Origin of the sequence: Shinella agrisoli, assembly GCF_046557955.1 — a bacterium.
GTDB lineage: Bacteria > Pseudomonadota > Alphaproteobacteria > Rhizobiales > Rhizobiaceae > Shinella.
In genome coordinates this window covers 1-57671 of the sequence record NZ_JBJIEP010000031.1, presented here as the reverse complement: position 1 = coordinate 57671, position 57671 = coordinate 1, and the positions used below count along the sequence as shown (strand labels likewise).

General features: G+C 67.5%; 43 protein-coding genes and 2 riboswitches (1 of these 45 running past the window's edge). Of the genes, 29 read left to right on the top strand and 14 right to left on the bottom strand.

Annotation, left to right across the window (positions count from 1 at the left end):
• Both ACIIOY_RS24095 and ACIIOY_RS24090 read right to left on the bottom strand, forming a co-directional pair.
• A protein-coding gene (locus ACIIOY_RS24095; protein ID WP_411037217.1) for an NAD(P)/FAD-dependent oxidoreductase crosses the window boundary here: on the bottom strand, positions 1 to 49 show its 5' end (the start). It extends 1235 nt beyond the left edge of the window; the window shows 49 of its 1284 coding nt (coding positions 1–49); it begins with the start codon at positions 47 to 49; its stop codon lies beyond the left edge, outside the window.
• A 107-nt stretch (positions 50 to 156) separates the two neighbouring features.
• Positions 157 to 1050: a LysR family transcriptional regulator gene (locus ACIIOY_RS24090; RefSeq protein WP_411037216.1), complete on the bottom strand. Its 894-nt coding sequence runs from the start codon at positions 1048 to 1050 to the stop codon at positions 157 to 159.
• A gap of 115 nt (positions 1051 to 1165) precedes the next feature.
• On the opposite strand from ACIIOY_RS24090, the gene hglS reads away from it, so the two are divergent.
• The 4 genes from hglS to ACIIOY_RS24070 are packed head-to-tail and all read left to right on the top strand — an operon-like array spanning position 1166 to position 6790.
• On the top strand, positions 1166 to 2563 hold the full coding sequence (gene hglS, locus ACIIOY_RS24085) for a 2-oxoadipate dioxygenase/decarboxylase HglS (RefSeq protein WP_411037215.1): 1398 nt from the start codon (positions 1166 to 1168) through the stop codon (positions 2561 to 2563).
• A gap of 11 nt (positions 2564 to 2574) precedes the next feature.
• Entirely contained in the window at positions 2575 to 3990 is a 1416-nt protein-coding gene (locus tag ACIIOY_RS24080; RefSeq protein WP_411037214.1) for an FAD-binding oxidoreductase, read from the top strand.
• 21 nt (positions 3991 to 4011) lie between these two features.
• Positions 4012 to 5535 (top strand): L-piperidine-6-carboxylate dehydrogenase, encoded by a 1524-nt coding sequence (gene amaB, locus ACIIOY_RS24075; protein WP_411037213.1) that lies wholly within the window; start codon positions 4012 to 4014, stop codon positions 5533 to 5535.
• A gap of 22 nt (positions 5536 to 5557) precedes the next feature.
• Positions 5558 to 6790 (top strand): pyridoxal phosphate-dependent aminotransferase, encoded by a 1233-nt coding sequence (locus ACIIOY_RS24070; protein WP_411037212.1) that lies wholly within the window; start codon positions 5558 to 5560, stop codon positions 6788 to 6790.
• Between the two features lie 136 nt (positions 6791 to 6926).
• Here ACIIOY_RS24070 and ACIIOY_RS24065 read toward each other — a convergent pair whose 3' ends face one another.
• On the bottom strand, positions 6927 to 8027 hold the full coding sequence (locus tag ACIIOY_RS24065) for a saccharopine dehydrogenase family protein (protein ID WP_411037211.1): 1101 nt from the start codon (positions 8025 to 8027) through the stop codon (positions 6927 to 6929).
• 112 nt (positions 8028 to 8139) lie between these two features.
• On the opposite strand from ACIIOY_RS24065, the gene ACIIOY_RS24060 reads away from it, so the two are divergent.
• Entirely contained in the window at positions 8140 to 8580 is a 441-nt protein-coding gene (locus tag ACIIOY_RS24060) for an Lrp/AsnC family transcriptional regulator (RefSeq protein ID WP_411037210.1), read from the top strand.
• Here the strand turns inward: ACIIOY_RS24060 and ACIIOY_RS24055 are convergent.
• Together ACIIOY_RS24055 and ACIIOY_RS24050 are read right to left on the bottom strand one after the other, a co-directional pair.
• Positions 8577 to 9830, bottom strand: a complete 1254-nt coding sequence (locus ACIIOY_RS24055; protein ID WP_411037209.1) for an NAD(P)/FAD-dependent oxidoreductase — start codon at positions 9828 to 9830, stop codon at positions 8577 to 8579. The genes ACIIOY_RS24060 and ACIIOY_RS24055 overlap by 4 nt on opposite strands.
• 88 nt (positions 9831 to 9918) lie before the next feature.
• Complete coding sequence (locus tag ACIIOY_RS24050; protein WP_411037219.1) at positions 9919 to 10572, bottom strand: GntR family transcriptional regulator; 654 nt, start codon at positions 10570 to 10572, stop codon at positions 9919 to 9921.
• Between the two features lie 180 nt (positions 10573 to 10752).
• On the opposite strand from ACIIOY_RS24050, the gene ACIIOY_RS24045 reads away from it, so the two are divergent.
• Complete coding sequence (locus ACIIOY_RS24045) at positions 10753 to 12102, top strand: glutamine synthetase family protein (protein ID WP_411037208.1); 1350 nt, start codon at positions 10753 to 10755, stop codon at positions 12100 to 12102.
• Positions 12102 to 13409, top strand: a complete 1308-nt coding sequence (locus ACIIOY_RS24040; protein WP_411037207.1) for an NAD(P)/FAD-dependent oxidoreductase — start codon at positions 12102 to 12104, stop codon at positions 13407 to 13409. Before ACIIOY_RS24045 ends, ACIIOY_RS24040 begins: the two co-directional genes overlap by 1 nt.
• Positions 13410 to 13473: 64 nt before the next feature.
• Here the strand turns inward: ACIIOY_RS24040 and ACIIOY_RS24035 are convergent, their stop codons facing one another.
• Entirely contained in the window at positions 13474 to 14673 is a 1200-nt protein-coding gene (locus ACIIOY_RS24035; RefSeq protein ID WP_411037206.1) for an MFS transporter, read from the bottom strand.
• 108 nt (positions 14674 to 14781) lie between these two features.
• On the opposite strand from ACIIOY_RS24035, the gene ACIIOY_RS24030 reads away from it, so the two are divergent.
• The 6 genes from ACIIOY_RS24030 (at position 14782) to ACIIOY_RS24005 (ending at position 19963) form a co-directional block, all read left to right on the top strand.
• The gene (locus tag ACIIOY_RS24030; RefSeq protein WP_411037205.1) at positions 14782 to 15603 is read left to right on the top strand and encodes an AraC family transcriptional regulator; all 822 of its coding nucleotides are present in this window, start codon (positions 14782 to 14784) and stop codon (positions 15601 to 15603) included.
• Positions 15604 to 15737: 134 nt separating this feature from the next.
• A complete protein-coding gene (cobF, locus tag ACIIOY_RS24025; RefSeq protein WP_411037204.1) occupies positions 15738 to 16511 on the top strand; it encodes a precorrin-6A synthase (deacetylating) in 774 nt (257 codons plus the stop codon).
• Positions 16508 to 17848 carry a precorrin-3B synthase gene (gene cobG, locus ACIIOY_RS24020; protein WP_411037203.1) on the top strand — a complete coding sequence of 447 codons (1341 nt, stop codon included), beginning with the start codon at positions 16508 to 16510 and terminating at the stop codon, positions 17846 to 17848. Before cobF ends, cobG begins: the two co-directional genes overlap by 4 nt.
• Positions 17845 to 18477, top strand: a complete 633-nt coding sequence (locus ACIIOY_RS24015; protein ID WP_411037202.1) for a precorrin-8X methylmutase — start codon at positions 17845 to 17847, stop codon at positions 18475 to 18477. The genes cobG and ACIIOY_RS24015 overlap by 4 nt, the downstream gene beginning before the upstream one ends.
• Entirely contained in the window at positions 18474 to 19205 is a 732-nt protein-coding gene (locus ACIIOY_RS24010) for a precorrin-2 C(20)-methyltransferase (RefSeq protein WP_411037201.1), read from the top strand. The genes ACIIOY_RS24015 and ACIIOY_RS24010 overlap by 4 nt, the downstream gene beginning before the upstream one ends.
• Positions 19202 to 19963: a precorrin-3B C(17)-methyltransferase gene (locus tag ACIIOY_RS24005; RefSeq protein ID WP_411037200.1), complete on the top strand. Its 762-nt coding sequence runs from the start codon at positions 19202 to 19204 to the stop codon at positions 19961 to 19963. The genes ACIIOY_RS24010 and ACIIOY_RS24005 overlap by 4 nt, the downstream gene beginning before the upstream one ends.
• Here the strand turns inward: ACIIOY_RS24005 and ACIIOY_RS24000 are convergent.
• Complete coding sequence (locus ACIIOY_RS24000) at positions 19930 to 20697, bottom strand: cobalt-precorrin-6A reductase (RefSeq protein WP_411037199.1); 768 nt, start codon at positions 20695 to 20697, stop codon at positions 19930 to 19932. The genes ACIIOY_RS24005 and ACIIOY_RS24000 overlap by 34 nt on opposite strands.
• Here ACIIOY_RS24000 and cbiE point away from each other — a divergent pair.
• Together cbiE and cobM are read left to right on the top strand one after the other, a co-directional pair.
• Complete coding sequence (gene cbiE, locus ACIIOY_RS23995; RefSeq protein ID WP_411037198.1) at positions 20681 to 22000, top strand: precorrin-6y C5,15-methyltransferase (decarboxylating) subunit CbiE; 1320 nt, start codon at positions 20681 to 20683, stop codon at positions 21998 to 22000. The two genes, ACIIOY_RS24000 and cbiE, sit on opposite strands and share 17 nt — an antisense overlap.
• Before the next feature lies 1 nt (position 22001).
• Positions 22002 to 22763, top strand: coding sequence for a precorrin-4 C(11)-methyltransferase (cobM, locus tag ACIIOY_RS23990; protein ID WP_411037197.1), 762 nt, complete (start codon positions 22002 to 22004; stop codon positions 22761 to 22763).
• Here cobM and metH read toward each other — a convergent pair whose 3' ends face one another.
• From metH to ACIIOY_RS23975, 3 genes are all read right to left on the bottom strand, one after another.
• Positions 22764 to 26555 carry a methionine synthase gene (metH, locus tag ACIIOY_RS23985; RefSeq protein WP_411037196.1) on the bottom strand — a complete coding sequence of 1264 codons (3792 nt, stop codon included), beginning with the start codon at positions 26553 to 26555 and terminating at the stop codon, positions 22764 to 22766.
• Positions 26556 to 26637: 82 nt separating this feature from the next.
• Positions 26638 to 26853 carry a hypothetical protein gene (locus tag ACIIOY_RS23980; protein WP_411037195.1) on the bottom strand — a complete coding sequence of 72 codons (216 nt, stop codon included), beginning with the start codon at positions 26851 to 26853 and terminating at the stop codon, positions 26638 to 26640.
• Positions 26854 to 26951: 98 nt separating this feature from the next.
• A riboswitch (cobalamin riboswitch) is annotated at positions 26952 to 27172 on the bottom strand.
• Positions 27173 to 27374: 202 nt separating this feature from the next.
• Positions 27375 to 27581, bottom strand: coding sequence for a hypothetical protein (locus ACIIOY_RS23975; RefSeq protein ID WP_411037194.1), 207 nt, complete (start codon positions 27579 to 27581; stop codon positions 27375 to 27377).
• Here ACIIOY_RS23975 and ACIIOY_RS23970 point away from each other — a divergent pair.
• Together ACIIOY_RS23970 and ACIIOY_RS23965 are read left to right on the top strand one after the other, a co-directional pair.
• Positions 27580 to 36063, top strand: a complete 8484-nt coding sequence (locus ACIIOY_RS23970) for a glycoside hydrolase family 94 protein (protein ID WP_411037193.1) — start codon at positions 27580 to 27582, stop codon at positions 36061 to 36063. The genes ACIIOY_RS23975 and ACIIOY_RS23970 overlap by 2 nt on opposite strands.
• 25 nt (positions 36064 to 36088) lie before the next feature.
• Positions 36089 to 37261, top strand: coding sequence for an OpgC family protein (locus ACIIOY_RS23965; protein ID WP_411037192.1), 1173 nt, complete (start codon positions 36089 to 36091; stop codon positions 37259 to 37261).
• A 36-nt stretch (positions 37262 to 37297) separates the two neighbouring features.
• On the opposite strand, the gene ACIIOY_RS23960 is transcribed toward ACIIOY_RS23965, so the two are convergent.
• A complete protein-coding gene (locus ACIIOY_RS23960) occupies positions 37298 to 39058 on the bottom strand; it encodes a glucan ABC transporter ATP-binding protein/ permease (RefSeq protein ID WP_411037191.1) in 1761 nt (586 codons plus the stop codon).
• Positions 39059 to 39360: 302 nt separating this feature from the next.
• Between ACIIOY_RS23960 and ACIIOY_RS23955 the strand changes: the two genes are divergently transcribed.
• The 3 genes from ACIIOY_RS23955 to ACIIOY_RS23945 all read left to right on the top strand — a co-directional run bounded on the left by ACIIOY_RS23955 (position 39361) and on the right by ACIIOY_RS23945 (position 44482).
• Positions 39361 to 40101, top strand: a complete 741-nt coding sequence (locus ACIIOY_RS23955; protein ID WP_411037190.1) for a helix-turn-helix transcriptional regulator — start codon at positions 39361 to 39363, stop codon at positions 40099 to 40101.
• A gap of 160 nt (positions 40102 to 40261) precedes the next feature.
• Entirely contained in the window at positions 40262 to 43720 is a 3459-nt protein-coding gene (gene pyc / locus ACIIOY_RS23950) for a pyruvate carboxylase (protein ID WP_411037189.1), read from the top strand.
• Between the two features lie 210 nt (positions 43721 to 43930).
• Positions 43931 to 44482, top strand: coding sequence for a GNAT family N-acetyltransferase (locus ACIIOY_RS23945; RefSeq protein WP_411037188.1), 552 nt, complete (start codon positions 43931 to 43933; stop codon positions 44480 to 44482).
• An 89-nt stretch (positions 44483 to 44571) separates the two neighbouring features.
• Here ACIIOY_RS23945 and ACIIOY_RS23940 read toward each other — a convergent pair whose 3' ends face one another.
• The 3 genes from ACIIOY_RS23940 to acnA form a co-directional block, all read right to left on the bottom strand.
• Positions 44572 to 44946: a DUF2794 domain-containing protein gene (locus ACIIOY_RS23940; protein ID WP_411037187.1), complete on the bottom strand. Its 375-nt coding sequence runs from the start codon at positions 44944 to 44946 to the stop codon at positions 44572 to 44574.
• Between the two features lie 386 nt (positions 44947 to 45332).
• Positions 45333 to 46088: a DUF1223 domain-containing protein gene (locus tag ACIIOY_RS23935; RefSeq protein ID WP_411037186.1), complete on the bottom strand. Its 756-nt coding sequence runs from the start codon at positions 46086 to 46088 to the stop codon at positions 45333 to 45335.
• Between the two features lie 158 nt (positions 46089 to 46246).
• On the bottom strand, positions 46247 to 48940 hold the full coding sequence (acnA, locus tag ACIIOY_RS23930) for an aconitate hydratase AcnA (protein WP_411037185.1): 2694 nt from the start codon (positions 48938 to 48940) through the stop codon (positions 46247 to 46249).
• A gap of 267 nt (positions 48941 to 49207) precedes the next feature.
• Between acnA and ccmA the strand changes: the two genes are divergently transcribed.
• The 9 genes from ccmA to ACIIOY_RS23885 all read left to right on the top strand — a co-directional run bounded on the left by ccmA (position 49208) and on the right by ACIIOY_RS23885 (position 57556).
• A complete protein-coding gene (gene ccmA, locus ACIIOY_RS23925; protein ID WP_411037184.1) occupies positions 49208 to 49849 on the top strand; it encodes a heme ABC exporter ATP-binding protein CcmA in 642 nt (213 codons plus the stop codon).
• A 166-nt stretch (positions 49850 to 50015) separates the two neighbouring features.
• Positions 50016 to 50675, top strand: coding sequence for a heme exporter protein CcmB (ccmB, locus tag ACIIOY_RS23920; protein WP_411037183.1), 660 nt, complete (start codon positions 50016 to 50018; stop codon positions 50673 to 50675).
• A 93-nt stretch (positions 50676 to 50768) separates the two neighbouring features.
• The gene (locus ACIIOY_RS23915; RefSeq protein ID WP_411037182.1) at positions 50769 to 51539 is read left to right on the top strand and encodes a heme ABC transporter permease; all 771 of its coding nucleotides are present in this window, start codon (positions 50769 to 50771) and stop codon (positions 51537 to 51539) included.
• Positions 51536 to 51703: a heme exporter protein CcmD gene (gene ccmD, locus ACIIOY_RS23910; RefSeq protein WP_411037181.1), complete on the top strand. Its 168-nt coding sequence runs from the start codon at positions 51536 to 51538 to the stop codon at positions 51701 to 51703. The genes ACIIOY_RS23915 and ccmD overlap by 4 nt, the downstream gene beginning before the upstream one ends.
• Positions 51700 to 52314 carry a DsbE family thiol:disulfide interchange protein gene (locus tag ACIIOY_RS23905; protein ID WP_411037180.1) on the top strand — a complete coding sequence of 205 codons (615 nt, stop codon included), beginning with the start codon at positions 51700 to 51702 and terminating at the stop codon, positions 52312 to 52314. The genes ccmD and ACIIOY_RS23905 overlap by 4 nt, the downstream gene beginning before the upstream one ends.
• A 72-nt stretch (positions 52315 to 52386) precedes the next feature.
• Positions 52387 to 52497, top strand: a riboswitch (TPP riboswitch).
• Between the two features lie 37 nt (positions 52498 to 52534).
• On the top strand, positions 52535 to 53542 hold the full coding sequence (gene thiB / locus ACIIOY_RS23900; RefSeq protein WP_411037179.1) for a thiamine ABC transporter substrate binding subunit: 1008 nt from the start codon (positions 52535 to 52537) through the stop codon (positions 53540 to 53542).
• A 13-nt stretch (positions 53543 to 53555) separates the two neighbouring features.
• Positions 53556 to 55175, top strand: coding sequence for a thiamine/thiamine pyrophosphate ABC transporter permease (thiP, locus tag ACIIOY_RS23895; RefSeq protein ID WP_411037178.1), 1620 nt, complete (start codon positions 53556 to 53558; stop codon positions 55173 to 55175).
• Positions 55168 to 55887: a thiamine ABC transporter ATP-binding protein gene (thiQ, locus tag ACIIOY_RS23890; RefSeq protein WP_411037177.1), complete on the top strand. Its 720-nt coding sequence runs from the start codon at positions 55168 to 55170 to the stop codon at positions 55885 to 55887. Before thiP ends, thiQ begins: the two co-directional genes overlap by 8 nt.
• 163 nt (positions 55888 to 56050) lie before the next feature.
• Positions 56051 to 57556 carry a M48 family metalloprotease gene (locus ACIIOY_RS23885; RefSeq protein WP_411037176.1) on the top strand — a complete coding sequence of 502 codons (1506 nt, stop codon included), beginning with the start codon at positions 56051 to 56053 and terminating at the stop codon, positions 57554 to 57556.
• Positions 57557 to 57671: the final 115 nt, after the last annotated feature.

The following is a 57671-nucleotide window of genomic DNA, read 5'->3' as shown; positions in this document are numbered from 1 at the left end:
GCGGGGCGGTCATCTCCCAGAGGCCGTGGGAGCGGGGGTCGTTGAGCATGGATCTGTCTTTTCCGGCAGGGGAATCTATCTTCGCACAATCGGCCATGCCGCACCGGGACTAAAGCAAAAATTGAGAACGGGGTCATGCCCCGCCCGCATGATGCCTCAGCCGACCTGCCTGACGATCCAGGCGCGGAAAGCCTGGCTCAGCGGATTTTCGAGCTTTCCTTCCGGCACCACCAGATAATAGCTGTTCTCCGTCTCCATCGGCCGGTCGAAGACGACGGAAAGGCGCCCGCTCGCAAGCTCCTGCTCGATGAGGTATTTCGGCAGCAGCGCAAAGCCGAGGCCGGCGACGGCCGATTCGATGACCATGGAGAACTGGTCGAAGCGGTGGCCGCGATAGGCGGTGTCGGCGGAAGCGCCGTTCAGCTCGAACCATTGCGCCCACAGTTTCGGGCGCGTGGCAAGGTGCAGGAGCGGCGCCCTTTCGAGGTCCTTCGGCTCGGCAAGGTTCCAGGATGTGAGGAGGTCGGGGCTCGCTGCAGGAAGAATCTCCTCGCTGCACAGGTACGAACACGCCGCGCGCGCCCAGACCGGCTGTCCGTAATGGATCGCGAGGTCGAAATTCTCCTCGTCGAAATCGAAGGGCGCGGAACGCGAGGCGATGTTGATGATCGTGCCGGGATGCTCGGCAAGGAAGCCGGGAATGCGCGGCGTGAGCCAGCGGCTGCCGAAGGTCGGCAGGGTCGCGATGGAGAGGCTGTGCTCGGACGAGGCCGAGGCCATGGCGCGCAGCATGGTCTCTTCCGTCTGGTGCAGGAGCTTGCGCACCTCCGGCAGGAAGCGGCGCCCGTCGTCGGACAGGACGACGCGCTGGCGCACACGCTCGAAGAGCAGGACGCCGAGCTGTTCCTCCAGGTCCTTGATCTGGCGGCTGACGGCGCTCTGGGTGAGGTTCAGCTCGTGCGCGGCCTGCGTGAAGCTGCCATGGCGGGCAGCGCATTCGAACGCCTGCAGCGTGGTGACGTCCGGTATCAGCCTTCGACTGAGCTTCATTCATTCCTCGCATCAACATAGTCAGAACGGTCGCAATCGCTTGGAGAAACGATCCGGTATGATCCGTTTTGAGAATGATCAGGGCCCTCCCCCTTGTAAGATGAGACCGTTCGCCATGAAAGCAAATTCGTACGTTTCCGCCGACAAGATCCGCTCGGATTTCTCCGCCGCCATGTCCGCCATGTACCGCGACGAGGTGCCGGCCTACGGCACGCTGATGTCGCTGGTCGCGAAGGTCAACGACGAGACGCTCGCCGCCGACCCGCATTTGAATGCGCGTCTCGAAGCGACCGATTCGCTCGAGCGCATCTCCGAGGAGCGCCACGGCGCCATCCGCCTCGGCACGCCGGAAGAGCTGTCCATGATGCGCCGCGTCTTCGCCGTCATGGGCATGGTCCCGGTCGGCTACTACGATCTCTCGACGGCGGGCGTTCCCGTCCACTCTACCGCGTTCCGCCCGGTCGGCGCCGAAAGCCTCAGCCGCAACCCCTTCCGCGTCTTCACCTCGCTGCTCCGCCTCGACCTCATCGCCGACGAAAAGCTGCGCGAGGAGGCCGCCGCGGTTCTGGCCGGCCGCAGGATCTTCACCGACACGGCGGTTGCGCTGGTGGAAAAGGCGGAGCGCGACGGCGGCCTCGACGCGGTCGATGCCGCCCGCTTCGTCACGGAAGTGCTGGAAACCTTCCGCTGGCACGACCACGCCATCGTCAGCGCCGACATGTACCGGCGCCTGCACGATGCGCACCGCCTGATCGCCGACGTCGTCTCCTTCAAGGGGCCGCACATCAACCACCTGACGCCGCGCACGCTCGACATCGACAAGGTGCAGGCGCGCATGCCGCAAGAGGGCATCGCCCCCAAGGCCGTCGTCGAGGGCCCGCCGAGCCGCAAATGCCCGATCCTCCTGCGCCAGACCTCGTTCAAGGCGCTGGAAGAAGCCGTCTCCTTCATCGGCCCGGACGGCAGCTGGCAGGAGGGCTCGCACACCGCCCGCTTCGGCGAGATCGAGCAGCGCGGCATCGCGCTGACACCGAAGGGCCGCGCGCTCTACGACAAGCTCCTCAGCGAGACCCGCGCCCGCGTGCGCCCGGCTGCGGATGGCTCCAACGCGGCCGAATACGAGGCCGCGCTTGCCGAGGTCTTCAAGGCGTTCCCGGACACCTGGGAGGGCATCCGCAAGGCGAGCCTTGGCTATTTCCGCTATTCGCTGACGGAAAAGGGCAAGTCGGTCACCGGCCGCAGCGCCGATCTCGAAACGGCGATCGAGGCCGGCCTCATCCAGTTCGATCCGATCGTCTACGAGGACTTCCTGCCGGTCAGCGCCGCGGGCATCTTCCAGTCGAACCTCGGCGACGACGCGACGCAGGACTTCGTCGCGAGCCCCAACCAGGTCATGTTCGAGCGCGATCTGGGCAGCGCCGTGCTGGACGAATTCGCCCACTATGCCGCCATCGAGCGCGCCTCGCTTGAAATGTGCCTCGGCATCGTCAACATGGCTGCCGCCGCGGAGTGACGGACGAAAGCATGATCGAGGCACGCCATATCGAAGCGCTGACGGGCATCACCGGCGGGAAGGGTCTTCTCACCGGCCCCGACATGGCGGCTTACGAGACCGGCGCGCGCTACGACAGGGGCCGCGCCGCCTTCGTCGCCCGTCCGGCCTCCACGGCGGAAACCTCCGCCATCGTTTCCTATTGCGTGAAGAACGGCATCGCGCTGGTGCCGCAGTCCGGCAATACCGGCCTCGTTTCCGGCTCCACGCCGGACGGCAGCGGCCTTCAGGGCGTCCTCAGCCTCGACCGTCTGACCGCACCCTTCGAACTCGACCGCGTGAACCGCTCGGTGAAGGCCGGCGCGGGCCTGCGCCTTTCCGACCTCAACGGCCGGCTGGCGGAAAGCGGCCTGTTCTTCCCCATCGATCTCGGCGCGGACCCGCGCCTTGGCGGCATGATCGCGACGAACACCGGCGGCTCGCGCTTTCTGCGTTACGGGGACGTCCGCCGCAACACGCTCGGCCTCACCGTCGTCCTCGCCGACGAGGACGGCACGGTGCTGGACCTCTCCTCGGACCTGCGCAAGAACAACACCGGCGTCGACTGGAAGCAGCTTTTCATCGGCACCTGCGGCGCCTTCGGCATCGTCACCGAATGCGTCCTCAATCTGGAGCCCGCGCCGAAGCAGTCCGCGACCGCCCTCTTGGTGCCCTCCTCGCCCGATGCGGTCGCGACGCTGCTCGTCGCGATGGAGGACGCGCTCGGCAGCTATCTTTCCGCCTTCGAGGGCATGTCCGGCAACGCCGTTCGCGCCGCGCTCGATCATGTGCCTTCGCTGCGCAATCCCTTCCAGGGCGGCGTGGTGCCGGATTTCGTGATCCTTACGGAAATCTCCCGCTCCACCCCGCCGCGCGCGGGCGAACAGCCGCTCGACGCGGTGCTGGAGGAGGTGCTGGCCGCGATCTGGGAGCGCGAGGACGCGCCGCTCGCCGACGCCTTCGTCGGACCGCCGCACGAGATCTGGGCGCTGCGCCATGCGCTCTCGGAGGGCGTGAAGCATAGCGGGCGATTGATCGCCTTCGATCTGTCCTTCCGCCGCGGTGACATCATGCCCTTCCTCGCCCATATGAAGGCGGAAATGCCCGGTCACTTCCAGGGCGTCACGATCTGCGACTTCGGCCATATCGGCGACGGCGGCGTGCACTTCAACCTCGTCGTCGCAAAGGACGATCCGCGCCTTGCCTATCCCGATTTCGAGGCGGACCTGCGCGACTTCGTCTTCACCATTGCGGTCGAGCGGTTCGGCGGCAGCTTTTCCGCCGAGCACGGCATCGGCCGCAAGAACCAGGCCTTCTACGACAGATACACCCCGGAAAGGATCCGCGCGCTGGCGGCCGGGCTGAAAGCCATCACTTCGCCGGGTCCGCTCGGCGCCATGACATTCTAAGAGACAACAGGGAGATACCCGATGACGAACGTCGACGTGAAAGCCGAAACCGCAGCCCTTCTCGACAAGCTGGGCGTTGCCCGCTCCGCCTGGCAGGGCGGCGACATGGCGTCCTACAGCCCGGTCAGCGGCGAGGAGATCGCCAGGCTGAAGACGGTTTCCGCCGCCGAGGCCGACAAGGCGATCGCCGCCGCCCACGAGGCCTTCAAGGCCTGGCGCCTCGTGCCCGCCCCCAAGCGCGGCGAGCTCGTGCGCCTGCTCGGCGAGGAGCTGCGCGCCGCCAAGGCCGATCTCGGCCGCCTCGTCTCCATCGAGGCCGGCAAGATCACCTCCGAAGGCCTCGGCGAGGTGCAGGAAATGATCGACATCTGCGATTTCGCCGTCGGTCTCTCCCGCCAGCTCTACGGCCTCACCATCGCCACCGAGCGTCCCGGCCACCGCATGATGGAGACCTGGCATCCGCTCGGCGTCGTCGGCATCATCTCGGCCTTCAACTTCCCGGTCGCCGTCTGGTCGTGGAACGCGGCGCTCGCGCTCGTCGCCGGTAACGCCATCGTCTGGAAGCCCTCCGAAAAGACCCCGCTGACGGCGCTCGCCTCGCAGGCGATCCTCGACCGCGCCATCGCCCGCTTCGGGGAAGCCCCGGCGAACCTCAGCCAGGTCCTCATCGGCGACCGCGCCATCGGCGAAGCCCTCGTCGACAACCACAAGGTCGCGCTCGTCTCGGCGACCGGCTCCACCCGCATGGGCAGGGAGGTCGGCCCCCGCCTTGCCAAGCGTTTCGCCCGCTCGATCCTGGAGCTCGGCGGCAACAATGCCGGTATCGTCTGCCCCTCCGCTGACCTCGACATGGCGCTGCGCGCCATCGCCTTCGGCGCCATGGGCACCGCCGGCCAGCGCTGCACGACGCTGCGCCGCCTCTTCGTGCACGAGAGCGTCTACGACGAGCTCGTCCCGCGCCTGAAGAAGGCCTATACGAGCGTTTCCGTCGGCAACCCGCTGGAGACCTCCGCCCTCGTCGGCCCGCTCGTCGACAAGCAGGCTTTCGACAACATGCAGAAGGCGCTGGAGGCGGCCAAGGCCGAAGGCGGCACGGTCACCGGCGGCGAGCGCGTCACCGACGCCGGCAAGGAGACCGCCTATTACGTCAAGCCCGCCCTCGTCGAGATGCCGAAGCAGGCCGGCCCGGTGCTCGAAGAGACCTTCGCGCCGATCCTCTACGTCATGAAATATTCCGACTTCGACAAGGCGCTGGAGGACCACAATGCCGTCGCCGCCGGCCTCTCCTCGTCGATCTTCACGCTGAACATGCAGGAAGCCGAACGCTTCCTGTCGGCCGACGGTTCGGACTGCGGCATCGCCAACGTCAACATCGGCACCTCGGGCGCCGAGATCGGCGGCGCGTTCGGCGGCGAGAAGGAAACTGGGGGCGGGCGCGAATCCGGCTCCGACGCCTGGAAGGCCTACATGCGCCGCGCCACCAACACGGTGAACTATTCGAAGGCCCTGCCGCTCGCCCAGGGCGTCTCCTTTGACATCGAATAAGGGCGACATCGAGTAACCGACCATGAACAGCCAGACCAAGATCGAGGAGGCGGGCTTTCGGCCCGCCTCGCGCATCGCCGCCATCGGCGTCTCCAAGATCCTGCAGATCGGTGCGCGCGCCGCGGCCATGAAGAAGGAAGGCCTGCCGGTCATCGTCCTCGGTGCCGGCGAGCCGGATTTCGACACGCCTGACAATGTGAAAGCCGCGGCCAAGGCCGCCATCGACCGCGGCGAGACGAAATACACCGCGCTCGACGGCACGCCGGCGCTGAAACAGGCGATCTGCGAAAAATTCCGCCGCGAGAACAATGTCGACTATGCGCTCGACGAGGTCACCGTCGCGACCGGCGCCAAGCAGATCCTCTTCAACGCTTTCATGGCGAGCCTCAATCCGGGCGACGAGGTGATCATCCCGACGCCCTACTGGACCTCCTATTCCGACATCGTGGAGATCTGCGGCGGCGTGCCGGTGCTGATCCCCTGCGACGCCGAAGCCGGCTTCCGCCTCAAGGCGGAACAACTGGAAAAGGCGATCACGCCGAAGACCCGCTGGGTGCTCTTCAACTCGCCGTCCAATCCCTCGGGCGCCGCCTATGGCGAGGAAGACTACCGCCCGCTCCTCGACGTGCTGCTCAAGCATCCGCATGTCTGGCTGATGGTCGACGACATGTACGAGCACATCGTCTATGACGGCTTCAAATTCGTCACCCCCGTCGCCATCGAACCGCGCCTGAAAAGCCGGACGCTGACGATCAACGGCGTCTCCAAGGCCTATGCCATGACCGGCTGGCGCATCGGCTATGCCGGCGGCCCCAAGGCGCTGGTCAAGGCCATGGCGGTGATCCAGAGCCAGGCAACCTCCTGCCCCTCCTCCGTCAGCCAGGCCGCGTCCGTCGAGGCCCTGAACGGCCCGCAAGGCTTCTTGAAGGACCGGCAGGCGAGCTTCAAGCACCGCCGCGACCTCGTCGTCTCGGCCTTGAACGCCATCCCCGGCCTTGCCTGCCGCACCCCGGAAGGCGCCTTCTACACCTTCGCCGGCTGCGCGGGCGTGATCGGCAAGGTGACTCCGAAGGGCAAGCGCATCGAGGCCGACAGCGATTTCACGGACTACCTCCTGGAGGAGGCTCACGTCGCCGTCGTCCCCGGCTCCGCCTTCGGCCTCTCCCCCTATTTCCGCATCTCCTACGCCACGTCGGAAGCGGAACTGACGGAAGCGCTGAAGCGCATCGCGGACGCCTGCGCACGGCTTTCGTAAGACGCAAAAAAAGGGGCCTCGCAAGAGGCCCCCAATTTTATGGTCCGCGCCTTACCGGCGTTCTTCTCTTCCCCGCGGCCGAGCCACGATGCGAAAACGCCCCGGTTCCGGCCGGGGCGCTGAAGGATTCGAAAGGTCAGGCGGCGCGGGCGCCGTGGTGCTCCTGGGCATAGTAGTGGCCGAAGCGGTTGGCGAGGAAGGCGTCGAGGGCGATTTCCTCCTGGCGCACGAAGCCCTGCGCGCGCAGCGAGCCGTCGGCGAGCATGTCGAGCACGGCGCAGATCGAGCCGGCCGTCGTGATCTGGATCGCGGAATGCAGGCTGCCTGCGACCGGCGCGCTGTAGACCTTGTTGGCGTAGGTCTCCTGGATCAGGCGGCCACCCTTGCGGCCGGAGACCGTCACGAAGATGATCACGACGTCCTGCGTGGTGGTCGGCAGCGCGTTCTCGAAGATGTCTTTCAGCACCTCGCGGCGATGACGCAGGCCGAGGTCGTTCAAGAGCGCCTTCATGATGGCGGCGTGGCCCGGATAGCGGATCGTCTTGTAGTTCAGCGTGCGCACCTTGCCCTTCAGCGTTTCGCAGAGCGTGCCAAGGCCGCCCGAGGTGTTGAAGGCCTCGTAGGTGACGCCGTCGAGCGAGAATTCCTCGCGCTCTTCCAGCGCCGGAACCTCGATCAGCGCGCCTTCGACGATCGCCTCGCAGGGCTCGATATATTCGTTGATGACGCCGTCCGTGCTCCAGGTGAGGTTGTAGTTGAGGGCGTTGGAGGGGTACTGCGGCAGGGCGCCGACGCGCATGCGCACGCTTTCGAGCGAATCGAAGCGGCTCGCGAGGTCGTTGGCGACGATGGAGATGAAGCCTGGCGCGAGGCCGCACTGCGGGATGAAAGCCGTCCTGGCGTTTTCCGCGATGCGCTTGACCTTTCGGGTAGACTCGACGTCTTCCGTGAGATCGAGATAGTGCACGCCGGCGGCGGCGGCCGCTTCCGCGATGGCGACCGTCAGGTGGTACGGAGCGGCGGAGAGGACGGCGAACTTGCCGGAGAGCAGGGCCTTCATGGCGGCGGCATCGGCGATGTCGACGATGGCGGTCGAAACGGCGGCATGGCGCTCGATGGCGGCAAGCTGCTCGTCCGAGCGGTCGGCGACGGTGACGCGGTAATCCCCGCTGTGAGCCAGCATGCGCGCGATGGTCGAACCGATCTTGCCTGCGCCGATGACGACGATGTCCTTCATGTGATTTCCCTCCGGCATGAATTGATGCGCATATTTTGAGGGCGGGACCTGTCGATTTAAAGCGCCGTATCCGGCATAATGCGCCATCGATATCGGCAGAACGACGGTGACTATGAGCATTTCGACGCTAGGCCCGAAGGACCGCGAGCTCCTCGCCATCCTCAGCGAGAACGCCCGCGAGCAGACCGCGACCATCGCCCGCAGGCTGGGCCTGTCCCGCACGACCGTGCAGGCGAAGATCGACCGGCTGGAACGGGACGGGGTGATCGCCGGCTACGGCGTGAAGCTCTCCGACGCCTATGAGAGCGGCATGGTGAAGGCCCATGTGCTCATCACCATCGCGCCGAAGACGCTCGCCCGCATCACGACGGAGCTGCACGCCATCTCCGCCGTGCGCACGCTCCATTCGGTGAGCGGCAGCTTCGACCTCATCGCCATCGTCGAGGCGGTCTCCATCGCCGAGCTCGACCATCTGATCGACCGTATCGGCGCGATCGACGGCGTCGAGCGCACGCTGTCGTCGATCATCCTGTCGACGCGGATCAGGCGTTAGGCGATGAACCGCTCCGGCCGATAGGGCCCGATATTGATCACCGTGCGCTCGCCCAGCATCTTCTCCGCCAGCACGCGGCCGGTGATGGGGCCGAGGGTCATGCCGTGGTGGGCGTGTCCGAAGGCGAACCAGAGGCCGGCGTGGCGCGGGGCCTTGCCGATGATCGGCATCATGTCGGGCGTGCAGGGGCGGGCGCCCATCCAGGGCTCCTCGTCGCGCCGTTCGGCGAGCGGGAAGAATTCGCGCGCCACCTTTTCGGCGCGGCGCAGCTGCACGGGGGTCTTGCGCGCGTCGCGCTTGGCGAATTCCGCGCCGGTGGTCAGGCGTATGCCGCGCAGCATCGGCGCGAGGAAATAGCCGCGCTCGGCGTCGAGCACCCAGTTGTTGAGTGTCGTGCCCTCCTGCGCGCCGTAATGCATATGGTAGCCGCGCTTGACGGCGAGCGGGAAGTGGTAGCCGAGCTTGCGCGTGACCGTATCCGCCCAGGGGCCGAGCGCCACGACGACATCCCTGCCTTCCAGCGGGCCTTCCGGCGTCGCGATGCGCCAGCCCTCGCCCTCCAGCACGTGCTCGATGGTCGCCGCGTCGCCCGCCTTCAACTCGCCGCCGAGCGACTGGAAATAGGCGAGGTAGCGTTTCAGCAGGCTCTGCGGGTCGAGGATCGACCACGGATCGGTCCAGCGCAGGCCGCCGGAAAGGTCCGCGCGGATATGGGGTTCGGCCGCGGCCACCTCCGCCGTCGTCAGCTTCTGGTGGTTGACGCCGAAATTGGCCGACAGCCTTTCGGCCTCCGCATAGGCCGCATCGCGGGCCTTCTCCGTGCGGAAAACCTTCATCCAGCCGTCCTTGCGGATGAGGTCGCCTGCGCCGGAGGCGGCGATGAGGTCGGCATGCTCGCTGATCGAGTTCTCGATGAGCGGGGCGTAGAGATGGGCGATGCTCTGGTGCTGGCGGAAACCGGAATGCCACCAGTAGCGGGCAAGGAACGGGATGATGCCGGGGATCGCCGAGGGATGGTAGTGCGCGTCGATCGTGTTGTTGAGCGCATAGCGGAAGAGCGCGCCGAAATCGTGCGGGAAGCCGTAGGGGTAGACGCCCTCGCGCTGGATGAGGCCGGCATTGCCGTAGGAGGTCTCCTCGGCGGCGCCGCGGCGGTCGACGAGCACGACCGACCTGCCGCGCCGGGCGAGGTGGATCGCGGCCGAAATGCCGACCACGCCCGCGCCGAGAACAATCACATCCGTCTTCATCTGCCTGCCCCAAAGGAAAAGTCGCGTTTGCGCATCAATGCATGCGCGCTTTCGGCAAGGCAACACCCGGCCGGCGCGTCCCGATGCCTCATTGCCCGGCGAGCCTGAGCAGGTTCTCGATGGCCGCGCGCTCGAAGCCGCCGATGCCTTCGGAAATGTCGGCCTTGATCGCGGCCGCCACGGCATCCTCGTCGCGCTTGCGCAGCGCGGCGATCGCCTCCTGGTGGCGATCGACGAAATAGAGCTGGGCGACATGCTCCATCGCAATCCCGAGGAAGGGGCCGAGCTGCAGCCAGATGCTCTCCACCATCGGCATGATCACCTGCTCGGGATTGGCGGTATAGAGCGTGCGATGGAATTCCTGGTTCAGGAGGAGGGCGGTGGCGTTGTCCTTCCGCGCGATGGCCTCGTCCTGCGCGCGGTCGATCTCCTCGAGCCTGTCGATGCGCCGCTCGGTGATGTGCGGCACGGCTCTGCGGGCGGCGTGCTGCTCCAGGACGGAGCGCAGCGAGACGAGCTCGCCGAAGCGGTCCGCCGTCATGCGCGGCACCATGATGCGGCGGTTGTCGAGCACGCGCAGCGCCCCTTCCGAGGAAAGGCGCCGCAGCGCCTCGCGCACCGGCGTCGGGCTGCTCTCCATCGCCTCGGCGATGCCGCGGATCGTCAGCGATTCCCCCGGCCGGATCGAGCCCACCATGATCGCCTGGCGCAGGCGCCGATGCGCATATTCATGCGTCGTCATGCCTTCCGGCCGCGCCAGCGGCTCAAGCGCCAAGTTGCCCAATCCATCCCTCCTGTGACAGGCTGCCGGGTGCTACCCTATCCCTTGCGACAGGTTCTAGCAGCTTGACCGGCGACAAGAAAGTGTGCATATCTTCAAAATGTGATCACAAAAATAATTATGTGATATGGATGGGGGATCATGACGCTGAACGACGATTCCAACTGGCTGATCAATGCCGACGGCGTGGAAAGCATCCAGGCCGTCGTCTGCGACCTCAATGGCATCCTGCGCGGCAAGCGCGTGCCCGTCGGACAGGCGGAGAAGGTGCTGAAGGGCGGCATCCGCATGCCGCTCTCCATCGTCGGCGTCGACGTCTGGGGCGAGGATATCGTCGGCTCGAGCCACGTCTTCGCCAGCGGCGACATGGACGGCATCTGCAGCCCGACGGGGCGCGGCGCGCTGCCGGTCAACTGGACGCTGAAGCCCTCCGCCGTCGTGCCGCTGTGGCTGTTCAAGGAGAACGGCGATCCCTTCCTCGCCGACCCGCGCCAGGCGCTCGCCCATATCGTGCGCCAGTACCACGAGCTCGGCCTGCGCCCGGTCGTCGCCTCGGAGATGGAATTCTACCTGATCGACGCCGAGCCGGACCATGCCGAGCCGCCGATCTCGCCCTATACCGGCAAGCGCCTCGATTCCGACGCCATCCTCTCCATCGACGAGCTGGACGATTTCGGGCAGTTCTTCTCCGACGTCTATGCGGAATGCGAGCGGCAGAACGTGCCGGCGGATTCGGCCGTCGCGGAAAACGGCATCGGCCAGTTCGAGATCAACCTGATGCATTCCGACGACCCGCTGAAGGCGGCGGACGACGCGCTGTTCTTCAAGCGCATCATCAAGGGCGTCGCGCGCAAGCACGGCTTTGCCGCCACCTTCATGGCGAAGCCCTACGGCATGCGCTCGGGCAGCGGCATGCACATGCATTTCAGCGTGATCGACGGGGACGGCGCCAACGTCTTCGACGACGGCACGCCGGAGGGCTCGGCCATCATGAGGCATGCCGTCGCGGGCCTGACGCGCGGCATGGCCGAATCGACGCTGCTCTTCGCCCCGCATTACAATTCCTACCGGCGCCTGCGCCCCGACACCCATGCTCCCACCTCGATCTCCTGGGGCTACGAGAACCGCACGGCCGCCATCCGCATTCCCGGCGGCAACAACAAGGCGCGGCGCATCGAGCACCGCGTCGCCGGCGCGGACGCCAACCCCTATCTCGTCATGGCCGGCATTCTCGGCGCCGCGCTCGTCGGCATCCGCAACAAGTGGGAGCCGCCGTCGCCCGTTTCGGGCCGGGCCTATCTTTCGCAGCTGCCGCGCATTCCCTCGGAATGGGGCTCGGCCGTGACCGCCTTCGAGAACGGCTCCATCGTTTCCGAAATCTTCGACCAGGACCTCCGCTCCATGCTGATCGCCTGCAAGCGGCAGGAAATCGCCGGTTTCGCCGAACAGGTGACCGACTTCGAGTTCAGCGCCTATCTGGAAATCGTCTGATGGCCAACAAAGCTTCCTATGCCGGCGACGGCGCCTATCCCGACAGCTACTATGCCGCCTCCCGCAACATCATCCGCACGCCGAAGGTGCTGGAAGGCGCCGTGACGGCGGACGTCGCCGTGCTCGGTGCCGGCTATTCGGGCCTGTCGACCGCCATCCATCTCGCCGAAAAGGGCTACAAGGTCGTGGTCGTCGAGGGCGCGGGCGTCGGCTGGGGCGCGTCGGGGCGCAACGGCGGCCAGATCGTCAACGGCCTCAATGCCAGCCTCGACACGATCAGGCGCCGCTACGGCGACGAGGCCGGCGCCTTCGTCGGCAGCCTCGTGCAGGAAGGGGGCAGGATTATCCGCCGCCTCGTCTCGCAGTACGGGATCGACTGCGACCTGAAGGACGGCAACATCTACGCCGCCTATACGCCCGCCCATATGCGGGAGCTGGAGCACAAGAAGGCGCTGTGGAAGAGCTACGGCATGGACGACCACCGGATGCTCGACAAGGCGGCGATGCGCGAGCTCGTCAACACCGATGCCTATATCGGCGGCATGCTGGATACGACCGGCGGCCACATGCATCCGCTCAACCTCACCCTCGGCGAGGCGAAGGCGCTGGAGACGCTCGGCGGCGTTATCTACGAGCAGTCGCCGGCCGTGCGCGTCGAGCACGAGGCCGAAAAGCCGGTGATCCATACGCAAAAGGGCAGCGTCACGGCCAATGCCGCCGTCATCTGCGGCAATGCCTATCTCGGCCATGTCGTGCCGAAGCTCGTCTCGCGCGTCATGCCGGTCTCGACCCAGATGATCGCCACCGAGCCGCTCGGCGCCGAGCGGGCCGATGCGCTGATCCCGAGCGACATGTGCGTCGAGGACGTGCGCTACATCCTCGACTATTTCCGCCTGTCGGCGGACAAGCGCATGATCTTCGGCGGCGGCACGGTCTACGGCGGCACCGATCCGGCGGACGTGCGCGCCAAGCTCCGCCCGAATCTCGAAAAGGTCTTCCCGTCGCTGAAGGGCGTGAAGATCGACTACGCCTGGAGCGGCAATTTCGCGCTCTCCTTCTCGCGCGTGCCGCAGATGGGCAAGATCGGCAGGAACACCTATTTCGCCCACGGCTACAGCGGCCACGGCGTCACCGGCTCGCATCTCTTCGGCAGGATCCTCAGCGAAGCCATCGACGGCGACCTCACCCGCTTCAGCCAGTTCGAGAAGCTGCCCTGGATCCCCTTCCCGGGCGGGCGCATGTTCCGCGCGCAATATTCCACCATCGGTTCCTGGTGGTACCAGTTCAAGGACGCCTTCGGCCTTTGAAGGCGCTCCTACAGACAGAAACGCCCGGTTTTCGCCGGGCGTTTTCGTTTGCGCTGACAATCGCTCAGTGCTTCGCCGGCAGGCGCGGCAGGAAGATCGTGAGGATGCCGAGGAGCGGCATGTAGGAGCAGACCTTGTAGACGAAGTCGATGCCGTGGCTGTCGGCGACGCCGCCGAGCAGCGCGGCGCCGAGCCCGCCCGCCCCGAAGGCGAAGCCGAAGAAGATGCCGGCGATCATGCCCACGCGCCCCGGCACCAGTTCCTGCGCGAAGACGACGATGGCGGAGAAGGCGGAGGAGAAGATCAGGCCGATCAACACCGTCAGCACGCCCGTCCAGAACAGGTTCGCATAGGGCAGCATCAGCGCGAACGGGATGACGCCGAGGATCGAGAACCAGATGACGAAGCGCGTGCCGAAGCGGTCGCCGATCGGCCCGCCCATGAAGACGCCGAGCGCCGAGGCGCCGAGGAAGAGGAACAGCATCAGCTGCGCCTCGCGCACGTCGAGGCCGAAGCGGCCGATCGTGTAGAAGGTGAAATAGCTGGAGATGCTGGAGAGGTAGGCGTTCTTCGTCGTCGTCAGCAGCACGAGCACGGCCAGCGCCCAGGCCACCTTGCCGCGCGGCAGCGGCAGCGCGCGGCTGGCGGCTGGGCGGCCGGCCGCAAGGCGCCGTTCGCCGGCATACCAGTTGCCGACCCAGGTGAGGATGACCATGCCGAGGAGCGCGACGGCCGAGAACCAGGCGACGCTGGTCTGGCCGAAGGGCAGGACGATGAAGGCGGCGAGCAGCGGCCCGAGCGCCGTGCCGGCATTGCCGCCGACCTGGAACATGGACTGCGCAAGGCCGTGCCGCCCGCCGGAGGCGAGGCGCGCGACGCGCGAGGATTCCGGGTGGAAGATCGCCGAGCCGAGGCCGATCAGGCAGGCGCCGAAGACCAGCACGGGGAACGAGTGGGCATAGGCGAGCAGGATGAGCCCGACGAAGGTGCTGCCCATGCCGACGGGCAGGGAGAAGGGCATCGGCCAGCGGTCCGTCACGATGCCGACGGCCGGCTGCAGCAGCGAGGCCGTGACCTGGAAGGCCATGGTGAGCAGGCCGATCTGCACGAAGTCGAGCGCGTAGTTCTCCTTCAGGAGCGGATAGAGCGACGTCAGCAGCGACTGCATGATGTCGTTCAGCATGTGGCAGGCGCTGACCGCGACGATGATGGAATAGGTGGTGCTTGCGGCGCTGCGGGGCGCCGCGGGAACGACAGTCGACATGCTGGCCTCGAAGAATGATCTGCCTGTCCGGCATTTTTTGCTGAAATACAAGGATTGCTTGCGGCCTGCTTTTGTGCTGAGGTCCATTTCTTACGCAAGTGGGCCAAAATGGAAAAGCTGACCGAGGCGCGCCACCGGGCGCTGGACGCCGACCACATCCGCAACCTTGCCCGCATGGAGCAGTCGAACGAGGACGTCCTGGTCCACAGTTCCGACATTCCGGGCGGCTATACCGTGCCGCCGCACCGGCATCGCCGCACGCAGTTCCTCTGCGTCTTTTCCGGCGTGGTGCTCGTGTCGACGGATCGCGGCCGCTGGATGATCCCGCCCGGCCATGCCCTGCTCATCCCGCGCGGCCTCGAACATTCCGTCGAGATGGCGAGCGACGTCAGCATGCGCTCCGTCTACATCTATTCGCCGGAAGGCCGGGCCGCCTCGCAGGAGCCGGCCGTTCTGGAGGTGACGGACCTTGCCCGCCAGCTCATCGCCGAAGCCGTGCGCAAGGGCGCGATGGCGGAGGATGCCGGGCGGGCGGAGCTGGTCATGGCGCTGCTGCTCGACGAGATCGGCCGCCTGCCCGAGCGCCGACTCGGCCTGCCGTTCCCGCAGAGCGGCCGGCTCGCCGGCCTCTGCCGCGATTTCGTCGAGCAGCCGTCGCCCGCGGTGAAGATCGACGACTGGGCGCGCCGCCTCAACATGAGCCGCCGCACCTTCACCCGCTTCTTCCGGCAGGAGATGGGCGTCAGCTTCGTCACCTGGCGCCAGCAGGCCTGCCTCTTCGCCTGCCTGCCGCGCCTTGCCGCCGGCGAGCCCGTCACGCGCGTTGCGCTCGACGCCGGCTATGAGAGCGTGCCGGCCTTCACCACCATGTTCAAGCGCATGCTGGGGGCCTCGCCGCGCCTCTATCTCACCGACCGCAAGGCCGCCTGAGGCCGGAAGTCTCAAAAAGACCGGCAAAGGACGCGTTCCGGGGGCTGTTTTCCGCCGGCTTTTGGGATTAGGAAAGGGTGCGGGACCCAAGCCGGGCCGCGAACCGGGAGCGCCAGCCGCACGGGAGACGGACTTTGAGAAAGATACTGGTCATCGGGATCGGCGCGGGCAATCCCGAGCACATGACCGTTCAGGCAATCAAGGCGCTGAACCGGGCGGATGTGCTGCTCATCCCGACCAAGGGCGCGGAAAAGGCCTACCTCGCCGACGTGCGCCGCGAGATCTGCGACCGTTTCCTCGAGAACCCCGCCTGCCGCATCCTCGACTATGCCGTGCCGCCGCGCCGCGCCGACGGCGCCTACGAGGACGGCGTCCATGACTGGCACCGCGCCATCGCCGCCATCTACGAGCGCACGCTGCTCAACGATGTGGGCGAGGACCAGACGCTCGGCCTGCTCGTCTGGGGCGATCCGATGCTCTACGACAGCACCTTGCGGATCGTCGGGCATGTGCGCGCCGGCGGCCGCGTCGCCTTCGACACGGAGGTCATTCCCGGCATCACCAGCGTGCAGGCGCTCTGCGCCGGCCACGGCATCGCGCTCAACCGCATCGGCCTGCCCGTCGAGATCACCACCGGCCGCCGCCTTGCCGAGGGCTGGCCGCAATCCTCCCGCGACGTGCTCGTCATGCTCGACGGCGTCGAGGCCTTCGGCACGGTGACGGACCCGCAGGCCGAGATCTGGTGGGGCGCCTATCTCGGCACGCCGCACGAAATCCTCCTTTCCGGCCGGCTTGCCGACATGGCCGGGACCATCGCCGCGACCCGCCGCAAGGCGCGCGAGGAACACGGCTGGATCATGGACACCTACCTGATCCGCCGCCCGGCAAGCGAGGAGGACGCCGCATGACGGACCTTCCGCAAGCTGTGCCGAATACCCTGCGCCGCGGCGCGTGCCCGTCGCTCGCCGCGCCGATGCAGACCGGCGACGGCCTCATCGTGCGCCTGCGCCCGACCGCCCCGGCGCTGACGCCCGGAGACCTCGTCGCCCTTGCCGGCCTTGCCCGCGAACACGGCAACGGCCTCATCGAGATCACCGCCCGCGGCAATATCCAGCTCCGCGGCCTGACGGACGCCTCGGTGCCGCGCCTTGCCGAGGGGCTTGCGCGCGCCGGCATCGTCCCGCAAACGGGCGTCGCTATCGAGACCCCGCCGCTCGCCGGCGTCGATCTTTCCGAAATTGCCGATGCCACGCCCGTTGCCGATGCGCTGCGCCAGGCGATCGCCGCGGCTTCGCTGGCCCTGGCGCCGAAGCTCGCCATCGTCGTCGACGGCGGCGGCGTGCTTTCCCTCGCCGGCATGGCGGCCGACATCCGGCTCGATGCGGTTCCCGTCGCAGGCGGCGCGGCATGGTGCCTGTCGGCCGGCGGCGACCGGCGGACGGCAAGGGGGATCGCCCTGCTCCCGGCCGGCGGCGTGATCGACGGCGCGATGGCGGCGGTCTCGGCCCTTGCTTTGCTCGGCCCGGCGGCCCGTGGCCGCGACCTCGATGCCGCGGTCCTTGCCGCGCAGTTCGGCGCGGCTTCGCGGCCGGCTGCGCTCGCGGCCTTTTCCAACCATCCGCTCGGCATCCACCGCATCGGCGGCGAATCCGTGCTCGGCGTCGCCCCCGCCTACGGCCAGATGCACGCCGGCCGGCTTGCCGCTCTTGCCGGGGGCCTTGCCGCCTGCGGCGCCCGCGAATTCCGCCTCGCGCCGCATCGGACGCTTCTCGTGCGCGGCTTGCCCGAAGAGGCCCTGGCGGCCGCCCAGGCCTGCGCGGACCGCGAAGGCTTCTGGTGCACGGATACCGCGCCCGGCCGCGCCGTCTCGATCTGCGCCGGTGCCGCGGGCTGCGCCTCGGCGCGCTTCGATACCCATGCCGCGGCCGACGCCCTGGTGGCGGAGGCGGGAGACCTTCTGGACGGTTCGCTCGACGTGCACATTTCCGGCTGCCCGAAGGGCTGCGCGCATCCCGCGCGCGCCGCCGTCACGCTCTGCGGCACGGCCGCGGGCGTCGGGCTCGTCCTCGACGGGCGGGCGGGCGATACCCCCGCCGCGACCCTGCCGGCCGGCGACCTGAAGCCGGCGATCCAGCGTCTCGGCACCCTTTTGCGCGCGCGCCGCACGGAGGGCGAGACGGCAAAGAGCCTGCTCGGCCGCACCGCGCCAGCCGCCCTCGTTTCCGCATATCAAGGCCAACGATGACAGAATACGACTACATGAAGGATGGCACCGCCATCTATGAGAAATCTTTCGCGATCATCCGCGCCGAAGCCGATCTTTCGCGCTTCTCCGAGGCGGAGGCGGATGTCGCCGTGCGCATGATCCATGCCGCCGGCCTTGTCGAGGCGGCGGCGCATTTCGTCTTCTCGCCGGGTTTCGTGGCCTCGGCCCGCGGAGCGCTCCAAGCCGGCGCGCCGATCTTCTGCGATGCCGAAATGGTCGCCCGCGGCGTCACCGCCGCCCGCCTGCCGGCCGGCAACGACGTGATCTGCACGCTGCGCGATCCGCGCACGCCCGAGATTGCAAAGGAGATCGACAACACCCGCTCGGCCGCCGCCATCCGCCTCTGGCTCGATCGCATGGCCGGCTCCGTCGTCGCCATCGGCAACGCGCCGACGGCGCTTTTCCACCTGCTCGAGCTGCTGCGCGACGGCGCGCCGAAGCCGGCGGCGATCCTCGGCATGCCGGTGGGCTTCGTCGGCGCGGCGGAATCCAAGGATGCGCTGGCGGAAAATTCCTACGGCGTGCCCTTCGCCGTCGTGCGCGGCCGCCTCGGCGGCAGCGCCATGACCGCCGCGGCGCTCAATTCGCTGGCAAGGCCGGGGATATGACCATGACGGGACGGCTTTACGGCGTGGGCACAGGCCCGGGCGATCCGGAACTCCTGACGCTGAAGGCGGTGCGCGCGCTCCGCGAGGCCGACGTGCTCGCCTGGTTCGCCAAGGCCGGCGGCTCGGGCAACGGGCGAGCCATCGTCGAAGGCCTCCTGAAGCCCGGCATGGCGGAGCTTCCGCTCCGCTATCCGGTGACGGTCGAGATCGACAAGGAGCACGACGACTACAAGAGCCGGATCATCGCCTTCTACGACGCCTCCGCCGCTGCCGTCGCCGAGCATCTTGCCGCGGGCCGGACGGTGGCGATCCTTTCGGAAGGCGACCCGATGTTCTACGGCTCCTACATGCACCTGCATGTGCGCCTCGCCGGCCGCTTCCCGACGGAGGTCATCCCCGGCATCACGGCCATGTCCGGCTGCTGGTCGCTCTCCGGCCTGCCGATCGTGCAGGGCGACGACGTGCTCTCGGTGCTGCCCGGCACGATGGGCGAGGAGGAGCTGTCGCGCCGCCTGGCAGACACGCAGGCCGCCGTCATCATGAAGGTCGGCCGCAACCTGCCGAAGATCCGCCGTGCGCTCGTCAAGGCCGGCCGGCTCGGTCAGGCGGTCTATGTCGAGCGCGGCACCACGCCGGATGGCAAGTCCATGCGGCTTTCCGAAAAGCCCGACGATGCCGCGCCCTATTTCTCGCTGGTGCTCGTGCCGGGCTGGAGCGGGCGCCAATGACCGGCAGGCTCTACGTGATCGGCACCGGCCCCGGCAACCCGGACCAGATGACGCCGGAGGCGCTCGGCGCCGTGGAGGCCTCCGCCGAGTTCTTCGGTTACTTTCCCTATATCGACCGGCTGAATCTCCGGCCGGATCAGATCAAGGTCGCCTCCGACAACCGCGAGGAGCTGAACCGCGCGCAGGCGGCGCTGGCCCGGGCTTCCTCGGGCGTCAACGTCTGCGTCGTCTCGGGCGGCGATCCCGGCGTCTTCGCCATGGCGGCGGCGGTCTGCGAGGCGATCGATGCGGGGCCCGAGGAATGGAAGGCGGTCGATCTCGTCGTCGTGCCGGGCGTCACCGCCATGCTGGCGGTCGCCGCGCGCGTCGGCGCGCCGCTCGGCCACGATTTCTGCGCCATCTCGCTGTCGGACAACCTGAAGCCCTGGGAGATCATCGAGAAGCGGCTGCGCATGGTCGCGGAAGCCGGCCTCGTCATCGCGCTCTACAACCCGATCAGCAAGGCGCGGCCCTGGCAGCTCGGCAAGGCGTTCGAGATCCTGCGTGGGGTTCTGCCGGCGCAAACGCCGGTCATCTTCGGCCGCGCCGCGGGACGCCCGGACGAGCGCATGCTGGTCATGCCGCTCGGCACGGCCGAGGCGGAGCGCGCCGACATGGCGACCTGCGTCGTCATCGGCTCGCCGGAAACGCGGATCGTTTCCCGCCCCGGCCTGCCGGACCTCGTCTATACGCCGCGCTTCCTGGAGCCGAGCAGATGATCGAGGAGCCGCATCGCATCCTCGACCGTCCCGGCGCGGTGGCCATCGTCCGCCGCCGCCCGTTCGACCAGCACGACGGGCAGCCCCAGGATGCGCGCGGCGACGATTTTTCCATAGGTCGCCTCGCCGCCGGAGTTCTTGCTGACGATCACGTCGATACGGTGTTCCCGCAGGAGCGCGATTTCCGCCTCCAGGGCGAAGGGCCCGCGGTCGAGCACGTACTCGACCTCGGGCGCCTCAAGCGGCGGATCGACCGGATCGACGCTGCGCACGAGGTAGCGGTGCTGCGGCGCGGCGTCGAAGGCCTTCGCCTCCTGCCGGCCGATGGCGAGGAAGACGCGGCGGGGGTCCTCGCCCAGCGCCGTCACGGCCTCGGCGACCGAGGCGACGCGCGTCCAGCGGTCGCCCTGCGTCTCGTCCCAGCCGAGGCGCTCCAGCCGCAGCAGCGGAACGCCGGTCGCAGCGCTCGCGGCCTGGGCATTCATGGAAATCTGCCTTGCGAAGGGATGGGTCGCGTCGATGACGAGGTCGACGGCCTGTTCATCGAGATAGGCCGCAAGCCCCTCGACGCCGCCGAAGCCGCCGCTGCGCACCGGCACGGGCTGCGGCGCGGGATCGAGCGTGCGGCCGGCGAGCGAGAGCGTGACGGCGAGATCGGCCCTTCCGGCAAGGCGTGCCGCAAGGTCGCGGGCCTCGGCCGTGCCGCCCAGTATGAGGATGCGTCTCTTGTCCACGTCTGATCCGGCTCCCTTGCCCGCCCCGTGGCTCACCATCGTCGGGATCGGCGAGGATGGTCTAGCCGGTCTCGGCGACGAGGCCAAGGCCGCCATCGCCGCTGCCGAGCTCGTCTTCGGCGGCACGCGGCATCTCGATCTTGCCGATGCGGCGATCCGCGGCGGGCGGCACGCCTGGCTCAGCCCCTTCGAGCGCTCCGTCGAGGCGGTGCTGGCGGCACGGGGCCGGCCCGTCGTCGTGCTCGCCTCGGGCGATCCCTTCTTCTACGGCGTCGGCGTCACGCTGTCGCGCCGCATCGCCCGGTCGGAAATGCGCGTCCTGCCCGCGCCGTCCGCCTTCAGCCTCGCCGCCGCGCGCATGGGCTGGGCGTTGCAGGAGACGATCTGCGTCTCGCTGCACGGCCGGCCCGTCGACCTCATCCGCCCGCATTTCCATCCCGGCAGCCGCATCCTCGCGCTGACCTCGGACAGCGGCGGTCCGGCGGCGCTCGCGGCCCTTCTGGCCGAGACCGGCTTCGGCGCGTCGAGGCTCACGGTTCTCGAAGCGCTCGGCGGCGCGCGGGAGCGGGTGAGCAGCCACCGGGCCGACCGCCTTGCGCTTGCGGATGCCGACATGCTGAATGTCTGCGCCGTGGAGGTCGCGGCCGGCGAGGGCGCGCGCGTCCTCGCCTATACGCCGGGCCTCGACGACGGCCTTTTCGAGCATGACGGCCAGATCACCAAGCGCGAGGTCCGCGCCCTGACGCTCTCGGCCCTCGCGCCGCGCCACGGGGAACTGCTCTGGGATGTCGGCGCCGGCTCCGGCTCCATCGGCATCGAATGGATGCTGGCCGATCCCTCGCTCCGGGCGATCGCCGTGGAGGGCGAGCCGGAACGCGCCGCCCGCATCCGCCGCAACGCGCAGGCGTTCGGCGTGCCCGCGCTCTCGGTCGTGGAAGGAGCCGCGCCGCCGGCGCTGGACGGGCTTGCCGCGCCGGATGCCGTCTTCATCGGCGGCGGCGGCAGCGAGGCAGGGGTGATGGAGGCGGCGATTTCCGGCCTGAAGCCCGGCGGGAGGCTCGTCGCCAATGCGGTGACGACGGAAATGGAAGCGGTGCTTCTCGCCCACCATGCCCGGCTCGGCGGATCGCTCGTCCGCATCGACATCGCGCGCGCCGCGCCGGTCGGGCAGATGACCGGGTGGCGGCCGGCCATGCCCGTGACGCAATGGCGCTGGGTGAAGCCGGCGCAGGAAACTCCAGCGAAGGCGTGCAGCGGTCTTGCGTCCGGAACTGCCGAAACCAATGAGACAATCGAGGAATGACATGACCGTTCACTTCATCGGCGCCGGCCCCGGTGCGGCCGATCTCATCACCGTGCGCGGCCGCGACCTCATCGGCAAATGCCCGGTCTGCCTCTATGCCGGCTCCATCGTTTCGCCGGAGCTTCTGCGCTATTGCCCGCCCGGCGCGCGCATCGTCGATACGGCGCCGATGTCGCTCGACGAGATCGAGGCGGAGTTCCTACGCGCGGCCGCAGCGGGCGAGGATGTGGCGCGGCTGCATTCCGGCGACCTTTCCGTGTGGAGCGCCGTCGCCGAGCAGATCCGCCGGCTGGAGAGGAACGGCATCGCCTATACGATGACGCCCGGCGTGCCCTCCTTCGCGGCGGCGGCCTCGGCGCTCGGGCGCGAACTCACCATTCCTGCCGTCGCGCAGAGCCTCGTGCTCACCCGCGTCTCCGGCCGCGCCTCGCCCATGCCGAACCGCGAGACGCTTGAGAATTTCGGTGCGACGGGCGCGACGCTCGCCATCCATCTCGCCATCCATGCGCTCGACAGGGTGGTCGAGGACCTGACACCGCTCTACGGCGCCGATTGCCCGGTGGCGATCGTCGTCAAGGCCTCCTGGCCGGACGAACGGATCGTGCGCGGAACGCTCGGCGATATCGCCGCCAGGGTCGCGGAAGAGCCGATCGAGCGCACGGCGCTGATCTTCGTCGGTCGCACGCTCGCCGCCGAGGATTTCCGCGAGAGCTCGCTCTACGATCCCGCCTACCAGCGCCGGTTCCGGGGCCGGGGCGAGTGATCATTCGGCGGCTTCGGCAATCGGCCCCGGCACGTAGTTGAGCACCGGGCCGAGCCAGCGCTCCACCTCGCGAACGGCCATGTCCTTGCGGCGGGCATAGTCCTCCACCTGGTCGCGCTCCACCTTGGCGACGCCGAAATAATAGCTTTCCGGCGAGGCGATATAGAGGCCCGAGACGGAGGAGCCGGGCCACATGGCGTAGCTCTCCGTCAGCGTCACGCCGATCTCGTTTTCCGCGTCGAGCAGGCGGAACAGCGTCGTCTTCTCCGTATGGTCCGGCTGGGCGGGGTAGCCCGGCGCCGGACGGATGCCGGCATAGGGCTCGCCGATCAGCTCCTGCGGCGAGAAGGCCTCGTCCGGCGCATAGCCCCAGAGCTCCTTGCGCACATGTTCGTGCATGCGCTCGGCGAAGGCCTCGGCGAAGCGGTCGGCCAGCGCCTTGACGAGGATCGAGTTGTAGTCGTCGTTCGCCCGCTCGAAGCGCTCGGCGATGGCGATCTCGCCGATGCCGGCGGTCACGACGAAGCCGCCGAGGTAATCCCGCCTGCCGCTCTCGACCGGCGCGACGAAGTCGGAGAGCGCCACGTTCGGCCGCCCGTCGCGCTTGGAAAGCTGCTGGCGGAGCGTGAAGAAGGTGGCAAGCTCGCTGCTCCGCGTCTCGTCGGTGAAGAGGCGGATGTCGTCGCCGACGGTGCCGGCCGGCCAGAAGCCGACGACCGCCTTCGGCGTGAACCACTTTTCCGCGATGATCTTCTCCAGCATCGCCTGCGCATCGGCAAAGAGCTGGCGGGCCGCAGGGCCCTGCTTCTCGTCGTCGAGGATCTTCGGATAGACGCCCTTCAGCTCCCAGGTCTGGAAGAAGGGGGTCCAGTCGATGTAGCGGGCAAGCTCCGCAAGGTCCCAGTCCTGGAAGACGCGGGTGCCGAGGAAGGACGGCGTCCTGGGCTCGTAGGCGGACCAGTCGGCCCTGAAGGCGTTCTCCCGGGCCTTGGCGATCGGCAGGCGCTGCTTTTCCGCCTCGCTGCGGGCGTGGGCGTCGGCGACCTTGCGGTATTCCGCCTTCAGCGTCTCGACATAGCCGGGCTTCTGATCGGGTGACAGCAGGCTGCCGACGACGCCGACGGCGCGGCTGGCGTCGGTGACGTAGACGGCCTGGCCTTGGCTGTAGCGCGGATGGATCTTCACCGCCGTGTGCACCCGGCTCGTCGTCGCCCCGCCGATGAGCAGGGGAATGTCGAAGCCCTCGCGCTCCATCTCGGCGGCGACATGCACCATCTCGTCGAGCGAGGGCGTGATGAGGCCGGAAAGGCCGATGATGTCGACCTTCTCCGCCTTCGCCGTCTCCAGGATCTTCGTCGCCGGCACCATGACGCCGAGGTCGATGATCTCGTAATTGTTGCAGGCGAGCACGACGCCGACGATGTTCTTGCCGATATCGTGCACGTCGCCCTTGACGGTCGCCATCAGGATCTTTCCCGCGCTCTCCCGTTCGCCGCTGCCGCCGTTGGCGAGCTTTTCGGCTTCCATGTGGGGCAGCAGCACGGCGACGGCCTGCTTCATCACGCGGGCGGACTTCACCACCTGCGGCAGGAACATCTTGCCCGCGCCGAAGAGGTCGCCGACGACGTTCATGCCGGCCATCAGCGGGCCCTCGATGACGTGCAGCGGGCGCTCGGCCTTCTGCCGCGCCTCCTCCGTGTCGATCTCGACGAATTCGGTGATGCCGTTGACGAGCGCGTGCTCCAGCCGCTTCTCCACCGGCCAGTCGCGCCAGGCAAGGTCCCGTTCCTTCGCCTCCTTGCCGCCCACGCCCTTGAAGCGCTCGGCGATCTCCAGCATGCGCTCGGTCGCCGTGCCGCCGGCCTTGGGCACGCGGTTCAGCACCACGTCCTCGCAGGCCTCGCGCAGCTCCGGTTCGATCGTGTCGTAGACGGCGAGCTGGCCGGCATTGACGATGCCCATGTCCATGCCCGCCTGGATGGCGTGGTAGAGGAAGACGGCATGCATCGCCTCGCGAACCGGCTCGTTGCCGCGGAAGGAGAAGGAGAGGTTGGAGACGCCGCCGGAAATATGGACGTGCGGCAGCGTCGCGGTGATCTCGCGCGTCGCCTCGATGAAGTCGACGCCGTAGTTGTCGTGCTCCTCGATGCCGGTGGCGACGGCGAAGATGTTCGGGTCGAAGACGATGTCCTCCGGCGCAAGGCCGGCGACCTCGGTGAGCAGCTTGTAGGCGCGGGTGCAGATCTCCACCTTGCGTGCCTTCGTGTCGGCCTGGCCCTTTTCGTCGAAGGCCATGACGACGACGGCGGCGCCATAGGCGCGCACGAGCTTCGCATGGTGCAGGAAGACTTCCTCTCCTTCCTTCAGCGAGATCGAGTTGACCAGCGGCTTGCCCTGCACGCATTTGAGGCCCGCCTCGATCACCTCCCATTTGGAGCTGTCGATCATCACGGGCACGCGGGCGATGTCCGGCTCGGCGGCGACGAGGTTGAGGTATTCCGTCATCGCCCTGGCCGAGTCGATCAGGCCCTCGTCCATGTTGATGTCGATGACCTGCGCGCCGTTCGCCACCTGGTCGCGCGCCACGTCCAGCGCCGCGGCATAGTCGCCGGCGGTGATCAGCTTGCGGAATTTCGCCGAGCCCGTGACGTTGGTGCGCTCGCCCACGTTGACGAAGGGGATGTCGTCCGTCAGCGTGAAGGGTTCGAGGCCGGACAGGCGCATGTGGCGCGGGATGTCGGGGATTTCGCGCGGCTTGTGGCGCGCCGCCGCCTCGGCGATCGCGCGGATATGGTCCGGCGTCGAGCCGCAGCAACCGCCGACGATGTTGACGAGGCCGTCGCGCATGAAGCCCTCGATCTGGGCGGCCATCTCCTCGGGGCTCTCGTCGTACTTGCCGAAGGCGTTCGGCAGGCCGGCGTTCGGATAGGCGCAGACGAACGTGTCGGCCACATTGGCGATCTCGGCCAGATGCGCGCGCATGGCGTTGGCGCCGAGGGCGCAGTTGAGGCCGATGGAGAAGGGTTCCGCGTGGCGAACCGAGTTCCAGAAGGCTTCCGGCGTCTGGCCGGAGAGCGTGCGGCCGGAAAGGTCGGTGATCGTGCCGGAGATCATGACGGGCAGGTGGATGCCCTTCTCCTCGAACACCGCGCGCGTCGCGAAGATCGCCGCCTTGGCGTTCAGCGTGTCGAAGATCGTCTCGATCAGGATGATGTCGGCCCCGCCGTCGATGAGGCCGCGCACCTGGTCGGCATAGGCGATCCTCAGGTCGTCGAAGGTGACGGCGCGGTAGCCGGGATTGTTGACGTCGGGGGAGATCGAGGCGGTACGGTTCGTCGGCCCGAGCGCGCCGGCGACGAAGCGGCGGCGGCCGTCCTTCTCCTGCGCCCTGAGGCCGGCGCGGCGGGCGAGGCGCGCCCCGTCGCGGTTGAGCTCGTAGACCATCACCTCCATGCCGTAGTCGGCCTGGGCGATCGTCGTGGAGGAGAAGGTGTTGGTCTCGAGGATGTCGGCGCCGGCGAGCGCATAGCGGTAGTGGATGTCCTCGATCGCGGCCGGCTGGGTCAGCGTCAGGAGGTCGTTGTTGCCCTGCTGGTGGCAGGCGCAGTCGCCGAAGCGGTCGCCGCGGAAATCTTCCTCCACCAGCTTCAGAGTCTGGATTTCCGTGCCCATGGCGCCGTCGAGCACGAGGATGCGCTCGCGGGCCGCAGCCTGCAACGCGGCCAGGATCTCGCGGCCGTCGCGCGGCGGCAGTTCGGGACCGAACAGGGTGTCCAGGTGTGAATCGGCCATGGCGAAGCCCTCCGGTGCGGTTTGCTGCAACGGAAGTCACATAAAGATATGTTTATGTCAATATGTCTTTATGGCTTGCGGCCTAGTGTACCGGCCCGTCCGCGCCGGCCAGCGAGGCGAACAGCGCCCTGAGGCGCGCGATATGCGGATCGGCGCCCTTGTACCGTGCCAGCTTCTGCACCTCCTTGAGCGCTTCGGCGGCAAGGTCGGCTCCGCGCGGCTGCCAGAGCAGCCAGGAGATGAAGACGGCTTCCGGCTCCGCGGTGCCGGAAGGCTTGGTTTCGGTGAATGCAAACATGTCTTCCCCAATCGGAAAATTGGGGGATGGCCGGACGCACGCTGCTGGATTTCGCCGACGGGCGAAGCAAGCGCACCCTTGGGACACCCCGCCCATGGACGTTACGAGCTGTCAGGGCAGGTCTCCTGGCTTGCGGGTCATCGCTTCCGTCCCGCCTTCCCGGCGCTTTCGCGCCAGTGGCATCGAGCGACAGAAGCTCGCCGTTCACAGTTGCGGGGGCAGCGCCGGCCTTGCTGCTCCTGTTCGGAGCCTCGCACCGGCTTCCCTCTTAGCCTCCGGGCCGCACGCGACTCGGAAGACCCTGACGGCGGCCAGACTGGCTTGGGCATGCGGGCAAGTCAATGGCCCCGGCGGTCATGCACAGGCGCGGGAACTTTTCCTTTCCCCGCGCATTTGGCCTCGACCCGCATCATGCGCGGGCTCGCCCGGGGGAGGGATGGGCGATTCACCAAAACCGCAAATGAGGGTCCATGCTGCGCCATCCAGTCCCGTTGACATGTTGCAAGTCTCTGTCCTTGCGGCTAAAAAATGCCGTTTTCATGCACCACGCGGCCAGGATGCCAACCAGCGTGTCGCCTGAGCCATGCCCACCCGTGAAGCGCTGCCAGGGCGCCGTCCGGTGTCATGGCTGATCGCGGCACCAAGATGAAGTCTGCCCGCGAAAGACCATCCGGCGCAAAGGCCGCCGCCGGATGGTTCAACATGGCCGGATCCAGAATCAGAAACATGCCCCTTCACAATACGCCGCCAGCTCCCCCGCGCGACGCCGACGCCAAGCAGATCGATTACAACGATTCGATCCGCGCCACCTATCTGACGCTGGAGGAGCTGGCCGAGCGCGGCGAAGCGCTCGCACGCGACAGGACGGCATCCCTGCCCGGCTTCCAGCCCTTCGAGTTCCGCCCCCGGCACAAGGAGAACGAGAAGGAGATCTTCCGCGTCTACCAGGCGACGGCGAAGGACGTGGAGGCGGGCGCGCAGATCACGCCCGCCGCCGAATGGCTGCTCGATAACTACTACGTCGTCGAAGAGGCGATCCAGGAGGTCCGGCGCGACTTCCCCCGCCGGTTCTTCCGCCAGCTTCCGACCATCGAGGTCGAGGGCGAGCGGCTCCCGCGTGCGCTGGCGCTCGCCTGGCTCTATGTCGCCCATACGCACAGCAGCGTCTCGGAGGAGAGCCTCACCGCCTTCGTGCAGGGCTTCCAGAAGCTCGACGCGCTGAAGATCGGCGAACTGTGGGCGCTGCCGTCCTTCGTCCGCTTCGTGTTGCTCGAAAACCTCCGGCGCATCTCCAGCCGCGTCGAGCGCTCGCGCAAGATGCGCTTCAAGGCGAACGAGGTGGCCGACGAGCTGGTGCGCCTCAACGACCCGGAAAAGGCCATCGCGCACCTGCGCTCGATGGAGAGCTTCACCGAGGACAACACCTTCGTCATCCAGCTCCTCTATCGCTTGCGCGACGGCCTGCAGGCTTCCGGCGCGGTGATCCAGTGGCTCGAGCGCAAGATCGAAAGCCGCGGCACCGATCTGGAGGAACTGATCGTCGCGGAGAACAACCGGCTCTCCTCCGGCAACGTCACGATGAGCTCGCTCATCAAGAGCCTGCGCCAGATAGACGATACGGAATGGCCGGTCTGGTTCGAAAGCGTCAGCCGCCTCGACGAGGCGCTGCGCCGGCGATCCGACTACAGCGACCTCGATTTCGGCTCGCGCAACAAGTACCGCAGCACGATCGAGCGCTTCGCCCGCCGGTCCGGCAAGACCGAGCTCGAGGTCACCGAGACGGCGCTCGCCATGACCGAGGAAGACGCCGCCGCGCACGCGGACGACCCGGACTACGAGGCCAATGTCGGCGCCTTCCTCGTCGGCAAGAAGCGCAAGCTCCTCGAAAAGCGCATCGGCTACCGCCCGACCGTCGTCCAGCGCGTCGTGCGCCTGACGCGCAAGCTCGACTGGCTGGCGATCGCCGGCCCGAACATCGTGCTGACGCTGCTCGCGATGATCGCGGTCTACTATTTCCTCGACCAGCTCGACATTCCGGACGGCGCATGGCTGATCATGCTCGTCCTGTTCGCGCTGCCGGCCTCGGAAGGCGCCACCGGCCTCTTCAACACGCTGGTCACCTTTTTCGTCACGCCCTCGCGCCTCGTCGGCTACGAGTTCAAGGACGGAATCCCGCAAGACGCCCGCACGCTCGTCGTCGTGCCCTGCCTCATTTCCAAGCGCGATCATGTCGACGAGCTGGTGCGCAACCTGGAGGTCCATTACCTCGCCAATCCGCGCGGAGAGATCTACTTCGCGCTCCTCAGCGACTGGGCCGACAGCCAGGTGGAGGAATCGCCGGCCGACCTCGACGTGCTCGACTATGCCAAGCGCGAGATCGCGACGCTTTCGAGCCGCTACGCCTATGACGGGCGCACGCGCTTCTACCTCCTCCACCGCCGGCGCCTCTACAATCCGTCGGAAGGCGTCTGGATGGGCTGGGAGCGCAAGCGCGGCAAGCTGCACGAGCTGAACCTGCTCCTGCGCGGCGACGGCGACACGACCTTCCTGCCGGGCGCCAACATCGTTCCGGCGGATGTGAAATACGTCATGACGCTCGATTCCGACACGCGCCTGATGCGCGATGCGGTGACGAAGCTCGTCGGCAAGATGCACCACCCGATCAACCGTCCGGTCATCGACGAGGCGACCGGCGAGATCGTCGCCGGCTACTCCATCCTCCAGCCGCGCGTCACGCCCTCGCTGACGACCGGCAAGGAGGCCTCCACCTTCCAGCGCATCTTCTCCGCCGACCGCGGCATCGACCCCTATGTCTTCACCGTCTCCGACGTCTACCAGGACCTCGCCGGCGAAGGCACCTTCACCGGCAAGGGCCTCTACCACGTCGACGCCTTCGAGGCGGCCGTGAAGGGACGCATCGAGGAGAACTCGGTGCTCAGCCACGACCTGCTCGAGGGCTCGCTCTCGCACTGCGCCCTCGTGACGGATGTCGAGCTCGTCGAGGACTTCCCCACCCGCTACGGCGTCGAGACCTCGCGCCAGCATCGCTGGGCGCGCGGCGACTGGCAGCTGCTGCCCTATATCTTCAACCCGTCGAGCGGCATTCCCATGCTCGGCCGGTGGAAGATGTACGATAACCTGCGCCGCAGCCTCATTCCGATCGGCTGGCTCGTCGCCTCCGTCATGGGCTGGTACTACATGGAGCCGCGCCAGGCGCTCATCTGGCAGCTGGTGCTGATCTTCCTGCTTTTCGTCGCGCCGACCCTCTCGCTGATTTCCGGCATCATGCCGCGCCGCAACGACATCGTGGCGCGCGCCCATGTGCATACGGTCCTGTCGGACATCCGGGCGGCCAATGCCCAGGTGGCGCTGCGCATCGCCTTCATCGCCCATTCGGCGGCGCTGATGGCCGATGCGATCGTCCGCTCGCTCTACCGCACCTTCGTCAGCCGCAGGCTGATGCTGGAATGGCGCACGGCCGCCCAGGCCGACAGCGCGGCGCGCGGCGGCATCCTCGCCCATTACCGCTCCATGTGGCAGGCGCCGGCGCTCGCCGTTCTTTCCGTCGCGCTCGCCGCCGTCTCCAGCACCGGCCTGCCCTTCATCGGCATTCCCTTCGCCATCGTCTGGATGCTGTCGCCGGCGATCGCCTGGTATGTCAGCCAGACGGCCGAGACCGAGGACCAGCTCGTCGTCTCGGACTACGTCGCCACCGAACTGCGCAAGATCGCGCGGCGCACCTGGCGCTATTTCGAGGAATTCGTCACCGCCGAGCAGCACTTCCTGCCGCCGGACAATTTCCAGGAAACGCCGCAGCCGGTGCTCGCCGAGCGCACCTCGCCGACCAATATCGGCGTGTACCTGCTCTCGGTCATCTCCGCGCGCGACTTCGGCTGGATCAGCTTCGAGGAGACCGTCCGCCGCCTCGAGCAGACCATCGCCACCATCGACGGCATGCCGAAGTACCGCGGCCACCTCTACAACTGGTACCGCACCAACACGCTGGAAACGCTGGGGCCGCGCTATGTCTCGTCGGTCGACAGCGGCAACCTCGCCGGCCACCTCATCGCCGTCTCCTCCATGTGCCGCGAATGGGCGGAGGCGCCGTCCGCGCATCTCCAGGGCAGCCTCGACGGCATCGGCGACGTCGCCTCGATCCTCTCCGAGACGCTGAAGGACCTGCCGGACGACCGCAAGACCGTGCGCCCGCTGCGCCGCCTCATCGAGGAGCGCATCGACGGCTTCCACAATGCGCTCGCCGCCGTTAAGCGCGAGCGTGAATTCGCCTCGATCCGCGTCATCAACCTCGCCGTGCTGGCGCGCGACATCAACAAGCTGATCGTCAACCTCGACCACGAGATCAAGTCCGCGGAAAGCGGCGAGCTCGCCAGGTGGGCGGGTGCGCTGGTCGCCACCTGTGAGGCGCATATCGCCGACAGCGTCTTCGACCTCGGCAGCATCGAGCAGCTGCGCGACCGCCTGATCGTGCTGCGCGACCGCTCGCGCGACATCGCCTTCTCGATGGATTTCGGCTTCCTCTTCCGCCAGGAGCGCCGGCTGCTGTCGATCGGCTACCGGGTCGAGACGAACGAGCTCGACGAGGCCTGCTACGACCTGCTCGCCTCGGAAGCCCGCCTCACCAGCCTTTTCGCCATCGCCAAGGGGGACCTTCCCACCGAGCACTGGTACAAGCTCGGCCGCCCTGTCGTGCCGGTCGGCTCGCGCGGGGCGCTCGTCTCCTGGTCGGGCTCGATGTTCGAGTACCTGATGCCGCCGCTCGTCATGCAGGAGCGCCAGGGCGGCATCCTCAACCAGACCAACAACCTCGTGGTGGTCGAGCAGATGAACCACGGCCGCCGCCTCGGCACGCCCTGGGGCATTTCGGAAGCGGCCTTCAACGCCCGCGACCACGAGCTGACCTACCAGTACACCAATTTCGGCGTGCCGACGCTCGGCCTCAAGCGCGGCCTCGGCCAGAATGCGGTGATCGCGCCCTATGCGTCGCTGCTCGCCGCGCAGTATGCGCCCAAGGAGGCGCTCGAAAACCTCGAGCGCCTGCGCAAGCTCGGCGCGCTCGGCGTCTACGGCTTCCACGACGCCGTCGACTTCACGCCGACCCGCGTGCCGGAGGGCAAGACCTGCGCGGTCGTGCGCAACTACATGGCGCACCATCACGGCATGTCGATCGCCGCCGTCGCCAACGTCGTCTTCAACGGCGCGCTGCGCGAACGCTTCCATGCCGACCCGGTCATCGAGGCGGCCGAGCTGCTGCTTCAGGAGAAGGCGCCGCGCGACATTCCGGTCATCAACGCCAAGCGCGAGCCGGAGACCGTCGGCAGCACCCAGGCCGACCTGCTGCGCCCGGAGATCCGCATCATCAAGGATCCGGTCTTGCGGGAACGCGAGGTCGTGTTCCTGTCCAACGGCCACTACTCGGTCATGCTGACGGCGACCGGCGCGGGTTGCTCGCGCTGGAACGGGCAGTCCGTCACCCGCTGGAAACCCGATCCGACGGAAGACCGCTGGGGCTCCTTCATCTTCCTGCGCGACACGTCGACGGGCGAATGGTGGTCGACCACCGCCGAGCCGAAGCGTATCGAGGGCGAGGAGACGAAGACCCAGTTCGGGGACGACAAGGCGGAGTTCATCAAGACCGTCGGCACGCTGACGAGCGAGGTCGAGTGCATCGTCGCCACCGAGCACGATGCCGAAGGCCGCCGCCTGACGCTGCTCAACACCGGCATGGAAGACCGCTTCATCGAAGTGACGTCCTACATGGAGCCGGTGATCGCGACGGACGATGCCGACAGCGCCCATCCGCTCTTCTCGAAGATGTTCATCCGCACCGAGATCGGCAAGCGCGGCGACGTCATCCGCGCCGAGCGCCGGAAGCGCCACCCGAACGAGCCGGACATGGCGATCGCCCACCTGATCGTCGACAATGCCGGTCCATCGCGCCGTACCGAGGTCGAGACGGACCGCCGCCGCTTCATCGGCCGCGGCCGTTCGCTGACGACGGCCGCCGCCTTCGATCCCGGCGCGCAGCTTTCCGGCACGGACGGCTTCACGCTCGATCCGGTCATGGCGCTGCGCCGCGTGGTGCGCGTTCCGGCCGGCAAGAAGGTGAAGGTCATCTTCTGGACCATTGCCGCCCCGAGCATGGCGGAGGTGGATGCCGCGATCGACCGCTACCGCCATCCGGACAGCTTCAACCATGAAATGATCCATGCCTGGACGCGTTCGCAGGTGCATATGCGCCATGTCGGCGTCACCTCGCAGGAGGCGGCGAGCTTCCAGATGCTCGGCCGCTACCTCACCTATCCGGACATGCACCTGCGCGCCGATGCCGGCACGATCCAGACGGGGCTCACCGCCCAGTCGGCGCTCTGGCCGCTGGCGATCTCGGGCGATTTCCCGATCTTCATCCTGCGCATCAACGACGAGATCGACCTCGACGTCGCCCGCGAGGCGCTGCGGGCGCAGGAGTACCTGCGCCACCGCGGCGTCACGGCCGATCTCGTCATCCTCAACGAGCGCGCCGCCTCCTACGCGCAGGACATGCAGCACACGCTCGACCAGATGTGCGAGAACCTGCGCATGCGCGGGCAGTCCGACGGCGTGCGCCAGCATGTCTTCACCGTGCGTCGCGACCTGATGGAGGTCTCCACCTGGCAGGCGCTTCTGGCGACGGCGCGTGCCGTCTTCCACGCGCGCAACGGTTCGCTTTCCGATCAGATCGCCCGCACGGTCTCGCTCTTCTCGACGCCGCGCGGCGAGGGGGATGCGAAGGCGGAGGTGCCGGCGCTCGCCGCTCCGGCCGGGGAGCCGGTGGCGATCGACGGCGAGGGCCTTTCCTTCTGGAACGGCTTCGGCGGCTTCAACGCCGACCGCCGCGAATATGCCGTGCGCCTGCGCGGCGGCGAGGCGACGCCCCAGCCGTGGATCAACGTCATCGCCAACCGCGCGTTCGGTTTCCACGTCTCGGCCGAAGGCGCCGGCTTCACCTGGAGCCGCAATTCGCGCGATTTCCAGCTGACGCCCTGGACCAACGACCCGGTGATCAACCGCCCCGGCGAGGCCTTCTACGTGAAGGACCGCGAGCGCGGCACGGTGATGACGCCGTTCGCCGCCCTTTCGCGCAAGCCGACGGTGAAGTTCGAGACCTGGCACGGCCTCGGCTACACCGCCTTCCGCAGCTGGGAGGACGGGATCGAGCTCGACCTCGTGCAGACGGTCGATCCCGCGGAGCCGGTCAAATATTCGCGCCTCGTCGTGAAGAACACCGGCGATACCGAACGCAGCCTCTCCGTCTACGGCTATGTCGAATGGGTGCTGGGCAACAACCCCGCCAGGACCGCGCCCTTCGTGCTGACGAGCCATGACGAGGAAAGCGGCGCGCTCCTTGCGACCAATCCCTATAGCCTCGATTTCGCCGGCCGGACCAGCTTCTTCGCCGTCGATGCGCCGCTGGCGGGCTTCACCGCGCGGCGCCGCGAGTTCATCGGCCGCACCGGCGACATCGTGCTGCCGGCGGCCCTTGCGGCCGGCCAGGCGCTTTCGGGCAATGCCGACGGCATCGGCGATCCCTGCGCGGCGCTCGCCGTGGACATCGTGCTGAAACCCGGCGAGAAGCGCGCGCTTCTGTTCGTGCTCGGCGACACGGCGGACGCGGAGAGCGCCCGCGCGCTCGCCGACAAGAGCAGGCAGGCCGATTTCGACGCCGTCATGGCCTCGGTGCGCGCCTTCTGGGAGGGCTTCACCGGCACGCTGCAGGTCAGGACGCCGGATCCGGCGCTCGACCGCATGGTCAACGACTGGCTGCCCTACCAGGCGCTCGGCTGCCGCATCATGGCGCGCTCCGCCTTCTATCAGGCGAGCGGGGCCTACGGCTTCCGCGACCAGCTGCAGGATACGCTGGCCTTCATCCTGCACCGCCCGGAGCTTGCCCGCGGGCAGATCCTCAACGCCGCCGCGCGCCAGTTCGCCGAGGGCGACGTGCAGCACTGGTGGCTGCCGGAGAGCGGCGCGGGTGTGCGCACGACGATCTCGGACGACGTCGTCTGGCTCGCCCATGCGGTGGAATACTATTGCCGGGTCACCGGCGACCGCGGCGTGCTCGACGAGACGCTCGCCTTCATCGAGGGACCGCCGCTCGCCGAGGGTCAGCACGATTCCTTCTACAAGCCGGGCCGCTCGGCCGAGCATGCGCCGCTCTACGAGCATTGCGCCCGCGCGCTCGACCTCGCCGTGAAGCGCACCGGCGAGAACGGCCTGCCGCTGATCCTCGGCGGCGACTGGAACGACGGCATGAACCGCGTCGGCGAGGCCGGCCGCGGCACGAGCGTCTGGCTCGGCTGGTTCCTCGCCGGCACGCTGCGCGGCTTCGTCCCGATCGCCCGCGAGCGCGGCGACCACGCCCGCGCCGATGCGTGGGAGGGCCATCTCGGCCGTCTCAGACAGGCATTGGAAACGGCGGGCTGGGATGGCGGCTACTACCGCCGCGGCTACTATGACGACGGCACGCCGCTCGGCTCTGCCGAAAGCGCCGAATGCCGGATCGATTCCATCGCGCAGAGCTGGAGCGTGCTGTCCGGCGAGGGCGATGCGGAGCGCTCGCGCCAGGCGATGGACGCGGTCCTGGAAAAGCTCGTCGACCGCGAGCACGGCATCATCCGCCTGTTCACCCCGCCGCTCGTCGAAACCCCGCAGGATCCGGGCTACATCAAGGCCTATCCGCCGGGCGTGCGCGAGAACGGCGGCCAGTATACCCACGCCGCGACCTGGGTCGTCATGGCGCTCGCGCGCCAGGGCAGGGGCGACGACGCCTTCGCCTGCCTCGACCTCCTCAACCCCGTCAAGCACGCGCTCGATCGGCAGAGGGCCGAACGCTATCGCGTCGAACCCTACGTGGTCGCCGCCGACGTCTACGGCGAAGGCGAGCGCACGGGCCGCGGCGGCTGGACCTGGTATACGGGCTCGGCCGGCTGGCTCTACCGCGCGGCCGTCGAGGGCGTCCTCGGCATCCGCAAGGAGGGCGGCCGCCTCTTCGTCGATCCGGCGCTGCCGGCGGCGTGGGACGGCTACAGCGCGACGCTCGTGCTCGACGGCAGGAAGCTTTCGATCCGCGTCGACCGCGGGGACGGCGGCGGATGGCAGGCAACCGTGAACGGCGCTGTCATCAAATCTTCAAACGAGGGCTATTTGCTCTGATCCACGCCACGTGGACCAGAGCAGCATGACAGAAAAGACCAGACCGACGGGCGAGGTGCCGCGCGAACGCGACACACGCCTCGACGTCTTCCGGGCGCTTGCCCTCCTGACGATCTTCGTCAACCACGTTCCGGGCCAGTACCTGGAACACCTGACGCACAAGAACTTCGGCTTCTCCGATTCGGCGGAGGCCTTCGTGCTGATCTCCGGCATGTCCGTCGGCCTTGCCTACGGATCGCGTTTTGCCGCGGGCGAGCGGCTGGCGGTGACGCTGCGCATCCTGCGCCGGGCGCTGACGCTCTACGTCGCGCATATCATGACGAGCGTCATCACCTTCGCCATCTTCGCGGGCGGGGCGCTCTGGTTCGGCCGGCAGGACCTTCTCTCGGAGATCAACCTGCGCGCCGTCATCGACCGCACGGACGAAGGCGTGGTCGGCATGGTCCTGCTCGGCCACCAGTTCGGCTACAACAACATCCTGTCAATGTATGCCGTGCTGTTCCTGATGCTGCCCGGTTTCCTCTGGCTCTACCGCAGGAGCGCCCTGCTGCTGCTCGCCGTCTCCGGAACGATCTGGCTCTGTGCCGGCATATGGCGGATCGCGCCGTCGAATTTCCTCGATGACGGCTACTGGTTCCTCAACCCGCTTTCCTGGCAGTTCCTGTTCGTCATCGGCTTCGTCGGCACGGTGCGGGCGAAGGCGGGAGGCATTCCGCGCAGTTCCGTCCTGACGGCGCTGGCGGCGGCCTACCTCTCCGTCTCGATGCTGTGGGTCGTGTTCTCCTGGTGGAACATCGACTTCTCCTACGGCCTTCCCGCCGTGCTCACCGGCTTCGACAAGACGTTCCTGTCGACGACCCGCCTAGTGCACGTATTGGCCGGCGCCTACCTGGTGGCGACCATCCCGGCGCTGTCGAACTGGGCGGCCCTGCCGCTATCCCATCCGCTGGTGGCCATCGGCCGGCATTCGCTCGCCGTCTTCATCTTCGGCACGATCCTCGCCATGGCGGGGCAGGTGATGATGTTCGTCACCGGCAGGAACCCGCTGGCCGGAACGCTCTACGCGCTCCTCGGCCTCGTGCTGCACGTCGCCTATGCGCGCTATCTCGACTGGCAGGCCGCAATTGTCGGCCGGAACGCAAGCCGGCAGGGCATGCATGCCCTGCCGGCCGAAGGGGGCGACGCCCCGAAGTCGTGAGGCCCCGGGTGGCGGGGCTCCAGGCCGCGACGGCCGTCAGGCCGCCGTCGAGTGGCTCTTGCGCACGTCGTCGTCCGTCAGGATGCCGCTCGCGCGCAGCAGCGCGGCGAAGCGGCCGTTGCTCTGGCTGAGGTCCTTGAACGTGCCCATCTCGGCGACCCTGCCGTGGTCCATGAAGATCACGAGATCGGCCTCGCGGACGGTCGACAGGCGGTGCGCGATGATGAAGGTCGTGCGGTTGCGGCGCAGCGAATCGATCGCCGCCTTCACGCGCGCCTCCGTCTCCACGTCGAGCGCGCTCGTCGCCTCGTCGAGCACGAGGATCGGCGCGTTCTTGAGGATCGCGCGGGCGATGGCGATGCGCTGGCGCTCGCCGCCGGACAGGCGGTTGCCGCGCTCGCCGACATGGGTGTCGTAGCCGCTCTGGCGCGAGGTGATGAAGTCGTTCGCCGCCGCCGCTTCCGCGGCCGCCACGATCTCCTCCTGCGTCGCATTCTCGCGGCCGAGGCGGATATTGTCGGAGATCGAGCGGTTGAGCAGGCCCGCATCCTGGAACACCGTCGCGATCGACCGGCGCAGCGACTTGCGCGTCACCGTCGCGATGTCGACGCCGTCGATGAGGATCTGGCCCGATTGCGGCTCGTGGACGCGCTGGAGCAGGTTGACGAGCGTCGTCTTGCCGGCGCCCGTGGGGCCGACGATGGCGACGGTCTGGCCGGCTTCCACCGTGAAGGAGACGTCGCGCACGCCCTGCGTCGTGTTGGCGAAGTCGAAGCTGACATTGCGGTACTCGACCCTGCCCTTCACCTCGCCGAGTTCGCCGGCGCCGCTCGGCTCCTCGCGGTCCTTCACCGCATCCTCCAGCGTGAAGAAGTCCTCCAGCTTGGCGCGCGCCTCGAAGATCTGCGTGGCGAAGGCCTTCATCTGGTCGAGGCGGCCGATGAGCAGGCCCGCGAAACCGATGAAGGCGATGACGTCGCCCACCCTGATCTCGCCCTGCTGCACGAGGAACGTGCCGATGACGAGGATCGCCATCATGGAGATGGTGGAGGCGATGCGGTTGAGCGCGCTTGCCAGCGCCCACCAGTCGAGCACGGGGAACTGCGCGTTGATCAGCCGCTCGGCGAAGCGCTTCAACTCGCGCGTCTCGGCCTCTATGCGGTTGTAGCTGTGCACGACGGAGACATTGCTGATCGAATCCGACACATGCGAGAAGACGGTGTGGTAGTGGTTCTCCACCGAGGCCTGGCCCTCGCGCGTCCTGTTCATCACCACCTTGCCGATGACGACGTAGAGCGCGCCGAGCACGACCAGCACCAGCGACAGGCGGTAGTCCATCGAGAACGCGGTCGGGATGAGCAGCATGAGCGCGACGGCCGTGGCAAGGTGCGTGCGCATGAATTCCAGCCAGAGGCCGAACAGCGTCTCGCAGGCGCGCAGCAGCGTGTGCAGCGCATTGGAGGTGCCGCGCTGGCTGTGCCAGGCGAGCGGCATGGAGATGATGCGGCCGAAGGCTTCCGTCAGAAGGCTCGCGCGCCGGCCATGGGCCAGCCGGTCCGCCTCGCGGGCGACGAGCACGTAGGCGATCGTGTTGAACAGGCCGAAGCCCGCCCACATCAAGAGAATGGGTGTGACATCGCCCTTGCCCGAGATGGCATCGATGATGCGGCCGAACAGGATCGGCTCGGCGATGGTGATCACCGCGAGCACGATGTTGGCGACAACCACCAGCCCGACGCGGACTTTATAGGTGCCAAGATAGCTGAGGGCTCTTGCATAAACCTGAAACAAAGACACGTATGCAGCCTTTCCGGCAATACCTGTTGTGCGGTGCAGCAAGTGCACCTCCAGTCCCTTCGCTCGGCTTGGTAATCAGCGGAAGGGGCGAAAGTTCTAGGTCGGCGTGCAAATTTTGTAACGCGATTGAAATCTTGTGTGATTTTGCGTTTTGCGCGCCGCCACGGCTCCCGACCGGATTGATTTCCAACCTGCGATCCTGACAATTGTAGGTGGGGCAACATGAACGGGACATGACTGGCCCGCTTTGGGATCAGGACTGTTTTCGGGTATCGGTTTCGGGACGCGTCCGCGCGGGGCATATGAAGATCAGTTTGCTGGTGCAGTTCCTCGCGCTGATGGACGAGGTTCGCGGCCGGGAAGAGGCTATCGCCGAGTTCGAGCGCCTGCTGGCGCTCTACGGCTTCGAGTATTACTGGCTCATCCGGGCGCCGAGGCCGGTGGAAAGCGCGTCGAGCCTGCTTCTTGCCGGCCGCTGGCCGAAGGGCTGGCCGGAAACCTACCTGCGCAAGCGCTACATGCAGATCGATCCGGTCGTGCGTTACCTCGGCCATGGCGAGGAGGGTTTCCGCTGGCGCGATACGCTCGGCGTCTTCCGCGCAAGCCCGCACCGCAAGCGCATGGAGCGCATGATGGTGGATGCGCGCCAGAACGGGCTGGAGGACGGCTACATGTTCCCGGTCCACGGCCGGCGCGGCCTTGTCGGCAGCCTCAGCCTCGGCGGCAGGCCGATCGATCTGCAAGGCGTCGAGATGAGCCTTTTCGGCGGCATCGCCCGGCGGCTCTACTGGAAGCTCGTCCATGCGGCCGATCCGGAGGCCGCCGCGCGGCTTTCCGCCGTCGTGGACGTCGAGCTGACGCGCCGCGAAATGGAGGCGCTCAGCCTGCTTGCCGAAGGCATGACCTCGCATGAGATCGGCCGCGTTCTCGGCATCTCCAGCCATACGGTCGACTGGTACATGAACGGCATCCAGGACAAGCTCGAGGCCCGCAACCGGCACCATGCCGTCGCCATCGCCTTTCGCCTCGGCCTCGTGTCCTAGCCGCGTTTCATGCCTGCCGCAAAGCCGTTGCGCGATCGGCTGAAACGGCGCAAATCTTTCCTTCGACGACGACTCCAAAATTGAACTTTGAAAATTACCCGCTAATAATTCTCTTCGCGGGTGCAGCATTTCCCGTTTCCAAGTCAATGAGGAGTCCGACTTGCCCATTTCCAAGATTCTTGTAGCCAACCGTTCAGAAATCGCCATCCGCGTGTTCCGCGCGGCCAACGAATTGGGGCTCAAAACGGTTGCGATATGGGCGGAGGAGGACAAGCTGGCGCTGCACCGCTTCAAGGCGGACGAGAGCTACCAGGTCGGCCGCGGGCCGCATCTTGCCCGCGATCTCGGGCCGATCGAGAGCTATCTTTCCATCGAGGAGGTGATCCGCGTCGCCAAGCTTTCCGGCGCCGATGCCATCCATCCCGGCTACGGCCTCCTGTCGGAGAGCCCGGAATTCGTCGATGCGTGCGATGCCGCCGGCATCACCTTCATCGGCCCGCGCCCGGCCACCATGCGCCAGCTCGGCAACAAGGTCGCCGCGCGCAACCTCGCCGTTTCCGTCGGCGTGCCGGTCGTGCCGGCCACCGATCCGCTGCCGGACGACGAGAAGGAAATCCACCGCCTTGCCGCCGAGATCGGCTATCCCGTCATGCTGAAAGCCTCCTGGGGCGGCGGCGGGCGGGGCATGCGCGCCATCCGCGACCCGAAGGACCTGATCCGTGAGGTGACGGAGGCCAAGCGCGAGGCCAAGGCCGCCTTCGGCAAGGATGAGGTCTATCTCGAAAAGCTCGTCGAGCGCGCCCGCCACGTCGAAAGCCAGATCCTCGGCGATACCCACGGCAATGTCGTGCACCTCTTCGAGCGCGACTGCTCCATCCAGCGCCGTAACCAGAAGGTCGTCGAGCGCGCGCCCGCGCCCTACCTCACCGAGGCGCAGCGCCAGGAGCTTGCCGACTATTCGCTGAAGATCGCCCGGGCGACCAACTATATCGGCGCCGGCACGGTCGAGTACCTGATGGATGCCGACACGGGGAAGTTCTACTTCATCGAGGTCAACCCGCGCATCCAGGTCGAGCACACCGTCACGGAGGTCGTGACCGGCATCGACATCGTCAAGGCGCAGATCCACATCCTCGACGGCCATGCCATCGGCACGCCGGAATCGGGCGTTCCGCGGCAGGAGGACATCCGCCTCAACGGCCACGCCCTCCAGTGCCGCATCACCACCGAGGACCCGGAACAGAACTTCATCCCGGACTACGGCCGCATCACCGGCTACCGCTCGGCCTCCGGCTTCGGCATCCGGCTCGACGGCGGCACGGCCTATCCGGGCGCCGTCATCACCCGTTATTACGATCCGCTGCTGGTCAAGGTCACGGCTTGGGCGCCGAACCCGCTGGAGGCGATCAACCGCATGGACCGGGCGCTGCGCGAGTTCCGCATCCGGGGCGTCGCCACGAACCTCACCTTCCTGGAAGCGATCATCGGCCACGAGAAGTTCCGCGACAACAGCTACACGACCCGCTTCATCGATACGACGCCGGAGCTTTTCCAGCAGGTCAAGCGCCAGGACCGCGCGACGAAGCTGCTCACCTACCTCGCCGACGTCACCGTCAACGGCCACCCGGAAGCCAAGGGCCGCCCGAAGCCGCCGGCGGACGTGGCAAAGCCCGCCGTGCCCTTCATCGAAGGCGAGATCCCGGCCGGCACCAAGCAGAAGCTCGACGAACTCGGCCCGAAGAAATTCGCCGAATGGCTGCGCGGCGAAAGCCGTGTCCTTCTCACCGACACGACCATGCGCGACGGCCATCAGTCGCTGCTGGCGACCCGCATGCGCACCTACGACATCGCGCGTGTCGCCGGCACCTATGCCCGGGCGCTTCCGCAGCTCTTCTCGCTCGAATGTTGGGGCGGCGCGACCTTCGACGTCTCCATGCGGTTCCTGACGGAAGACCCGTGGGAGCGCCTCGCCCGCATCCGCGAGGACGCGCCGAACCTCCTCCTCCAGATGCTGCTGCGCGGGGCGAACGGCGTCGGCTACAAGAACTACCCCGACAATGTCGTGAAATACTTCGTGCGCCAGGCGGCCAGGGGCGGCATCGACGTCTTCCGCGTCTTCGACTGCCTCAACTGGGTCGACAACATGCGCGTCTCGATGGACGCGGTGGCGGAAGAGGGCCGCATCTGCGAGGCGGCGATCTGCTATACGGGCGATATCCTCAATTCCGCCCGCCCGAAATACGACCTCAAGTACTACACCGCCCTTGCCGGCGAGCTGGAAAAGGCCGGCGCGCACATGATCGCGCTGAAGGACATGGCGGGCCTGCTGAAACCCGCCGCCGCCCGCGTGCTCTTCAAGGCGCTGCGCGAGGCCACCGACCTGCCGATCCACTTCCACACCCACGACACGTCGGGCATCGCCGCCGCGACGGTACTCGCCGCCGTCGATGCCGGCGTCGACGTGGTGGATGCGGCGATGGACGCGCTCTCCGGCAACACCTCGCAGCCCTGCCTCGGCTCGATCGTCGAGGCGCTGAAGGGCTCGGAGCGCGATCCCGGCCTCGATCCGGAATGGATCCGCCGCATCTCCTTCTACTGGGAGGCCGTGCGCTTCCAGTACGCCGCCTTCGAAAGCGACCTCAAGGGGCCGGCCTCGGAGGTCTACCTGCACGAGATGCCGGGCGGCCAGTTCACCAACCTCAAGGAACAGGCCCGCTCGCTCGGCCTGGAGACCAAGTGGCACAAGGTCGCCCAGGCCTATGCCGACGCCAACCGGATGTTCGGCGACATCGTCAAGGTGACGCCCTCCTCCAAGGTGGTGGGCGACATGGCGCTGATGATGGTGTCGCAGGACCTCACCGTCGCGGATGTCGAGAACCCGGCCAAGGACATCGCCTTCCCGGAATCGGTCGTCTCGATGCTGAAGGGCGACCTCGGCCAGCCCCCGGGCGGCTGGCCGGCGGGCCTGCAGAAGAAGGCGCTGAAGGGCGAGGAGCCCTATACCGCCGTGCCGGGCTCGCTGCTGCCGCCGGCCGATCTCGATGCGGAGCGCAAGGCCGTCGAGGACAAGCTGGAGCGCAAGGTCGACGATTTCGAGTTCGCCTCCTACCTCATGTATCCCAAGGTCTTCACCGACTATGCGCTGGCCGTCGACACCTACGGCCCCGTCAGCGTATTGCCGACGCCCGCCTATTTCTACGGCCTCGCGCCGGGCGAGGAGCTTCAGCCGGAACTGGAAAAGGGCGTCTCCCTCGTCATCCTGCACCAGGCGCAAAGCGAGCCGGACGAGCAGGGCATGGTCAAGGTGTTCTTCGAGCTCAACGGCCAGCCGCGCCTCATCAAGGTGCCGGACCGCAACCGCGCCGCCACCTCGGCCGTCCGCCGCAAGGCCGACAGCGGCAACGCCGCCCATCTCGGCGCGCCGATGCCCGGCGTCATCTCGACGGTCTCGGTCTCGGCGGGCCAGGAGGTCAAGGCCGGCGACGTGCTGCTCTCCATCGAGGCGATGAAGATGGAAACCGCCCTGCATGCCGAAAAGGACGGCACCATCTCGGAAGTCCTCGTCAAGGCCGGCGACCAGATCGACGCCAAGGACCTCCTCATCGTCTACGGCGCCTGACGGTATGGAAGAAGGGGGATGGGCTCGTCCCGATCCCCCTCACGCTGCGGGTCAGGCGCCGCAAACCTCTCCTCCGTCGTGCCCGCCACGGACGGGACGGGTCTTCAAAAAACACGCGGGATGGCGTCGGCGCCATCCCTTTTCATGCTTGCTTTCCATCGGCGGCGGACGCAAAACGCGGCGGAATTTCCAACGAAACGCAGGCTTTCCATGAGCTTCGTCATCCGCACCGCCGCCCTCGGCGATATCGCCGCCTTCACCGAGATCTACCGCGAATCCGTGCTGAACGGGGTGGCGAGCTACGAGATCGACCCGCCCTCGCTCGACGAGATGGAATCGCGGTTCAAGGCGATCACCGGCAAGGGCTATCCCTATATCGTCGCGGTGGAGCAGACCGGCCTCATCCTCGGCTATGCCTATGCGTCGGCCTTCCGCACCCGTCCGGCCTATCGCTGGCTGGTCGAGGACTCGGTCTATCTCGCGCCCGAAGCGCGCGGCAAGGGCGTCGGCAAGGCGCTCCTGGCGGAGCTGATCCGCCGCTGCACGGACCTCGGTTTCCGGCAGATGGTGGCGGTCATCGGCGGGGCGCACCCGGCCTCCATCGCCGTGCACGCCGCCGCCGGCTTCACGCACAGCGGCCGCCTGACCGCGACCGGCTTCAAGCACGGCCGCTGGCTCGACACGGTCTTCATGCAGCGCGCCCTCGGCGAAGGCGCGCAGACGGAACCGTCGGCGACGGAGTATCCGGGGACGATGGGTTAGGTCTCTCCTCCGTCATGGCCGGCCCTCGGGTCAAGCCCGAGGATGACCCCCATTGAAAGTGAAAGCAGCCGGCCGGGAAGGGCTTCTCCTCACGTCTCGACGAGGCGGAGAACCTTGTCGAACACCTTCAGCACCTGGTTCAGCTCGTGGCCGCGCTTGAGGATCGTGCCGTGCTGGTTGACGACGCTGTAGGCGCCCTGCTTGGCGGCGAGCCTGGGGTTCTTCTCGATGCGGTAGAGCGGCATTTCGCCGGAACGCTTGAAGATGGAGAAGACCGCCTTGTCGCGCATATGGTCAATGGCGTAGTCGCGCCACTCGCCCTCGCCGACCATGCGGCCATAGACCCAGAGGATCGCGTCGAGCTCGCGCCGATGGAAGGTCACCGGTAGCGGATCCTTGCTGCTGCGGTATTCCCTGAGGTCGACCACGACATTGGACGCCTGCAAATCCGGCTGATCGGTCATCGAATCTCCGCACCTCGTCTGTGACGGCACGGTGACAGTGTGCCTGAGCGGCACCGAAAAGCAAGGCGGATGGGCCGAGTCCCGTGTTTTTGCAAAAATCCGTCTCGCCGCATTTCAGACAAACAGACGCCCAATTTTAAGGAGAGAGTCCGCCCGTCGCAGCGCGTACCGGCCTGCTGCCTTGTGCGGGAAGCCGGACCGATACGCCAGGCGTCTGTCGAAGTTGCCTTGTATTCCGTTGCCGGCAGCTTCGTCCCGGTCCGGTCCGTCTTTCTTCGAACCCTCAAGCCCCAGCCCCTCGAAGAAGCCGGACCGGACCTCCCCGAAGCGCCCGAGCCCTTCGGGTTTCCTGCACATGCCTCAGAACCGCCGCGCGCCCATCGGGGTCATCGCGAAGCCTTGCCGCCCGCCAGCACCGTCGCGCCCAGTATCGCGCCGGGCGTATCGGCGGTCTTCATGCGCTGGAGAAGCACTGCGCAGCCGCCGGATTTCTTTTTCTTCTTCAGCATGTCGGCCGGCAGGATCAGGTTGGTCTCCTTGCCCTCCCACATGCCGATCGTCTCCATGTCGGTCACGGCATGCCAGTAGTTCACCGTCTTGCCGCGGTTCTCGCCCTTGTCGATGTCGATCGTGCGTTCCCGCTCGAAATAGGCGATGACGATATTGGCCTTGCCCTCGCCGGGCCCGACGCGGATGCGCAACTCGTCGTTCTGCACCGTGACATCGACGGGCACCCGCAGCCCCTTGCCCTCGCCCGGCATGGAGGCGATGCGGGCGCGGATGCCGGAAAGGTCGGCGCCGTTGATGTGCTCGCGGCCGTTCAGCACGGCCTGGGGCGTGTAGACGCCGTTGCGGCCGAACATGCGCGCATAGGCATATTGCCGGTCGGTGTTGTCCTTGGAGGCGAGCGTATCCGTCCAGCCGAGATAGTTCCAGTAGTCGACGTGGTAGGAGAGGGCGACCACCTTGCCCTCGCGCGCCAGCGTCTCCAGCGCCTTGTCGGCGGGCGGACAGGAAGAACAGCCCTGGCTGGTGAAAAGCTCGACGACGCCCTTCGGCCCGGCCGCTTCCTGCGCGTGAACGGTGCCGGCTCCGAGCGTCAGCAGGATCGCCAGACATTCCGGTATGTACGGTCTCGGCATGGTCATTTCCAATGGAGCGCCGGAAGGGCCGGCTTTCGGGCCCGTCATACGCGCTTGCCGCTTCAACAGGAAGTCACGATGGAGTGAGATTTTTGCCCCTGCAAACGAAAAATGCCGGGGCATAAAGCCCCGGCATCGCGTTTTCAGGCCGAAACCGGTCAGGCGGCAAGGTCGCGCAGGACGGTCTGCAGGATGCCGCCGTTGTTCATGTAGGTCACCTCGTCGAGCGTGTCGATGCGGCAGAGGAGCGGGACCTCCTTCACCGTGCCGTCGGAATAGGTGATCTTCGCGATCTTCTTCTCGCGCGGCTTGATGTCGCCTTCGAGGCCCTCGATCGTCACCAGCTCGTCGCCCTTGAGGTCGAGGCTCGCCCAGGTCGTGCCCTCCTCGAAGACGAAGGGCACGACGCCCATGCCGACGAGGTTGGAGCGGTGGATGCGCTCGAAGGACTGCGCGATCACGGCCTTGACGCCGAGCAGGTTCGTGCCCTTGGCCGCCCAGTCGCGCGAGGAGCCGTTGCCGTATTCGACGCCGGCGAAGATGACGAGCGGGACGCCCTCCTCCTTGTACTTCATGGCCGCGTCGTAGATCGACATCTCCTCCTTGGAAGGATAGTGGATCGTGTAGCCGCCTTCCTTGCCGTTCGGGCCGAGCATGTGGTTGCGGATGCGGATGTTGGCGAAGGTGCCGCGCATCATGACTTCATGGTTGCCGCGGCGCGTGCCGTACTGGTTGAAGTCCGCAACGCCGACGCCGTGGCCGAGGAGATAGGCACCGGCGGGCGAGGCCGCCTTGATCGAGCCGGCCGGGGAGATATGGTCGGTCGTGATCTTGTCGCCGAAGAGGCCGAGGACGCGCGCACCCCTGATGTCGGAAATGCCCGAGCCGGTCTTGCCCATGCCGACGAAGTAGGGCGGGTTCTGCACGTAGGTCGACTGGTCGTCCCAGGCATAGGTCTGGCCCGCCGGCACCTGCACGGCCTGCCAGTTCTCGTCGCCCTTGAAGACGTCGGCGTATTTCGTGGCGTAGAGCTCGCGCGTGACGTACTTCATGATGAACTCCTGGATTTCCCTGGAGGAGGGCCAGATGTCCTTGAGGTAGACCGGGTTGCCGTCCTTGTCGTCGCCGATCGGCTCGCTGGTAAGGTCCTTCTGCACCGTGCCGGCAAGCGCATAGGCGACGACGAGCGGCGGGGAGGCGAGGTAGTTCGCCTGCACGTCCGGCGAGATGCGGCCCTCGAAGTTGCGGTTGCCGGAGAGCACGCCGGCCGCGATCAGGCCCTTGTCGTTGATCGTCTTGGAGATCGGCGCCGGCAGCGGGCCGGAATTGCCGATGCAGGTCGTGCAGCCGAAGCCGACGAGGTTGAAGCCGAGCTTGTCGAGGTCGGCCTGGAGGCCCGACTTGGCGAGGTATTCGCCGACGACCTGGGATCCCGGCGCCAGCGACGTCTTCACCCACGGCTTCGTCTTCAGGCCTTTGGCGACCGCGTTGCGGGCAAGAAGGCCGGCAGCGATGAGGACCGACGGGTTGGAGGTGTTGGTGCAGGAGGTGATGGCGGCGATGGCGACGTCGCCGTGGCCGAGATCGTAGTCCGTGCCCTCGACCGGATAGCGGTTCGCAAGCTGGCCCGGCTTCTTGTAGTCGGTCTCCATCGCGGCGGCGAAGCCCGATGCGATGTTCTCCAGCGCGATGCGGCCCTCGGGGCGCTTCGGGCCGGCCATGGAGGGCACGACGTCGCCGAGGTCGAGCTCCAGCGTGTCGGTGAAGACGAGGTCGGAGCCGTCGCCGTCACGCCACATGCCCTGCGCCTTGGAATAGGCTTCGACGAGGGCGATGCGCTGCTCTTCGCGGCCGGACATGGTGAGGTAGTTGACGGTCTCGGCGTCGACCGGGAAGAAGCCGCAGGTCGCGCCGTATTCCGGGCCCATGTTGCCGATCGTCGCGCGGTCGGCGAGCGTCATGTTGTCGAGGCCGGGGCCGAAGAACTCGACGAACTTGGAGACGACGCCCTTCTTGCGCAGCATCTGCACGACGGTGAGCACGAGGTCGGTCGCCGTGACGCCTTCCTTCAGTTTGCCCGTCAGCTTGAAGCCGATGACTTCCGGCAGGAGCATGGAGACCGGCTGGCCGAGCATGGCCGCTTCCGCCTCGATGCCGCCCACGCCCCAGCCGAGGACGCCGAGGCCGTTGATCATGGTCGTGTGGCTGTCCGTGCCGACACAGGTGTCCGGGTAGGCGATGATCTCGCCGTCTTCTTCCTTGGTCCAGACCGTCTGGCCCAGATACTCCAGATTGACCTGATGACAGATACCGGTGCCCGGGGGAACCACGCGGAAATTCTTGAACGCCTGCTGGCCCCATTTCAGGAAGCGGTAGCGCTCGCCGTTGCGCTGGTATTCCAGCTCGACGTTGCGGGCAAACGCGGTCGGCGTGCCGAATTCGTCGACGATGACGGAGTGGTCGATGACGAGGTCGACGGGAACGAGCGGATTGATCTTCTCCGGGTCGCCGCCGAGCGAGACCATCGCGTCGCGCATGGCCGCAAGGTCCACGACGGCGGGAACGCCGGTGAAGTCCTGCATCAGCACGCGCGCCGGGCGATAGGCGATCTCGTTCTCGACCGTGCCCTTGTTCGTCAGCCATTCGGCGACGGAAAGGATGTGTTCCTTCGTGACGGAGCGGCCGTCCTCGAAGCGCAGGAGGTTCTCCAGAAGCACCTTCATCGAATAGGGCAGCTTCGAGACGCCGGGAAGGCCATTCGCCTCAGCCTTGGGCAGGCTGTAATACACATAGTCGGTGCCATTGACCGTCAGGGTCGAACGACAATTGAAACTGTCTAGGGATCTGGACACTTTATACCCCGTCTCGTCTGGTCGCCAGAAAGCTGACGTACGAACGCCCGTGCGCGTTTAGCGCGGATGGGATGCGGGTGCGGCCATTTCCGCTGTCCGTACGCGGAAATCATTCCCGTGTTCGGCGCTTGGATGAAATTCACGCCGACCGCTGGCGTGTTGCGGGCGTTATAGATAATTTCTAAAAAAGGTTCCAGAGCGCCGATAGGCAAATCGGGACAATTTTTTTGCGTTGCGACCAAGGTCGTAAAGGGAAAGTGAAGCATCATGCGGCTCGTCGCCGAGGGGTTGGGCGCCAAGCGCGGCGAGGACCTGATTTTCCAGGATATTTCCTTTGAAATCACGGCCGGCGAGGCGCTCGTCGTCAAGGGGCCGAACGGCTCCGGCAAGTCGACCCTGCTCAGGGTCCTTTCGGGCCTCCTGCCGGCCTGGTCGGGCACGGTAAAGCTTCTTGCTGCAGCGCACCCGGTCGAGCGTCCCGGCGAGGCCGCGCACTATCTCGGCCACCGCAATGCGATGAAGCGGGAGCTTACGGTCGAGGAGAATCTCGCCTTCTGGAAATCCTTCTTCGGCGACTTTCCCGGCGGGGCGGGCGTCCCGGTCGCCGAGGCGGTCGAGGCGGTCGGGCTCGGCGGCATCGCGCACCTGCCCTTCGGCTACCTCTCCGCCGGCCAGCAGCGCCGCATGGCCATGGCCAAGCTCCTCGTTTCCTGGCGGCCGGTCTGGATCCTCGACGAGCCGACCGCCGCGCTCGACGCCGCCGCCGAGACGATGTTCGCCGGCCTCGTCACCGCCCATCTTCGCCGCGGCGGCATCGCGCTTGCCGCGACGCACCAGCCGCTCGGGCTGGAGGGGGTGAAGGAACTCAGGATGAAGGGCTTTGCCGGGATTATGGAGGATGTGTGGTGATGGTCATGCGCTTCGCTACCCCCCTCTGCCCTGCCGGGCATCTCCCCCTGCACCGTCTGCTTTGGGTGGGACCCAACCACGATTCGATCTCCCCCCTTGAGGAGGAGATGCCCGGCAGGGCAGAGGGGGGTGGTGCCCCTGCGCACGCCTTCGCCACGGTGTCCGCATGATCGCCCTCCTCGCCCGCGACCTGAAACTTTCCGTGCGCGCCGGCGGCGGCGCGCTGATCGGCGTCCTGTTCTTCATGACGGTCGTCGCCGTCATTCCCTTCGGCGTCGGCCCTGACCTCAACCTGCTCTCGCGCATCGGCCCGGCGATCCTCTGGATCGGCGCGCTGCTGGCCTCCCTCCTCGGCCTCGACCGGCTGTTCCAGGCCGAGCGCGAGGACGGCTCGCTCGATCTTCTCCTGATGCAGGAGGCGCCGCTGGTGCTGACGGTCCTCGTCAAGTGCCTCGCGCACTGGATCGCGACCGGCCTGCCGCTCGTCCTCGCCTCGCCGCTGCTCGGCCTCTTCATGAACATGGACGAGACGGCGATCCTCGCCACGACGCTGACGCTGCTGGCCGGCACGCCGGCGATCACCTTCATCGGCGCGGCGGGCGCGGCGGTCGCCGTGGCGCTGCCGCGCGGCGGCCTGCTGGTCTCGATCCTCGTGCTGCCGCTCGCCATTCCCGTCCTGATCTTCGGGGTGAGCGCGGTCTATGCGGCGATCCAGGATCCGGCGCCTTTCCTGCCGCCTTTCCTCATTCTCGTCGCGCTCAACCTGTTCTTTGCGGTCATCGGGCCGGTCGCGGCGGCGGCGGCGCTCCGCCTTTCGAGCGACTGACGGCGAAAATTGACAGGAAAGTGATTGCGGCAGATCAATTGAAGACGGGGGCCTTACGCGTTAAAGAACCATCCGACACGTTGAAGAGCCACCATGAGCGAACCGAGCCTTGCCATCCGCAAATTCAGCGACCTCGCCAACCCCACGCGGTTCCTGGCGCTGGTCGCCGCCGTCTGGCCCTGGCTTGCCGGGCTGACGCTCTGTCTGTTCGCGGCCGGGCTCTACCTCTCCTTCACGACGCTGGGCGACTACCAGCAGGGCGAGACGGTGCGCATCATGTACGTGCATGTGCCGGCTGCCTGGCTCTCCATGATGTGCTATTCGGTCATGGCGGTTTCCGCGCTCGGCACGCTCGTCTGGCGCCACCCGCTCGCCGACGTCTCGGCCAAGGCGGCCGCCCCCATCGGCGCCTGCTTCACGCTCGTCGCCCTCATCACCGGCTCGCTCTGGGGCAAGCCCATGTGGGGCACCTGGTGGGTGTGGGATGCGCGGCTGACCTCGGTCTTCGTGCTGTTCCTGATGTATCTCGGCCTGATCGCGCTCAATCGCGCGATGGACGACCCGACCCGCGCGGCCAAGGTCAGCGCCGTCCTCATCCTCATCGGCTTCGTCAACATCCCGATCATCAAGTTCTCGGTCGAATGGTGGAACACGCTGCACCAGCCGGCAAGCGTCATCCGCATGGACGGCCCGACGATCGACCCGGAATTCCTGTGGCCGCTCATCGTCATGGCGATCGCCTTCACCATGCTGTTCTTCACGCTGCATATCCTCGCCATGCGCAACGAGATACTGCGCCGCCGCATCGCCGTGCTGCGCCGCCATGCGGCCCGGTCCGCCGGGCGCGAGGGAGGCGCCGCATGAGCCACGCCTTCTACGTCATGGCGTCCTACGCCGCCGCCTTCGCCGTCGCGATCGGCCTCGTGCTCTGGGTCTTCATCGACCACCGCGGCCGCCGGCGCGAGCTGGAGCGGCTGGAGGCGGCCGGCATCCGCCGCCGGTCCGCACGCGGCGGGGACGGCCGATGAGCGGGAGCGAGGAGGCCGCCGAAGGCGCCGGCAGGCGCACGCGCGTCATCCTTGCCGCCCTGCCGCTGGCAATCTTCCTCGGCCTCGCGCTGATCTTCTGGACGCAGCTCAACTCCGGCCGCGACATCTCCGAGATCCCCTCGGCCCTCATCGGCACCAAGGCGCCCTGGCGCGACCTCGAGCCGCTCGCCGGCGCCACGAAGGACGGCGCGCCGGTGCCGGCGCTGACGGCCGGAACGGCCGGGGGCAAGCTGACGCTCGTCAATTTCTGGGCATCCTGGTGCGTGCCCTGCCGCCAGGAGCACCCGATCATCCTGGCGCTGTCGAAGGACCCGCGCCTCACCGTCGTCGGCGTCAACTACAAGGACGGCAGCGAGAACGCCCTGCGCTTCCTCGGCGAGCTCGGCAATCCCTTCTCGGCCATCGGCCTCGATCCCGTCGGCAAGATGGCGATCGACTGGGGCGTCTACGGCATCCCGGAAACCTACCTGGTCGGCCCGGACGGCACGATCCTCTACAAGAAGGTCGGCCCCTTCGACGACAGGAGCCTGAAGGAAGGGCTCTATCCGGCCATCGAGAAGGCCCTCGGCGCGCCTGCTGCGGCCGGCTGATCATACATTCCCCCTCTGGCCGTTTCCCATCGCCGCCTCTTGCGCGCGGCGGCGCCCGGGATTATGCCTTTTTCCGCTCTAACGGGGTGCCCGCGGGTTCCGACCCGCCGGCTGAGAGGCGTCCGCCAACCCGAAGAACCTGATCCGGCTCGTACCGGCGGAGGGATTAGACGGCTCATTCCAGCGCCTATTCCCGTTGTGACCAGACAAGGAGGCGCTGATGCGCACGGCATTTTTCTCTTCCATCGCGGCGCTCGCCGTTTCCCTCGCCCTTCCCGCCTTCGCGCAGGAAAAGACGCTGACCGTCTATACCTACGAGAGCTTCGTCGCCGAATGGGGACCGGGGCCGAAGGTCAAGGAAGCCTTCGAAAAGACCTGCGGCTGCACGGTCGAATGGGTCGGCGTCGCCGACGGGGTGGAGCTCCTGACCCGCCTCAAGCTGGAAGGCGAGGGCACGAAGGCCGACCTCGTTCTCGGCCTCGACACCAACCTCATCACGGAAGCCAAGGCGACCGGCCTCTTCGAGCCCCACGGCCTCAAGCCGGAAGGCCTCGCCGTGCCGGGCGATTTCTCCGACGACACGTTCCTGCCCTACGACTACGGCCACTTCGCCGTCGTCTACGACAGCGAGAGCGTGAAGACGCCGCCGACGAGCCTCAGGGAGCTGGTCGAGGGCGATCCGGCGCAGAAGATCGTCATCCAGGATCCGCGCACCTCCACGCCCGGCCTCGGCCTCCTGCTCTGGGTGAAGTCCGTCTACGGCGACGAGTCCGCCGAGGCCTGGGGCAAGCTCAAGGACCGCGTGCTGACCGTCACGCCCGGCTGGTCGGAAGCCTACGGCCTCTTCACCAAGGGCGAGGCGCCGATGGTGCTGTCCTACACCACCTCGCCGGCCTACCACGTGATCGCGGAGAACACCGAGCGCTACAAGGCGGCGGCCTTCTCCGAGGGGCACTACATCCAGATCGAGGTCGCCGGCCTGACGCGCACCTCCGACGACAAGGACCTCGCCCGCCGGTTCCTCGCCTTCATGACGGGGCCGGATTTCCAGTCGATCATCCCCGAGACCAACTGGATGATGCCGGCGGCGAAGACCCGCGAGCCGCTGCCGGCCGCCTTCGAGGCGCTGGTCAAGCCGGAAAAGACGTTCCTCATGTCGCCGGACGAGATCGCCGCGAACCGCAAGGCCTGGATCGACGAATGGCTCGGGGTGATGAGCGCCAAGTGACGGGATAGGCGCGATGTTCGCCCGCGCCGAACGACGCACGCTCAATGCCGGCGGGGCCCTTGCCCTCGGCGGCGTGCTCCTCTTCGTCGGCGCGGCGACGGCGGTGCTGCTCGCCCATGCGGGCGGCGGCGCCGCGCCGCTCCTCGATGCCTATATCGCGCGTGTCGCGCGGTTCACGCTGGTGCAGGCGGCGCTCTCGACGCTGCTCTCCGTCGCGCTCGCCATCCCCGTCGCCCGCGCGCTCTGCCGGCAGCGGACCTTTCCGGGGCGCGTCTGGATCCTCCGGCTCTCCGTCGTGCCGCTCGGCCTGCCGGCGCTGGTCGCCGCGCTCGGCGTCATCGAGATCTGGGGGCGGCAGGGCGTCGTCAACGACCTCCTGCGCCTTGCCGGATTGCAGAACCCGGTCAGCGTCTACGGGCTCGCCGGCATCCTCATCGCCCATGTCTTCTTCAACATGCCGCTCGCCGCGCGCTTCCTTCTCGCCGCGCTCGACCGCATCCCGCCGGAATACTGGCTGTCGTCGGCCAACCTCGGCATGGGCAACGGCGCCGTCTTCCGGCTCATCGAGTGGCCGGTCATGCGCCGCGTGCTGCCCGGCATCGCCGGCCTCGTCTTCATGCTGTGCGCGACGAGCTTCACCATCGTGCTCACGCTCGGCGGCGGGCCGGCGGCGACAACCATCGAGGTGGCGATCTACCAGGCGCTGCGCTTCGATTTCGACCCGGAGCGCGCCGTGCTGCTCGCCTTCCTGCAGATCGCCGTGACGGCGGCGCTGCTCTGGCTGGTCTCGCTATTCGGCCGGCCGCCGGAGGAGGGCATAACGGTCGGCCGCGCCGTCCGCCGCTTCGACGGGCGCAGGCGCCGCCTTGCCGACGGGCTCGTCATCCTCGCCTTCACGCTCTTCACCGCCGCCCCGCTCGCCGCCACCCTCGTGTCCGGGCTCGCCGCCGATTTCGGGCGGCTGGCGCTCGATCCGCTGCTGCACCGGGCGCTTGCCACCAGCCTTGCGATCTCGCTCGCCTCGGCGAGCCTCAGCCTCCTCGTCGCCCTGCCGATCGTGCTGGTGCCGCGGCTTGCCGAAAGCGGCGATGCGGGCGCCGCGACGCGGCTGATGGGCCGCGCCCTGCCGGCGGTCGGCTCGCTGATCCTGCTGGTGCCGCCGGTGGTCGTGGCGACGGGCTGGTTCCTGATGCTGCGGACCTTCGGCGAGACGGGGCGCTTCGCACCCGCCGTCATCACCGTCATCAACGCGCTGATGGCGCTGCCCTTCGTCGTGCGGGTGCTGGAGCCCGCCTACCGCACCCACCTTTCCCGCACCGCGCGCCTCGCGCTCAGCCTCGGCGTCACCGGCAGGAGGCGCCTGCAATGGATCGACTGGCCGGCGCTGAAAAAACCCTTCCTCACCGCCTTCGCCTTCGCCATGGCGCTGTCGCTGGGCGATCTCGGCGCCGTCGCCATCTTCGGCGCGGAGGGCTTCGTCACCCTGCCGTGGCTGCTCTTCTCCCGCATGGCGAGCTACCGCACGGCGGACGCGGCGGGCATCGCGCTGATCCTCGGCGTGTTATGCCTTCTCCTGACGCTGCCCTCGACCGCCACCGACCGCACGACCGAAAGACCCGGCCCCGATGCCTGATCCCGCCATCCGCCTCACCGACGTCACCGTGCGCTTTGCGGAAAAGCGCCTCGCCTTCGACTGCGCCGTTCCCGCCGGGGCGGCGGTCGCCGTCGCAGGCCCCTCCGGTGCGGGCAAGTCGACGCTCTTCAACGTCATTGCCGGCTTCGAGAAGCCGGCGACCGGCCGCGTCGCGCTGCTCGGCGAGGACATGGCCGGCCGCGACCCGGCGGAGCGGCCGGTCTCGATCGTCTTCCAGGACAACAACCTCTTCGCCCACCTTTCCATCGCCGAGAATGTCGGCCTCGGCATCGATCCCGGCCTGAAGCTCGATGCGCCGGCGCGCCAGAGGGTGTTCGCCGCGCTCTCGCGCGTCGGCCTCGGCGGCTACGAGCGGCGCATGCCGGGCTCGCTCTCCGGCGGGGAGCGGCAGCGGGTGGCGCTCGCCCGCGCGCTGGTCCGCCGCCGGCCGATCCTGCTCCTCGACGAGCCCTTCGCCGCGCTCGATCCGGCCATGCGGGCGGAGATGGCGGGCCTGCTTGCGGAGCTCAGGGCCGAGACGAGAAGCACCATGCTCTTCATCACCCACCAGCCGGAGGACATCCGCCGCCTTGCCGAGCGGGTGATCTTCCTCGACGCCGGCGCGATCCTCCTCGACGAGCCGGCGCGCGATTTCCTCTCGCGCCGGGAACCACCGGCCGTTGCAAAATTCCTCGGCCATTCCGCGATTTAGCGAAAGACGCGGCGATGTGGCCGGACGCCACGCCACAATTTGGACGCCCCCCTGTGTCACCGGAGCCACAAGGGAAGCGTTTGTCGAATCGGGAGTTGCCGGCCGGGTGCGGCGCGTCTATCTCATCCGTTCGAAGACCCGGTCAGGGGCGTGGGCAAGAGACATGGCGAAAGCGACGCAGGAAGCTGCAAAGGTATCCGGACGCGGGGTCGCAAGACCCGTCGCGGCCCTGCTGCTTGCCGGCACGCTGCTTGCCGGCTGCCAGTCGCTCATCGAGCAGACCTACGAGCCGACGATCTCGCCGTCCTCCAATCCGCAGATCGTCGAAGAGGTGCAGAAGAACGATCCGCGTGCCCAGATGGGCGCGCGCGAGCACCCGCGCATCGTGGCGAGCTACGGCGGCGAATACAAGGACGCCAAGACCGAGCGCCTCGTCGCCCGCATCACCGGCGCGCTGACGGCGGTTTCGGAGAACCCGAGCCAGTCCTACCGCATCACCATCCTCAATTCGCCGGCCATCAACGCCTTCGCGCTGCCGGGCGGCTACCTCTACGTCACGCGCGGCCTCCTGGCGCTCGCCAACGACGCCTCGGAGGTCGCCGCCGTGCTGTCGCACGAAATGGCGCACGTCACCGCCAACCACGGCATCGAGCGGCAGAAGAAGGAGGAGGCGGAGGTCATCGCCAGCCGCGTCGTGGCCGAGGTGCTGTCCAGCAACATCGCCGGCAAGCAGGCGCTCGCCCGCGGCAAGCTGCGCCTTGCCGCCTTCTCGCGCAACCAGGAGCTCCAGGCCGACGTGATCGGCGTGCGCATGCTGGGCGAGGCGGGCTACGACCCTTACGCCGCCGCGCGCTTCCTCGATTCCATGGCCGCCTATGCCCGCTTCACTGCGGTCGATCCGGATGCCGACCAGAGCCTCGACTTCCTGTCGAGCCATCCGAACGCGCCGCAGCGCGTGGAGCTGGCGCGCCTGCACGCCCGCGCCTTCGGTGCGGAAGGCACGATCGGCGACCGCGGCCGCGACTACTATCTCGCCGGCATCGACGGCCTGCTCTACGGCGATGCGCCGGAAGAGGGCTATGTGCGCGGCCAGACCTTCCTGCACGGCAAGCTCGGCATCCGCTTCGACGTGCCGGCTGGCTTCCAGATCGACAACAAGGCCGACGCGGTGCTGGCGACCGGCCCCGGCGATGTGGCGATCCGTTTCGACGGCGTCGCCGACAGCCGCGGCCAGGACCTCGTCAACTACATTTCGAGCGGCTGGGTGACGGGCCTCAGGCCGGAGACCATCCGGCCGGTCACGATCAACGGCTTGCCGGGCGCCACCGCCAAGGCCGCCGCGGACCGCTGGGAATTCGATGTCACCGTCGTGCGCATCGACAACCAGATCTACCGCTTCCTGACGGCGGTGCCGGCGGGCTCCAAGGCGCTGGAGCCGACGGCGGCGACCCTCAGGGGCTCGTTCCGCAAGCTGACGCCGCCGGAGGTCGCCTCGCTGAAGCCGCTGCGCGTGCGCGTCGTCACCGCGCGCCCCGGCGATACCGTCGCCTCGCTCGCCGGCCGCATGATGGGCACCGACCGCAAGCTCGATCTCTTCCGCCTGATCAACGCCATGACGGCCGCCAGCACCGTTCGCCCGGGCGAAAAGTTCAAGATCATCAGCGAGTAGCGGTGGGGCAGGCTCCCCGTTCGCGGCGTGCCGTGCGGGTGGATCCTCGGGTCAAGCAACCGTGGAGTTATGGTTTGAAGGCTGGGTCTGTTCTTGCGATGGCGTTTAGGATCGT

Coding starts and splice junctions, on each gene's coding strand:
- ACIIOY_RS24005 (WP_411037200.1), top strand. CDS start 19,202: ATGACCGGCAGGCTCTACGTGATCGGCACCGGCCCCGGCAACCCGGAC.
- hglS (WP_411037215.1), top strand. CDS start 1,166: ATGAAAGCAAATTCGTACGTTTCCGCCGACAAGATCCGCTCGGATTTC.
- ACIIOY_RS23975 (WP_411037194.1), bottom strand. CDS start 27,581: ATGTTTCTGATTCTGGATCCGGCCATGTTGAACCATCCGGCGGCGGCC.
- ACIIOY_RS24045 (WP_411037208.1), top strand. CDS start 10,753: ATGACGCTGAACGACGATTCCAACTGGCTGATCAATGCCGACGGCGTG.
- ccmA (WP_411037184.1), top strand. CDS start 49,208: ATGCGGCTCGTCGCCGAGGGGTTGGGCGCCAAGCGCGGCGAGGACCTG.
- ACIIOY_RS24035 (WP_411037206.1), bottom strand. CDS start 14,673: ATGTCGACTGTCGTTCCCGCGGCGCCCCGCAGCGCCGCAAGCACCACC.
- ACIIOY_RS24040 (WP_411037207.1), top strand. CDS start 12,102: ATGGCCAACAAAGCTTCCTATGCCGGCGACGGCGCCTATCCCGACAGC.
- cobG (WP_411037203.1), top strand. CDS start 16,508: ATGACGGACCTTCCGCAAGCTGTGCCGAATACCCTGCGCCGCGGCGCG.
- thiP (WP_411037178.1), top strand. CDS start 53,556: ATGTTCGCCCGCGCCGAACGACGCACGCTCAATGCCGGCGGGGCCCTT.
- ACIIOY_RS24090 (WP_411037216.1), bottom strand. CDS start 1,050: ATGAAGCTCAGTCGAAGGCTGATACCGGACGTCACCACGCTGCAGGCG.
- ACIIOY_RS23955 (WP_411037190.1), top strand. CDS start 39,361: ATGAAGATCAGTTTGCTGGTGCAGTTCCTCGCGCTGATGGACGAGGTT.
- ACIIOY_RS23905 (WP_411037180.1), top strand. CDS start 51,700: ATGAGCGGGAGCGAGGAGGCCGCCGAAGGCGCCGGCAGGCGCACGCGC.
- ACIIOY_RS24065 (WP_411037211.1), bottom strand. CDS start 8,027: ATGAAGGACATCGTCGTCATCGGCGCAGGCAAGATCGGTTCGACCATC.
- ACIIOY_RS24055 (WP_411037209.1), bottom strand. CDS start 9,830: ATGAAGACGGATGTGATTGTTCTCGGCGCGGGCGTGGTCGGCATTTCG.
- cobM (WP_411037197.1), top strand. CDS start 22,002: ATGACCGTTCACTTCATCGGCGCCGGCCCCGGTGCGGCCGATCTCATC.
- ACIIOY_RS24070 (WP_411037212.1), top strand. CDS start 5,558: ATGAACAGCCAGACCAAGATCGAGGAGGCGGGCTTTCGGCCCGCCTCG.
- thiQ (WP_411037177.1), top strand. CDS start 55,168: ATGCCTGATCCCGCCATCCGCCTCACCGACGTCACCGTGCGCTTTGCG.
- ACIIOY_RS23980 (WP_411037195.1), bottom strand. CDS start 26,853: ATGTTTGCATTCACCGAAACCAAGCCTTCCGGCACCGCGGAGCCGGAA.
- ACIIOY_RS23945 (WP_411037188.1), top strand. CDS start 43,931: ATGAGCTTCGTCATCCGCACCGCCGCCCTCGGCGATATCGCCGCCTTC.
- ACIIOY_RS23970 (WP_411037193.1), top strand. CDS start 27,580: ATGCCCCTTCACAATACGCCGCCAGCTCCCCCGCGCGACGCCGACGCC.
- thiB (WP_411037179.1), top strand. CDS start 52,535: ATGCGCACGGCATTTTTCTCTTCCATCGCGGCGCTCGCCGTTTCCCTC.
- ACIIOY_RS24050 (WP_411037219.1), bottom strand. CDS start 10,572: ATGACGACGCATGAATATGCGCATCGGCGCCTGCGCCAGGCGATCATG.
- ACIIOY_RS23885 (WP_411037176.1), top strand. CDS start 56,051: ATGGCGAAAGCGACGCAGGAAGCTGCAAAGGTATCCGGACGCGGGGTC.
- ACIIOY_RS23940 (WP_411037187.1), bottom strand. CDS start 44,946: ATGACCGATCAGCCGGATTTGCAGGCGTCCAATGTCGTGGTCGACCTC.
- ACIIOY_RS23915 (WP_411037182.1), top strand. CDS start 50,769: ATGAGCGAACCGAGCCTTGCCATCCGCAAATTCAGCGACCTCGCCAAC.
- ACIIOY_RS24010 (WP_411037201.1), top strand. CDS start 18,474: ATGACCATGACGGGACGGCTTTACGGCGTGGGCACAGGCCCGGGCGAT.
- ccmB (WP_411037183.1), top strand. CDS start 50,016: ATGATCGCCCTCCTCGCCCGCGACCTGAAACTTTCCGTGCGCGCCGGC.
- ACIIOY_RS24030 (WP_411037205.1), top strand. CDS start 14,782: ATGGAAAAGCTGACCGAGGCGCGCCACCGGGCGCTGGACGCCGACCAC.
- amaB (WP_411037213.1), top strand. CDS start 4,012: ATGACGAACGTCGACGTGAAAGCCGAAACCGCAGCCCTTCTCGACAAG.
- ACIIOY_RS23935 (WP_411037186.1), bottom strand. CDS start 46,088: ATGCCGAGACCGTACATACCGGAATGTCTGGCGATCCTGCTGACGCTC.
- ACIIOY_RS24015 (WP_411037202.1), top strand. CDS start 17,845: ATGACAGAATACGACTACATGAAGGATGGCACCGCCATCTATGAGAAA.
- ACIIOY_RS24060 (WP_411037210.1), top strand. CDS start 8,140: ATGAGCATTTCGACGCTAGGCCCGAAGGACCGCGAGCTCCTCGCCATC.
- ccmD (WP_411037181.1), top strand. CDS start 51,536: ATGAGCCACGCCTTCTACGTCATGGCGTCCTACGCCGCCGCCTTCGCC.
- cbiE (WP_411037198.1), top strand. CDS start 20,681: ATGCGTCTCTTGTCCACGTCTGATCCGGCTCCCTTGCCCGCCCCGTGG.
- metH (WP_411037196.1), bottom strand. CDS start 26,555: ATGGCCGATTCACACCTGGACACCCTGTTCGGTCCCGAACTGCCGCCG.
- ACIIOY_RS24080 (WP_411037214.1), top strand. CDS start 2,575: ATGATCGAGGCACGCCATATCGAAGCGCTGACGGGCATCACCGGCGGG.
- ACIIOY_RS23965 (WP_411037192.1), top strand. CDS start 36,089: ATGACAGAAAAGACCAGACCGACGGGCGAGGTGCCGCGCGAACGCGAC.